General features: G+C 60.1%; 43 protein-coding genes and 1 tRNA gene (1 of these 44 running past the window's edge). 37 read left to right on the top strand and 7 right to left on the bottom strand.

The window, feature by feature from the left end; all coding sequences use genetic code 11:
- Positions 1–366: 366 nt before the first annotated feature.
- The gene (locus DW029_RS00005; protein WP_118344949.1) at positions 367–2,808 is read left to right on the top strand and encodes a lipopolysaccharide assembly protein LapB; all 2,442 of its coding nucleotides are present in this window, start codon (positions 367–369) and stop codon (positions 2,806–2,808) included.
- A 92-nt stretch (positions 2,809–2,900) separates the two neighbouring features.
- Positions 2,901–2,991: transfer RNA gene (locus tag DW029_RS00010), tRNA-Ser, on the top strand.
- A gap of 323 nt (positions 2,992–3,314) precedes the next feature.
- On the opposite strand, the gene DW029_RS00015 is transcribed toward DW029_RS00010, so the two are convergent.
- Positions 3,315–4,655, bottom strand: a complete 1,341-nt coding sequence (locus tag DW029_RS00015) for a D-alanyl-D-alanine carboxypeptidase family protein (RefSeq protein ID WP_118344950.1) — start codon at positions 4,653–4,655, stop codon at positions 3,315–3,317.
- A 197-nt stretch (positions 4,656–4,852) separates the two neighbouring features.
- On the opposite strand from DW029_RS00015, the gene DW029_RS00020 reads away from it, so the two are divergent.
- From DW029_RS00020 to larD, 19 genes are all read left to right on the top strand, one after another.
- Complete coding sequence (locus DW029_RS00020; RefSeq protein WP_117734694.1) at positions 4,853–5,548, top strand: response regulator transcription factor; 696 nt, start codon at positions 4,853–4,855, stop codon at positions 5,546–5,548.
- 25 nt (positions 5,549–5,573) lie between these two features.
- Positions 5,574–6,812, top strand: coding sequence for a sensor histidine kinase KdpD (locus DW029_RS00025; RefSeq protein WP_118344951.1), 1,239 nt, complete (start codon positions 5,574–5,576; stop codon positions 6,810–6,812).
- Between the two features lie 103 nt (positions 6,813–6,915).
- The gene (pstB, locus tag DW029_RS00030; protein WP_117734741.1) at positions 6,916–7,791 is read left to right on the top strand and encodes a phosphate ABC transporter ATP-binding protein PstB; all 876 of its coding nucleotides are present in this window, start codon (positions 6,916–6,918) and stop codon (positions 7,789–7,791) included.
- 64 nt (positions 7,792–7,855) lie between these two features.
- Positions 7,856–8,584 carry a response regulator transcription factor gene (locus tag DW029_RS00035; protein ID WP_089572665.1) on the top strand — a complete coding sequence of 243 codons (729 nt, stop codon included), beginning with the start codon at positions 7,856–7,858 and terminating at the stop codon, positions 8,582–8,584.
- A gap of 3 nt (positions 8,585–8,587) precedes the next feature.
- A complete protein-coding gene (locus tag DW029_RS00040) occupies positions 8,588–10,012 on the top strand; it encodes a cell wall metabolism sensor histidine kinase WalK (RefSeq protein ID WP_118344952.1) in 1,425 nt (474 codons plus the stop codon).
- 195 nt (positions 10,013–10,207) lie between these two features.
- Complete coding sequence (locus tag DW029_RS00045; RefSeq protein WP_118344953.1) at positions 10,208–10,864, top strand: YveK family protein; 657 nt, start codon at positions 10,208–10,210, stop codon at positions 10,862–10,864.
- Between the two features lie 3 nt (positions 10,865–10,867).
- A complete protein-coding gene (locus tag DW029_RS00050; protein ID WP_118344954.1) occupies positions 10,868–11,623 on the top strand; it encodes a CpsD/CapB family tyrosine-protein kinase in 756 nt (251 codons plus the stop codon).
- Positions 11,624–11,648: 25 nt separating this feature from the next.
- A complete protein-coding gene (locus tag DW029_RS00055) occupies positions 11,649–12,299 on the top strand; it encodes a tyrosine-protein phosphatase (protein WP_118344955.1) in 651 nt (216 codons plus the stop codon).
- 40 nt (positions 12,300–12,339) lie between these two features.
- Entirely contained in the window at positions 12,340–12,843 is a 504-nt protein-coding gene (locus tag DW029_RS00060; RefSeq protein ID WP_117734689.1) for a GNAT family N-acetyltransferase, read from the top strand.
- A 202-nt stretch (positions 12,844–13,045) separates the two neighbouring features.
- Positions 13,046–15,070 carry a molecular chaperone HtpG gene (gene htpG / locus DW029_RS00065; protein WP_118344956.1) on the top strand — a complete coding sequence of 675 codons (2,025 nt, stop codon included), beginning with the start codon at positions 13,046–13,048 and terminating at the stop codon, positions 15,068–15,070.
- Positions 15,071–15,515: 445 nt separating this feature from the next.
- A complete protein-coding gene (locus tag DW029_RS00070; RefSeq protein ID WP_233543746.1) occupies positions 15,516–18,281 on the top strand; it encodes a YhgE/Pip domain-containing protein in 2,766 nt (921 codons plus the stop codon).
- Positions 18,282–20,471, top strand: a complete 2,190-nt coding sequence (locus DW029_RS00075) for a YhgE/Pip domain-containing protein (RefSeq protein ID WP_118344958.1) — start codon at positions 18,282–18,284, stop codon at positions 20,469–20,471.
- 339 nt (positions 20,472–20,810) lie between these two features.
- On the top strand, positions 20,811–21,794 hold the full coding sequence (locus DW029_RS00080) for a DMT family transporter (RefSeq protein ID WP_117734685.1): 984 nt from the start codon (positions 20,811–20,813) through the stop codon (positions 21,792–21,794).
- A 116-nt stretch (positions 21,795–21,910) separates the two neighbouring features.
- Positions 21,911–23,212 (top strand): M20 family metallopeptidase, encoded by a 1,302-nt coding sequence (locus DW029_RS00085; protein WP_199568406.1) that lies wholly within the window; start codon positions 21,911–21,913, stop codon positions 23,210–23,212.
- A gap of 196 nt (positions 23,213–23,408) precedes the next feature.
- Positions 23,409–23,624 (top strand): hypothetical protein, encoded by a 216-nt coding sequence (locus DW029_RS00090; protein WP_118344959.1) that lies wholly within the window; start codon positions 23,409–23,411, stop codon positions 23,622–23,624.
- Positions 23,625–23,928: 304 nt separating this feature from the next.
- Positions 23,929–25,242: a histidine--tRNA ligase gene (hisS, locus tag DW029_RS00095; RefSeq protein ID WP_117743175.1), complete on the top strand. Its 1,314-nt coding sequence runs from the start codon at positions 23,929–23,931 to the stop codon at positions 25,240–25,242.
- A gap of 257 nt (positions 25,243–25,499) precedes the next feature.
- On the top strand, positions 25,500–28,313 hold the full coding sequence (locus DW029_RS00100; RefSeq protein WP_369832054.1) for a phosphoenolpyruvate carboxylase: 2,814 nt from the start codon (positions 25,500–25,502) through the stop codon (positions 28,311–28,313).
- Between the two features lie 575 nt (positions 28,314–28,888).
- Entirely contained in the window at positions 28,889–30,166 is a 1,278-nt protein-coding gene (gene larA / locus DW029_RS00105; protein WP_117793995.1) for a nickel-dependent lactate racemase, read from the top strand.
- A 49-nt stretch (positions 30,167–30,215) separates the two neighbouring features.
- Positions 30,216–30,947, top strand: a complete 732-nt coding sequence (gene larD / locus DW029_RS00110; protein WP_117793994.1) for a D/L-lactic acid transporter LarD — start codon at positions 30,216–30,218, stop codon at positions 30,945–30,947.
- 307 nt (positions 30,948–31,254) lie between these two features.
- Here the strand turns inward: larD and DW029_RS00115 are convergent, their stop codons facing one another.
- The 4 genes from DW029_RS00115 to serB form a co-directional block, all read right to left on the bottom strand.
- Positions 31,255–31,794, bottom strand: a complete 540-nt coding sequence (locus tag DW029_RS00115) for a TetR/AcrR family transcriptional regulator (RefSeq protein ID WP_117793993.1) — start codon at positions 31,792–31,794, stop codon at positions 31,255–31,257.
- A gap of 2 nt (positions 31,795–31,796) precedes the next feature.
- Complete coding sequence (locus DW029_RS00120; RefSeq protein WP_117734676.1) at positions 31,797–32,708, bottom strand: LarC family nickel insertion protein; 912 nt, start codon at positions 32,706–32,708, stop codon at positions 31,797–31,799.
- A 10-nt stretch (positions 32,709–32,718) separates the two neighbouring features.
- The gene (larB, locus tag DW029_RS00125; RefSeq protein ID WP_117734675.1) at positions 32,719–33,501 is read right to left on the bottom strand and encodes a nickel pincer cofactor biosynthesis protein LarB; all 783 of its coding nucleotides are present in this window, start codon (positions 33,499–33,501) and stop codon (positions 32,719–32,721) included.
- 116 nt (positions 33,502–33,617) lie between these two features.
- Positions 33,618–34,253: a phosphoserine phosphatase SerB gene (gene serB / locus DW029_RS00130; RefSeq protein WP_117763591.1), complete on the bottom strand. Its 636-nt coding sequence runs from the start codon at positions 34,251–34,253 to the stop codon at positions 33,618–33,620.
- A 256-nt stretch (positions 34,254–34,509) separates the two neighbouring features.
- Between serB and aspS the strand changes: the two genes are divergently transcribed.
- The 6 genes from aspS (at position 34,510) to DW029_RS00160 (ending at position 40,490) form a co-directional block, all read left to right on the top strand.
- On the top strand, positions 34,510–36,297 hold the full coding sequence (gene aspS / locus DW029_RS00135) for an aspartate--tRNA ligase (RefSeq protein WP_118344960.1): 1,788 nt from the start codon (positions 34,510–34,512) through the stop codon (positions 36,295–36,297).
- Between the two features lie 367 nt (positions 36,298–36,664).
- On the top strand, positions 36,665–36,913 hold the full coding sequence (locus DW029_RS00140; protein WP_035136856.1) for an HPr family phosphocarrier protein: 249 nt from the start codon (positions 36,665–36,667) through the stop codon (positions 36,911–36,913).
- Between the two features lie 213 nt (positions 36,914–37,126).
- A complete protein-coding gene (locus DW029_RS00145; protein WP_040358815.1) occupies positions 37,127–37,369 on the top strand; it encodes a FeoA family protein in 243 nt (80 codons plus the stop codon).
- Between the two features lie 39 nt (positions 37,370–37,408).
- A complete protein-coding gene (locus DW029_RS00150) occupies positions 37,409–37,630 on the top strand; it encodes a FeoA family protein (protein ID WP_006234774.1) in 222 nt (73 codons plus the stop codon).
- A 123-nt stretch (positions 37,631–37,753) separates the two neighbouring features.
- Entirely contained in the window at positions 37,754–40,084 is a 2,331-nt protein-coding gene (locus DW029_RS00155) for a ferrous iron transporter B (RefSeq protein WP_118344961.1), read from the top strand.
- Positions 40,085–40,289: 205 nt separating this feature from the next.
- On the top strand, positions 40,290–40,490 hold the full coding sequence (locus DW029_RS00160; RefSeq protein ID WP_117637971.1) for a hypothetical protein: 201 nt from the start codon (positions 40,290–40,292) through the stop codon (positions 40,488–40,490).
- Between the two features lie 298 nt (positions 40,491–40,788).
- Here DW029_RS00160 and DW029_RS00165 read toward each other — a convergent pair whose 3' ends face one another.
- Together DW029_RS00165 and DW029_RS00170 are read right to left on the bottom strand one after the other, a co-directional pair.
- Positions 40,789–41,493 (bottom strand): response regulator, encoded by a 705-nt coding sequence (locus DW029_RS00165; protein ID WP_117583373.1) that lies wholly within the window; start codon positions 41,491–41,493, stop codon positions 40,789–40,791.
- Complete coding sequence (locus DW029_RS00170) at positions 41,486–44,221, bottom strand: sensor histidine kinase KdpD (RefSeq protein ID WP_117734670.1); 2,736 nt, start codon at positions 44,219–44,221, stop codon at positions 41,486–41,488. Before DW029_RS00170 ends, DW029_RS00165 begins: the two co-directional genes overlap by 8 nt.
- A 333-nt stretch (positions 44,222–44,554) precedes the next feature.
- On the opposite strand from DW029_RS00170, the gene kdpA reads away from it, so the two are divergent.
- From kdpA to ligA, 10 genes are all read left to right on the top strand, one after another.
- Entirely contained in the window at positions 44,555–46,378 is a 1,824-nt protein-coding gene (gene kdpA, locus DW029_RS00175) for a potassium-transporting ATPase subunit KdpA (RefSeq protein WP_118344962.1), read from the top strand.
- Between the two features lie 15 nt (positions 46,379–46,393).
- Positions 46,394–48,454 carry a potassium-transporting ATPase subunit KdpB gene (gene kdpB / locus DW029_RS00180; RefSeq protein WP_118344963.1) on the top strand — a complete coding sequence of 687 codons (2,061 nt, stop codon included), beginning with the start codon at positions 46,394–46,396 and terminating at the stop codon, positions 48,452–48,454.
- Between the two features lie 12 nt (positions 48,455–48,466).
- Positions 48,467–49,057: a potassium-transporting ATPase subunit KdpC gene (kdpC, locus tag DW029_RS00185; protein WP_117763597.1), complete on the top strand. Its 591-nt coding sequence runs from the start codon at positions 48,467–48,469 to the stop codon at positions 49,055–49,057.
- A gap of 248 nt (positions 49,058–49,305) precedes the next feature.
- Positions 49,306–51,255 carry an NAD(P)/FAD-dependent oxidoreductase gene (locus tag DW029_RS00190; RefSeq protein ID WP_118344964.1) on the top strand — a complete coding sequence of 650 codons (1,950 nt, stop codon included), beginning with the start codon at positions 49,306–49,308 and terminating at the stop codon, positions 51,253–51,255.
- 205 nt (positions 51,256–51,460) lie between these two features.
- Complete coding sequence (locus tag DW029_RS00195) at positions 51,461–52,153, top strand: GntR family transcriptional regulator (RefSeq protein ID WP_147351850.1); 693 nt, start codon at positions 51,461–51,463, stop codon at positions 52,151–52,153.
- A gap of 125 nt (positions 52,154–52,278) precedes the next feature.
- Positions 52,279–53,301, top strand: a complete 1,023-nt coding sequence (locus DW029_RS00200) for a LacI family DNA-binding transcriptional regulator (protein WP_158572567.1) — start codon at positions 52,279–52,281, stop codon at positions 53,299–53,301.
- Between the two features lie 141 nt (positions 53,302–53,442).
- The gene (locus DW029_RS00205; protein WP_118344967.1) at positions 53,443–54,780 is read left to right on the top strand and encodes a glutamine synthetase family protein; all 1,338 of its coding nucleotides are present in this window, start codon (positions 53,443–53,445) and stop codon (positions 54,778–54,780) included.
- Positions 54,781–54,830: 50 nt separating this feature from the next.
- A complete protein-coding gene (locus tag DW029_RS00210) occupies positions 54,831–55,493 on the top strand; it encodes a response regulator transcription factor (protein WP_006234733.1) in 663 nt (220 codons plus the stop codon).
- Positions 55,494–55,701: 208 nt separating this feature from the next.
- Positions 55,702–57,162 carry a S1C family serine protease gene (locus DW029_RS00215; protein ID WP_118344968.1) on the top strand — a complete coding sequence of 487 codons (1,461 nt, stop codon included), beginning with the start codon at positions 55,702–55,704 and terminating at the stop codon, positions 57,160–57,162.
- Positions 57,163–57,611: 449 nt separating this feature from the next.
- Positions 57,612–57,671: the 5' portion of an NAD-dependent DNA ligase LigA gene (ligA, locus tag DW029_RS00220; protein ID WP_118344969.1), read on the top strand. It continues 2,169 nt past the right edge of the window; 60 of the gene's 2,229 nt are visible here — the first part of the coding sequence; it begins with the start codon at positions 57,612–57,614; its stop codon lies beyond the right edge, outside the window.

The raw sequence follows: 57,671 nt of genomic DNA on the forward strand, positions 1-57,671 counted from the left end.
TATACGCCGCACCATTTGAGATTAAAGCTCCCGGCAACGGGGGCTTTTCTTTTACGTAAACACCGCATGGATTCGAACCTCGGTCGAGGCGCGGGCGTAAAGAAAACGCGGAGCGTTTTTAGCGAGCGGGCGAGTCCGCCGGCAGGCGGGCGAAGCCGGGGCGGATCCGCGCAGCGGATGCGCGGAATCCTATACGCCGCACCATTTGAGATTAAAGCTCCCGGCAACGGGGGCTTTTCTTTTGCGCCAGCTTGAGTGCTTTCGTCCAAAGGGACGATTTCCTGTCGACTCGTGTAAGATTCCGAGTAGATGTCGCGACTTATTCGCGACCACTCCTTCTCAAGCGACCGATCAGGGTGATATTTCGTGGCAGAGCGTCCGACATACAAGCTCAGGTTTCTCGATCCCAAGAAGCGCTTTCCGGCGATGCCCGAGCAGCCTGCGGGACGCTCATATGGCGTGGTCTGGAAACTCTTTGGCGAGGATCAACATGAATCTTGTTATGTCGTCGAATTCGTTGGCAAAAGTCATGTGTCGCTTTTGGGCTACGTAAGCGTTTCGGGTGAGGTGTACAAGGTGGACCGCCCCGTTAGCGAGGCTCCGCTGCCCAACGATCCCGACATGGAACTGGTCCTTGACGAGTCCGATTCCAGTATTGGCGAGATTATGGTGAGGGCTGCCAACGGCGCCATGCGCGCGTGCGCGCGAACTGCCGGATCTCCCGAAGGCCCCATGCGCGAGCAGTCCGACCGCGAGACGTGGAATTCGACCCGCGCTCTTCCTTACGGCGAGTTCATGGCCTCGATGTTCTTGCGCTACGTGATATTTGCCAACTCCGAAAGCGCTATTGCGAACACGGCGGGCGTCGACGGTCTCGATGATGACATGCAAAACGTTGTCGACAAGATCAAGCTCGTAAAGTTACCCGAGCCGGTCGAGGTGTTTTTGGGCTTTAACACGGCACCGCTCCCCGATGCTATCGAGACGCTGCTTTACCGCGTTGACCATGCCGAGAATCCGAGCGGTATCGAGCGTTATGCCGCCGCCCTTATGAGCGAGGTCGACTTGCCCCGTCTACGCACCATTGCCGCCAAGTCCGAAATGAGCCTAGCGCGCATCGACCGGTCAAAGCTGTTCTATCTCAATTTTGATCGCAACTTGCTGGACCAGGACGAGATTGACATGTTGCTTGCCGTCGAGTGCCGTCTCAACCGCCTCTCCGGCATCCTTGAGCGCATCGGGGCCGGATTGGTCCCCGCGGCATCCTCGCCGAGCCTTGAGGGCTGCGCGCTCTTTGATGCGTGGCATATCGCCAAGACGACCAACGATGTTCCCCGACTGCTCGATACGGCCTCAAGCGATAACCCGTGGGGCAAACCGGGTACGGTGGCTTGCCAGCCGGGCGGTGAGTGGGACGTTCGCACCCGCTTTGCACGTATCGTAGAAGCGCTCAACGTGGTCACACGGCTCGACTATACCTATCGGGCAAACGTTGCCGAGGGGATTATGCTCGTTCGGTTTGGGCACTCTGTCGTGGATGCCATGCCGCAACGTGAATACGACGCTCAAGATGACGCCTGGCGCGAGCTGGAAGAGGACACGCGTGCGATCTGGGCTGCGGAGCACGATGCGCGCGTGGCGCTCACGCTTGCGGCGGCGTGTTTTGCCGCGGGCACCTGCATCACGCGCTGCTATGTGCAGATTGCTGCTCCCGACAGTGAGCAGGGCGAGCGCGTTGTCGCAACGTATTTCTTTGGGCGCGCGGCCTATCTGGCCGATTGCGTGCCTGTCGCCAAGGATCTTGAGAGCATGGACATGGACGATATGCCGTGCAAGCGTGTGCTTGAGGCGTATGAGTCAACTGCTCCGGAGACGATTGAACCTGCGGAGGTTCATGCTCGTCCGCGTGATGACCATCGCACGCTGCCGCCGGCGCTGCGCGATCTGCTGCTTGCCGATAAGGCTGACGAGTTGGAGGTCATGGAAGAGGACGATGACCCATACGTGGCCCGTGTTGTTGAATTGCGCGAGCAGGCAAAAGTCGACCGTACAGGTGCTTTTGAAGGTTTTTCCCGTCTTGTCGAGGAGTTGGAGGCTAAGTGCGCCGTCGCCGAGCTTTTGGCGACAGGTCCGGTTCAAACGCAGTTTTGTGATAACCAGCTGGTGCGCATGGTGCTACCGGTGTTGGAAGAAGACCGCTCTGTGCGAATCCTTCGTGCGCCCGATGCGCTGTACTTTGCCCAGCACGAGATCTGCAGCTTTTACGCCGAGCAAGAGGACTTTGAACGAGCACTGCCCGAGGTGCGCCATCTTTACGATCTGGCGCGTTCGTCCATGCAGTCTCACTTCGCGCTCATCAACGTGTTGGCACGTCTGGAGCGCTTTGACGAGATTATCGAGGTAGCGCGCCATGGCCTGCGCATTGCAAGCGACCGTACTTCAATCGGTTACCTGTTTTATCGCCTGGCGTTTGCCTATTGGAACTGCGACCAGCTCGAGCTCGCGTTGGCGTGCTACCGCCTGGTGCCGCGCGGCGAGGAGTCGGGCAGCAGCGCGCTGGAAGAAATGCAGGGCCTTATGAACGAGATGGGCGTCAGCGAGCCTCCGACGTTCGAGGAAGCGGTCGAGACCATCCGCAAGGCTGGACTCGAGCTGCCGCCAGTGTCCGCCGTGACGAATCAGCTTGCAGATGCCGCCGTGCAACTGGTCGACAACGGTTTCTTTTTCCTGGCACGCGGTTGTATCTTCCAAATGTGGCGCACCATGGGCAACGACGAGCTCGGCTCCCTCAACCGCTCGCTGGGGTAGGCGAAGCTTTCAAGGAGGAAAGGCTGCTAGGCAATTAGAAAATTTCCTCTTGCCCAACTTCGGCTGTTTGGTTACTATAGAACGGCTGTTACGGAGAGCTGACCGAGAGGCCGAAGGTGCTCGCCTGCTAAGCGAGTATGCCCCAAAAGGGCATCTGGGGTTCGAATCCCCAGCTCTCCGCCAGTAAGACTTTAAAGAAGGGTTCCGAAAGGGGCCCTTTTTTAGTTGAACCACGTTAGCTGGGGATTCGAACCCGAGAGGGCACGGGCGTTAAGCAAACGCGAAAGCGTTTGTAGCCCGTGGGCGAAAAGCCGCCAGGCTTTGAAGCCGGAGGGCATGCGCAGCATGCCCGGACATCCCCAGCTCTCCGCCAGTATGAATTGAAAGAAGGGTCCCATTTGGGGCCCTTTTTTATTATCAAGAATGGCGGCTGGGGATTCGAACCCTCAAAAAAAGAGGCATCCTTTCGGACGCCTCCTTTTAATGGGCTTATTATTTTTTGCGCCCTACACCTCGGGCGCCTTGGCGACGGTCTCGCTTTCTGCCATGAGTGGGCGGTTGTCGATGCGACGGCCCAGGCGGTCGAGCTTCACGAGTAGCCACTCAATGGGATTCGGCCCCGAGCCTTCCTCGTCGGCAACCAAATCCATGACGGCGATCTTGGTACCGTCCTGCTTGAGCGTAATGCTGCCCACCTTGTCGCCCACATGCACCGTGCCCGAAAGATCGTCGTAGCTAACCTTTTCGGTCACCTCGCCGGCAAGGGAAAACACGGTCGCTTGCGCCGTAGGATCGGCGAGCGTGGCGTCGATCGTCTTGTCCGTCCAATCTGTCTGGCTAATGCGCGCCATGAGCGGGTTGCCGTTGGCGGTCTTCTCCTGCGTGTTGGCGATCGCGACCGTGACCTTGTGGCCGTAGTACCAGTTGGCAAGGGTGGCGGTATCGGTAAAGCGCTGGTCGGTGGTGGTGGAGTTCAAAATAACAGTGTAGATCTCGTCGCCGTCGCGGTTGTAGGCGCTCGTAAAGCAATAGCCCGCGTCGTCGGTGGTGCCGGTCTTGCCACCAATGTTTCCGTCCTGACCGAGCAAAACGTTGTGCGTGTCCATGGAATGCGAATGGTCTGAGCCATCGGCGCCCGTGACCTCAATCCAAGAATCCTCGCTCGCGACGACTTCACGAATCGTATCGTCTTTCATGGCCTCCTGCATCATCAGTGCCACGTCGTGTGCGGTTGAGTGCATGTCGCCGGCCCACTCATCAAAGTCCAGACCATGCGGGTTTTCAAAAAGCGTGCCGGTGCAGCCGAGCTTTTTGGCGCGCTCGTTCATGGCCTTCACAAAGGTTGCCTCGGCGTCTTTGGTCTTGGGGTCGATCTTTTTGCCCACGTACTCGGCAAGCACGATGGCGGCGTCGTTGCCCGAGGGGGTCATCAGGCCGCGTAGTGCCTGCTCCACGGTGAGCTCGTCGCCTTCGAGCAGGCCGGCAGTCGAGTTGCCTACGGTGGCGGCAGCGTTGCTCACCGTGACCTTCTCGTCCATCTTGCAGTTTTCGACGGTCAGGATTGCGGTCATGACCTTGGTGATCGAGGCAATCTTGACCTGCTCATCGGCGCCGCGTCCATAGTAGACGGTGCCGTCCTTGCCCATAACAAGGGCATTGGTTGCCTCGATATCGGGCAGGTTTTCTGTCGTGATGCCGCGGACGTCGGCGGTCTTGCCGCAGACGTCGTCGGTCGTGAGCACTTGGGCGCCGGCAACAGCGGGCGCGCCGGCAACAAGGGCGATGGCGCAGGCAAAGCCGGCGGCAAGCTGGGCGGAGCGTTTTGCAAAAGAGGTGAGGGACTTCACAGATTTCGCTTTCGACGGGATGGTCTCTTCTGGCACTAGAGTATATCGTTTGCCGGCGACGACGATCGTTGCGTGCGCGCATGGCCCGCATTCGTGCTCGAATGGGCGCAAGGGTGCTTAAGGTCGACTTAATCGCCCACGCTTGTTGTGTGTGGCGGGCGCCGCCTCGGGCATAATGGAGCGCGAGAGGAGCACGCATGAACGAGCGCATACTGGTAGTTGATGACGAGAAGGCCATCGCCGACCTGGTTGGTATCTACCTTACAAAAGAGGGCTTTGACGTCCAGATCGCCTACAGCGGGGCCGATGCGGCCAAGGCAATTCTGGAACAAAAGTTTGACCTGGCACTGCTCGATGTCATGCTGCCCGACATCGATGGCTTTGAGCTGCTGCGTACCATCCGTGTCAGCCATACCTATCCCGTAATTATGTTGACGGCACGCGATGCCCAGCAGGATAAGATCGAAGGCCTTTCGCTTGGCGCGGACGATTACGTGGTCAAGCCGTTCCGCCCGCTGGAGCTCATCGCGCGCGTTCATGCTCAGTTGCGTCGCTATACCAGCTACGGCAGCCGCGCGCAGGCGACCGAGTTGCCGACCCTCCAGCTCGACGGCCTCGAGATCAACCGTGACGCTCGCTCCGTGACGGTGGACGGTGCGCCGGTGCGCCTCACGCCCATCGAGTATTCCATCTTGCTGTATCTGGCCGAGCATCGCGGCAGCGTAGTGCCCGTGGAGGACCTGTTCCGCGCGGTGTGGAACGAGGACTTTATGCCCGGCTCCAACAATACGGTGATGGTGCACATTCGTCATCTGCGCGAAAAGATTGGCGACGATGCCCAGAAGCCGCGCTTTATCAAAAACGTCTGGGGCGTCGGCTACATAATCGAATAACGCCTTTGATGGTGGGGGAGTAGATATGACAAAAGACGATAGGCGGGCATTCGAGGTGCCCGATCGACTCTTTGAATACGTAAGGGCGGTCGTTGACAACCGTGCGTTAGCGACGGTGCTGCTCTTTTTGCTGAGTCTGCTGCTCATCGGCATTGACAATATCGTTGGCATCCTGGCAGTTCTACTCATTGGCATTTTGCTGATTGATCGATTCGAAATCGTTCGCCGCTGTGTGGTGATCGGCGGCGCCGCGTGGACAATTACGTTGGCGATCGGGTCCATGGCGCTTGGCGGTATTGGCGAGCCCGTATTCTTTGACGCCGGCTTTGTGTTCAACATGCTTGGATTTGTGCTGGCGCTTGCCGTGTGCGTCCTGTTCTTCTGCGGACGCGCCCTGTACTACCAGGGTTACGAGCAGGGCGAGCTGCACGCAGACCGCGTGATTGCCGCCCGCATTCAGGACCGTCTGATCGATAACCCCGACACATGGGACAACATCGACGGAGACTTCCTGGAGGTCGAGGGTGCGCTCAACCGCGCGCGCGATCGCGAGCGTAAGGTGCAGCAAGCCCTACGCGACGAGTCGCATCGCAAGGACGACTTGGTCACATACTTGGCGCATGACTTGCGCACGCCGCTTGCCAGCGTGGTGGGCTACCTCTCGCTGTTGCAGGAGGCGCCCGACCTGCCGGTTGAGCAGCGCGCGCACTTTACGGGCGTGGCGCTCGACAAGGCGCACCGACTCGACGCGCTTATTGAGGAGTTCTTTGATATCACGCGCTTTAACTTCCACGATATTGTGCTCACGCGCGGCTACGTCGACCTGGGATTGCTGCTGGCACAGGTGGCCGATGAGTTCTATCCCATTCTCAACGAGCAGCACAAAGATGTCCAAGTTGATGTGCGTGAGGACCTGACGGTGCTCGTAGATGGCGACAAGATGGCTCGCGTGTTCAACAACATCATGAAAAACGCCATCGCCTATAGCTACGAAGGATCGACCATTACGATTGAGGCTGGGCACCAAGATGACGGTGGCGTGCGAATTCGCTTTATCAATCAGGGTGATCCGGTTCCGGCGGCTAAGCTCAAGGTGATCTTTGAGAAGTTCTATCGCCTGGATGCGGCGCGCGCGACCAATCGCGGCGGCGCCGGGCTTGGCCTTGCCATCGCCAAGGAGATCGTTGCGGCGCACAGCGGCACCATTGCGTGCGAATCGACACCCGAGCACACTGTGTTTACCATTGCGCTGCCCGCTGCATAACCAGCGTGCCCTTACAAACACTTGACAATGCGATCACGTGCGTATGAGCCGCGATTCCTACTATCGATACTGCTGGATTGATATCGATATGGAGGTATGCGGTATGACGGCTGCTGCGGCTGTGGAGCCCACGGAGCTTGAAGAACTCATGGAAGCGCGAGCCGAGGCTGCGCACGAGCGCGAAGTCGGAGACGCGACGCGCCCCACGGCGCAGGACCTTGCCGCCTCGCCGACGCGCATCGACGTCGAGGGCCTCGATTTGTTCTATGGCGACCACCGCGCACTCAAGGACGTGTCCATCAAGATCCGCGACAAGCAGATCACCTCGTTTATCGGTCCTTCGGGCTGCGGCAAGTCGACGCTGCTACGTTGTTTTAACCGCATGAACGACGGCATCAAGGACTGTCGCATCGAGGGCAAGATCGCGCTCGATGGCCAGGATATCCTGGGCGACTACGACATCTGCCGTCTGCGCCAGCGCGTGGGCATGGTGTTCCAGCGCCCTAACCCGTTTCCCATGAGTATTTACGACAACGTCGCGTACGGCCCCCGTGGCATGGGCGTGCGCGATCGCGCCGTGCTGGATGAGCTGGTCGAGGATTCTCTTCGTCGAGCCGCTCTGTGGGATGAGGTCAAGGACAAGCTCAAGGAGTCGGGGCTGGGCCTTTCGGGCGGACAGCAGCAGCGCCTGTGCATCGCCCGTGCGCTTGCCGTGCAACCCGACATCTTGCTGATGGACGAGCCCACGAGCGCCCTCGATCCCGTGTCGACGCTGGTGGTGGAGCAGCTTGCCTGCGAGCTCAAGGAGACCTGCACGTTGGTGGTCGTTACGCACAATATGCAGCAGGCGGCGCGCATCTCCGACTCGGTCGCGTTTTTCTTGCTGGGCGAGCTGGTGGAGCACGCGCCCACCGCTCAGCTCTTCAAAAATCCGACCGATCCGCGCACAGCGGATTATTTGACGGGACGTTTTGGCTGATACCATCTCGTAAAGGTACCTTTAGGGTTAAGATGCGGTCATGCCGGCCGCAAAGGGGTTCAACATGATCTATTACGTCGAGGACGATGACAACATCAGGGATTTGACGGTCTATGCGCTGCGCAAGCAGGGGATCGAGGCCGAGGGCTTTTCGTGCGATGGCGAGTTTAAGGCTGCTGTGGCGCGACGGGTGCCCGATGCTGTCCTGCTCGACATCATGCTGCCCGATACCGATGGCCTGGCAATTATGCGTCGCCTGCGTGCCGACCGCCTGACGGCGACGGTGCCCATCATGATGCTTACCGCTAAGGACACCGAGCTCGACAAGGTGATGGCGCTCGATGGCGGTGCCGACGATTACCTGACTAAGCCGTTTTCGCTCATGGAGCTTGCGAGCCGTTGCCGCGCACTGCTGCGTCGCGGCGGCATGGTCAAGCAGGCGAGCGATGTGCTCAGTGTGGGCGACATCGTGCTCTCGCCCAGCCATCGCGAGGTGACTGTTGCCGGCGAGCCGCTTAAGCTCACCCTGCGCGAGTTCGACCTGCTTGAGTATCTCATGCGCAAGCCTGGCGTGGTCTTTACCCGCGAGTCGTTGCTGCAGAGCGTGTGGGGCTGGGACTTCGACGGCGGTTCGCGCACCGTTGACGTGCACGTGCAGACGCTTCGCCAAAAACTGGGCGAGCATGCCAGCGCCATCGAGACCGTGCGCGGCGTGGGCTACCGCTTGGCTGAGCCTTCTGCCGGTGATGGTGCCGAAGGTGACGACACCGCGGCCACCGCATCGGAGGAGTAACCCGTGGTCTTCGCCCCCCAGGGAAAACAAACGCTGTCGCACCGCGTTTTTGTGACGATCTTTGTTTGCGCCATGGCGGTTATCGTGGCGTTTACGGTGCTGGGTGCGTTCTTTGTGCAAAACACCTTGGCGGATGCCACGAGTGCCAATCTAGCGCAGGAAACCGAGCTCATTGCTGCCGCCCTCGACGAGCAGCAGGAGCCCATCCCGTTCTTGCGTAGCCTCGATCGCGAGGACTTGCGCATCACGCTGATTAACAAGGATGGATCGGTTGCCTACGACAACGAGGCATCGCCTTCCACACTGCCCAACCATGGCGATCGCCCCGAGGTCATCGAGGCCTTTGAGAGTGGTTTGGGTTCCGCGGAGCGCGCAAGCTCTACGCTCGACGAGATTATGCTGTATCGCGCCGTCGCCCTTGATAACGGCCAGGTTGTCCGCTTGGCGCAGGCCCAGCCTGGCGTTGCGGCGATTTTGCTGTCGATGGTGGCGCCGATGCTGCTTATCGCAGCAGCGGGTGCGGTACTCTCGTTTTTCATGGCGCGCCGCGAGTCCCGTGCCATCATCGCGCCGTTGCAAGAGGTGGATTTGGACCACCCGCGCCGTAGCTATGAGCACGCCTATGCCGAGATGGTCCCCATGCTTGAGCGTATCGAGTCGCAGCGCCAGGAACTCAAGCGCCAAATGGCGGTGCTAGCGGACAACGACCGTATGCGCCGCGAATTCACGGCGAATATCACCCATGAGCTCAAGACGCCGCTTACGGCGATTTCGGGCTATGCCGAGCTCATCGCAAACGGCATGGTTGAGGGCGAGGATGACCTGCGCAACTTTGGCGGTCGCATCTATCGTGAGGCGGGCCGCTTGGCAGCGCTTGTCAACGATATCCTTACGCTGTCTAACTTGGACGAGGCCGAGCGTGCAACTGAGGGCGAGGCGGTGCCCATTGGGTCCACGGAGCCTATTGAGCTCTCGCGTGCCATCTACACGGTTGAGCAGCGTCTTGAACAGGTCGCCCGTCAGGCGAATGTGACGATAAGTCATGAGACCAAGCCTGTGGTCATCGAAGGCGTGTCGCGCTTGATTGACGAGCTCATCTACAATCTGGCAAGCAACGCCATCCGCTACAATCGACCCGGCGGTACGGTTACGCTGCAGTGCGGCACCAACGACGAAGGCCATCCGTTCCTCGCGGTCGCCGACACGGGAATCGGTATCGCGCCTGAAGAACAGGGCAAGGTATTTGAGCGGTTCTATCGCGTGGACAAGAGTAGGTCCAAGGCACGCGGCGGAACCGGTCTGGGGCTTGCCATTGTCAAGCATGCGGCCCTGTATCATCACGCCACGATCGATCTATCGAGCGAGTTGGGCGTGGGAACCACCATTACGGTGACGTTTCCCATACAGCAGGACGAGCCATTCGCATAGCGATACAACATAGATAATGATGTAGACGCCGCATCGGACTTTCGGGTGCGGCGTTGTTGTGCAATTTTACGATTGTTTCCGTCATTTTTACAGGAGAGCCTGTTTCTTATGTATAGAGTTTGGCCTCGGTAAAAAGATGCGATAACATACGGACAGTTTTGTCAATCCGAACTGGGGAAATGAAAGGCAAGCTGCATGACCCTTCTCGAACTGTTCCAGCTGCTGAAGAAGCACCTCAAGCTGGTCATCACCCTTCCGGTGGTCTGCGCGATCGCCATGGGCATCGTGTCCTTCGCTGCGATGGACAACACCTACACCGCGACGACGAGCATGTACATTCTCGCCAAGACCGACGATAGCGGTCAGATGAGCTACAACGATCTCTCGGCGAGCCAGATGCTTTCCAACGATATCGCCACGCTGCTGGATAGCGATAGCGTTAAGAGCGGCGCCGCCAAAGAACTGGGCCTTTCCAGCCTGGCCGACTATAAGGTGAGCGTTACGAGCGAGACCACGACCCGTGTTATCTCGCTGTCTGTGACCGGTGCCAGCCCCGATGGCGCCGCCGCCGTCGCCAACGCCATGGCCAACTCGGTTTCTACCGTCGCCCAGGACGTCGACGCCGCCCAGGCCGTCAACGTCATCGACAAGGCAAAGGTTCCCGCCCAGCCCAGCGGCCCCAACCGCAAGCTCTACATTGCAGTTGCCGCCCTGGCCGGCCTGTTTGTCGCTGTCGCGATTGTTGTGCTGCTCGACATGCTCAACACGCGTGTCCGTTCTGTCGATGACGCCGTCGAGCTGCTCGGCGTGCCCGTCATCGGCCGTTTCCCCGTTGTGAAGGGCGGTAAGTAATCCATGGCCAGTAAAAAGAAAACCGACGACACCCTTGCCTTTGACAATGCAGCCAAGACGCTGCTCGCCAACATTCGCTTTGCGAGTGTCGATACGCCCATCAAGTCCATTACGGTGACCTCCTCCATTCCCAGCGAGGGCAAGTCCACCATCGCGCTCAACCTGGCCCAGGCCATCGCAACCAGCGGCAAGAGCGTTCTGCTCGTTGAATGCGACATGCGCCACCGTACGCTTGCCAACCTGCTGGGCCTCCGTCATGCCGGTGGCCTGTACGCTGTCCTTTCCGATCAGATGTCGATCGATGAGGCCGTCATCGACGCCGGTCAGCCTAACTTCTTCTTCCTCGACGCCGAGCCGCGCATTCCCAATCCGGCAGACATCATTGCCTCGCGCCGCTTTGCCAAGCTTGTCGCCGCGCTTGAGGAAAAGTACCAGTACGTCATCTTTGATACGCCGCCCGTGGGCACGTTTGTCGACGCTGCCGAAGTCGCCGCGATCACCGACGGCACCATCTATGTCGTCCGCCAGGACTATGCCAAGCGCAATGAGATTCTCGCTGCCTTCGATCAGCTCAACAATGCCGAGGTCAACGTGATCGGTACGGTCATGAACTGCTGTGAGACTTCGAGCCACGACTACTATTACTCGTATTATGGCGGGGGCAAGGGACAGGACAACGCTGTGGCGGGGGTCAATCCCGCTGTCGGCGGCGCGGCTGCAACGGGCACCCCTGCGAAGGCGAAACGCTTTAAGAAATAAGAAACGACGCAGATAAGAGGGCGATATGCGAGACATCCATTGCCATATCCTGCCCGGAGTCGATGACGGCGCGGTAAACCTGGAGCAAAGCTTGGCGATGCTCGAGGCGGCCCGCGCCGTCGGCGTAACACACATGGTGTGCACGCCGCACTGCCGGGACCCATACTTTGACTACGCCAACATGTGGGAGGCCTATCGGTTGCTGTGTGCCCATGCGGGCGATATGCAGCTCCAGATGGGCTTTGAGGTCAACCACGCCAAGCTTATGGATTTAGGCATCGAATGGTCCGATCGCCTGCACTTTGATGGGTCGAATGAGTTTTTGCTTGAGCTCTCGACACGTGCCGATTCGTATGACTTTGAGGAATACGAGAACACGATTTACGACCTGCAGTGCCGCGGTTACCAAGTGATTATTGCCCACCCCGAGCGTTATCGCGCTATTCAAAAGGACGTGGGCATTGCCGAGCGCCTAGTCGATATGGGCTGCAAGCTGCAGGCTTCGGCGGACTTTATTGCCGGTGGTCGCTTTGGTCGCGAGAAAAAGCCGGCCCAGCGCCTGTTCGATCAGAACCTGTACAGCTTCATCGCGAGCGATGCCCATAACGTGGGTCATTACGACTGCCTGGCGAAGGCTCGCGCGAAGTTTAGCGTGCGCGGAGCTCATTTTCGCTAAAATCTGTCCCTAACGTTCGTGCTGAATGAAGGGGGCTGTCATGGATATCCAACTTAAGACGGGATGCTTTGAGGACGCGGCGCTGGTGCGCCGCGTCGTTTTTATGGACGAGCAGGGCTACGAGAATGAGTTCGACGCTATCGACGAGGATCCGAACTGCATTCATGTGACGCTCTATGTAGACGGCGAGCTTGCCGGTTGCTCGCGCGTGTTTCCCGAAGAGCTTGAGCGCGCGACTGACGCAGAGGCTCCGGTGTCGCCGACGTGCGACTTGGACGAAGGCGCCGCGGCGGGGGAGACCTACATTATGGGGCGCGTGGCCGTGCTGCCGGCTATGCGTCGTCGTGGACTGGCGAGTGCGATCGTTGAGGCCAGTGGTGCGTGTGCACGCGATGCCGGCGCTAAGCTTATTAAGCTGCATGCGCAGGAATACGTGCTGCCGCTCTATGCCAAGGCGGGCTACACGCAAATTGCCCCGGTAGACTACGAAGACGAGGGCCAGCCCCATGCCTGGATGGCCAAACGGGTTGAGGGCGGCAGATAGGGACGTTCCTTTTCTGTCGGCAGTTGGGGACACTCCTTGGCAATTGGCGCATCGGAGCGTTTGGACATACAGTTTTTCGATACCGTGTGTATATATGCGCGCTAATGGGTTATAAAATCTAAGTCTGAACATAGCAGGTCTGCGATGCGGCTCGGGCAACCGGGCCGTTTTTGCGGACGGGGGTAGCGCGAAAGGACTGCACATGCGTCAATTTAAGACCGAGAGCAAAAAACTGCTCGACCTCATGATCAACTCCATCTACACCAATAAGGAAATCTTCCTGCGCGAGCTTATCTCTAACGCGAGCGACGCCGTTGACAAGCTCAACTTTAAGAGCCTGCAGGATCCGAGCGTCAAGCTCGACCAGGGCGACTTGGCTATTCGCGTCTCCTTTGATAAAGATGCCCGCACCATTACCATCTCGGATAACGGCATTGGCATGACCGCCGAGGAGCTCGAGCGCAATCTGGGCACCATCGCCCATTCCGGCTCCGAGGAGTTTAAGACCGAGAACGCCGAGCAGCAGGGTTCGGATGTCGATATCATCGGCCAGTTTGGCGTGGGCTTCTACTCTGCCTTTATGGTTGCCAGCCATGTGAAGGTGGTCAGCCGCGCCTATGGCGAGGACACCGCTCACGTGTGGGAGTCTGATGGTCTTGAGGGTTACACCATCGAAGACGGCGAGCGCGCCGAGCACGGTACCGATGTCGTCCTGACGCTGCGCGAGAACGAGAAGCTCGACGCCGACGGCGAGGCCGAGACCTACGATCGCTTCCTGACCGAGTGGGGCCTCAAGAGCCTGATTCAGCAGTACAGCAACTATGTGCGTTACCCGATCCAGATGATGGTGTCCAAGAGCCGCCAGAAGCCCAAGCCCGAGGATGCTGGCGACGATTATAAGCCCGAGTACGAGGACTACCAGGAGCTCGAGACCGTCAACTCCATGACGCCGATCTGGAAAAAGCGCAGCTCCGACGTTGAGCAGAAGGATTACAACGAGTTCTACAAGTCCACGTTCCACGACTTTGACGATCCGGCACGCACTATCAGCTTCCATGCCGAGGGTACGCTCGAGTACGACGCCCTGCTGTTTGTGCCGGGCCGCGCCCCGTTCGATCTGTACAGCAAGGACTACGAGAAGGGCCTGGCGCTCTACAGCTCCAACGTGCTGATTATGGAGAAGTGCGACGACCTGCTGCCCGACTACTACAACTTTGTCCGTGGCGTTGTGGATTCTGCCGACGTGTCGCTTAACATCTCGCGTGAGACACTGCAGCAGAACCGTCAACTCAAGGCCATCGCCAAGCGTGTCGAGAAGAAGATCACCGCCGACCTTGAGGATATGCGCGACAACGACCGCGAGGCCTACGAGAAGTTCTTCGAAAACTTTGGCCGCGGTCTTAAGTACGGCATCTACTCGAGCTATGGCATGAAGGCCGATGAGCTCGCCGACCTGTTGCTGTTCTGGTCTGCCAAGGAACAGAAGATGATTACCCTGGCCGAGTATGCCAAGGGCATGCCCGAGGATCAGAAGGCCATCTACTACGCCGCCGGCGACTCGCGTGAGCGCTTGGCCAAGATGCCCGTGGTAAAGGGCGTGCTCGACCGCGGCTATGACGTGCTGCTGCTGACGCAGGATGTGGACGAGTTCACGTTCCAGGCCATGCGTGAGTACGTGGCGCGCGATATGCCCAAGATCTATGAGGACGATGCCGCTCGCGAGGCTGCCGAGAAGGCCGTTGCCGACGGTGCCGAGCCCGAGGTCGAGGATCGTCACCTGGAGCTCAAGAACGTCGCTACCGGCGATCTTGACTTGGCAACCGAGGATGAGAAGAAGGAGGCCGAGGACGCTACCAAGGAGAACGAGGACCTCTTTGGCGCTATGAAGGAGGCACTCGGCGACAAGGTCGAGAAGGTTGCCGTTTCTGCGCGCCTGACCGATGCCCCCGCGTGCATCACCACCGAGGGCCCGCTTTCGCTCGAGATGGAGAAGGTGCTCCAGAAGGGTCCCGAGGGCGCGCCCGACGGCATGCCCAAGAGCCAGCGCGTGCTCGAGCTCAACGCCAAGCACCCGGTCTTTGTCAAGCTCGTTGCTGCTCAGAAGGCAGGCGATGCCGACAAGATCAAGCAGTACTCCGGTCTGCTCTACGATCAGGCCCTGCTGGTCGAGGGCATTCTGCCCGAGGACCCCGTGGCCTTCGCCGCAGCTGTCTGCGACCTGATGTAACTTAGTTACGCCGTTCTACCGAACGGCGTAACGGCTCGACGCTGCGCGGGCCGCATTTGGACAATCTGACGTTCAACTTCAAGGGCGCGACCAGAAGGTCAGCGCCCTTTCGTTTCACGTCACCTTGCCTCAAATGCGGCCCGCTCGCTCTGTCCGTCCTCTACCTGCGGCGCCGTAATGGTCCAAAGTAGTCGTTGGGGACGTTCTTGTTTGACTAGTCGTTTAAGAACGTCCCCAATGACTATTCGGACTGCTAATTTGTGCGGGTTGTGGTTTTGTGACCTGCTGAAATAAAAGATACTGTACAACTGTACGTTAACTCATCTTCGTAGTATATTGCTACCCGCAAAACCCAATACCATTGTGCCTCGAGGTGCTAAAACGCCTACGTACAATGGTTATCGATAGTACGATTCGATTCAACGACAGGATGGATGGTCCAAGCGTGAGTCTCGGCAGCAAACTATCCGACGCAAAGGTCTCCTTTGCGATATTTAAGCGCGACATTAAGCGATTGCTCGTGAACCCCGTCGCCTTGGTGGTTACCCTGGGCGTGTGCGTTATCCCTTCGCTATATGCCTGGTACAACATCGTGGCCAATTGGGATCCGTACGGAAACACCCAGGGCATCAAGATTGCTATCGCCAACAACGATCAGGGTACTCAGAACGATCTGGTGGGCGAGCTCAACGCGGGCGACAAGGTTGTCGATCAGCTCAAGGAGAACAATCGGTTGGGCTGGACCTTCGTTGATTCGGCGGCCGATGCCAAGGAAGGTGTCGAGAGCGGTGAGTATTACGCCGCAATCGTGATTCCCAAGAACTTCTCTAACAATTTGGTTTCGATGCTCGACGGCAACTACCATCAGCCCAAGCTGACGTACTACGTCAATGAGAAGAAGAGCGCCATCGCCCCCAAGGTTACCGATACTGGTGCCAACACCATCGAGGAGCAGATCAACTCCGAATTTGTGTCCACGGTCGGCGAGACCGTTGCCGGCATCGCGAAAGATGCAGGTATCGACTTTAAGGACAAGGCAACCCAGACGCAGGATTCGCTGGCAGCCTCGGTGTCCGAGGCATCCGATACCTTGAGCGAGGTGCGCGATTCGATTGGCGACATGAATGCCGCCATCGATAAGACGAGCGGCGCCATCGCCTCGGCAGACGCGGCACTTGCCGGCTTGCAGGGTCAGACACCGTCGCTGACGCAGGCGATCTCCCAGGGCAATGGCCTGTTGGGCGAAGCGCGCACCACGGCGGGCAAGTCTATTACCTCGCTCTCCAAGGCGCTCTCGGAAGGCAGCCTTGCCCTATCCAAGACGTCGGCATCGGCGAACACCGCAATCGGAAAGATGGCGGGCGCCTTGACGTCAACGACCACTCGCATCGACAACTCGCTCGAATCGCTTCAGATGACGATTGACAATAACAAGGCGCTTATCGATCGTCTGCAGGATCTGGCCGACAGTGTGCCGACGGGCTCGGAGGAAATCAGTGCGCTTATCGCGTCGACAATCGATGCACTTCGTGGACAAAACGAAAGCCTACAGGCCGTCAAAAACAGTCTCTCCGCGCAATCAAACGCTATCGCAAATGATGCATCGACTGTTTCGGGCGCCAGTGATGCTATCAACAATGCAATCCAAATCGGTACGGCCAACATAGGCCAGGCCCAGACGGACCTGGGGCAAAACGCGCTGCCGAAAGCCTCGAGCGCGCTCGATTCCTTTGCTGCTGTTTCGGGTGATCTGACGGGAATCGTATCTGGTCTCACGCCTACCATTGCAAATGCGCGCGGTACGCTGTCGCAGCTTGACGCTACGCTCAAGCAGGCTAAGACTACGCTGTCGCAGACCGATACCTCGCTTGCCAAGGTCCAGGACAAGCTTGCAACCGCCGCTAACGATATTGCGGCGCTGCAGACCTCCGATTCTATGGGCGAGCTGGCCGAGCTGATGAACGTCGATGTCAATGACGTTGCCGACTTTATGGCATCTCCGGTTGAGTTGACGTCCAAGTCGATCTATCCGGTCAAGAGCTTTGGTTCGGGCATCGCCCCCTTCTACACTAATCTGGCGCTTTGGGTGGGCGGCTACGTGCTCATCGCCATCTACAAGCTCGAGGTCGACCGCGAGGGCATCGGCAGCTTTACCGCGCGTCAGGGCTACTTTGGCCGCTGGCTGCTGCTGGTAATCCTGGGCGCGTTCCAAGCCATCATCGTAACCGTGGGTGATCTGGTCATTGGCGTGCAGTGCATCAACCCGCTGCTGTTCGTGCTGGGCGGCATCGCTATCTCGTTCACGTACGTCAATATCATCTACGCGCTGTCCACTACGTTTAAACATATCGGCAAGGCGATTGGCGTCATCCTAGTTATCGTGCAGATTCCCGGTTCGTCGGGCATGTATCCTATCGAGATGATGCCCGGCTTCTTCCAATGGCTGCATCCGCTGCTGCCTTTTACCTACGGCATCAATCTGCTGCGCGAGACCGTCGGCGGCATGTACTCGTTCAGCTACCTGTTCAACCTGTGCATCTTGGGCGTGTTCCTTGCCATCGCACTCTTTATTGGCTTGCAGCTGCGTCCGCTGCTGCTCAACCTCAACCTGCTCTTTGACAAGCAGCTTTCCACGACAGGCCTTATGATCTGCGAGTCCAATGACCTGCCGCGCCAACGCTATTCGCTGCGTACAGCAATGCGCGTCATGCTCGATTCCGATTCATACCGTCGTGAGCTGCTCGAACATGCAGTGGCTTTTGAGCATCGTTACCCGTACTACATCAAGGGCGGATTTGCCGCCGTGGTGGGCGTGCAGGTGCTGCTCTTTGTGCTGTCGACGGTTCTCGACCTGGACAACAACGGCAAGATCATCCTGCTGGTCATCTGGATTGTCTCGGTCATCGCCATCTGCGGCTGGCTCATCAACATCGAGTACATCCGCTCGAGCCTCAACACCCAAATGCGCATCTCGGCGCTTTCGGACGAGGACCTGCGCCGTGAGATGCGCGAGCACACAGCGGCGATCCCTGCCGCCCGTCGCATGTTTGGCCTGAATGCCAGCGGGCGAGGCTCTAAATCCAAGGATCAGGCTGCCGGCCAGTCCATTCACCACGATATGCACCATGTGCCCGCGAACGGGGACGACACATTTATGATGAATGAGGATAGCGCCCCGCTTGGCAAGCACTCAAAAGGAGGTGAGGCATAAATGAAGAGCATCCTACATCTGTTTAAGCGCGACGTCCAAAACGTGTCTCACTCCGTGATCGGCATGATTGTCGTGATGGGTCTGATCATCGTGCCGTGCCTCTACGCATGGTTTAACATCGCCGGCAGCTGGGATCCGTACGGCAACACCGGAAACCTCAAGATCGCTGTGGTCAACACCGATGAGGGTTACGAGAGTGATCTGATTCCCGTCGAGATCAACGTGGGAGAAAACGTTACCGCCGCTCTGCGTGGTAACGAGAACTTTGACTGGATTGTGCTCAACGATCGCGATAAGGCTATTGACGGTGTTAAGTCGGGCGCTTACTATGCGGCCGTCGTAATCCCCAAGAGCTTCAGCTCCGACATGATGACGCTCTTCTCGACCGACGTGAAACACGCCGATATCGAGTTCTATGAGAACCAGAAGGCCAACGCCATCGCCCAGATCGTGACCGAGAAGGGCTCGAGCGCCGTCCAGAGCCAGGTCAACGAGACCTTTACCAAGACCATCACGACAATCGGCCTTAAGACGGTGTCCAGCCTGCTCGATTACATGAGCACCGACCAAGTGAGCAACTTTATCGCCAACCTGTCCTCGACGCTGGGTGATTCGGTCGAGGACCTGCAAGACATCAAGGCCAGAGCGACTTCGCTTGCGGGCATCTTGAGCTCCACGTCCGATTCGCTGACGTCGGCGGGCGGCCTGCTCAAGCAGACCGGAACTACCGAGCAGTCGGTGAAGCAGCTGATGGAGCATGCCGAGAGCGGTATTGCTGATTCCGAGCAGGCGCTCAAGGCAGCTAGCGATGCCATCGATGCGGCGATTGATGGAAGTGCCGGGTCGTTCGACAACGTGTCCACCGAGCTCGCAAAGGCCTTTGACGCCGCGAACCAGCATGTCGATCTGACGGTGTCACAGCTCAACGATGGTGCCGCGTCACTCAATGCGCGTGCCGACGAGATTGATGCCGCGGCGGATAAGCTCCGTAGTCTTGCTGGCCAGGTGAGTAACGAAAAGCTCAAGGCAGGGCTTGAGGACGCGGCTGCTGAGCTTGGCAAAACCGCGACTGAGTACCGCAACAATGCCAAGGAGCTGACGGGCATCGCAACGTCTCTCTCGGACAGCATGGCAAAGGTTAACGATGTCCGCGCCGAAACCGACCAGGCGATCGCCGACGCCAAGGCGGGTGTCTCGGGTGCCAAGATCGATTACGACTCCACATTCTCGGTCAAGGCAAAGGAGCTCAAGAAGACCATCTCGGGCGTTTTGGATTCGCTGAACGGTATTTCGAGCAATCTGGATAGTGCCGTGAGCGGCCTCACTGATGCATCCGGCTCGTTGGCGAAGGGCCTCTCCAAGGCTGCCAAGCTGGTCAACAAGGCTTCCGATCAGCTAGGTGAAGCGTCCGATAAGATCAGCGCCTTTAAGGACGAGCTCGATGGCGCCCTGATGTCGGACGATCTGGCCACGATCAAGACGATGATTGGCAACGATCCCGAGGGTTTGGCTGTGTCGCTTTCAGGCCCCGTCGCGCTCGACCGCAAGCCGGTCTATCCGATCCGAAATTACGGTTCGGCCATGGCGCCGTTCTATACGATCCTGTCGCTGTGGGTGGGCTCGATCGTGCTGGCAGCCATGATGAAGGTGTCGGTTGACGATGAACTCATCAACGAGCTGATCCCCGTGCGCCTGCACGAGATCTACCTGGGTCGTTACCTGTTCTTTGGCGGTCTGGCCCTGCTGCAGGCAACGCTCGTGTGCTCGGGCGACATTCTGTTCTTTGGCATCCAGTGCGACAACCCACTGCAGTTTGTGCTGGCGGGCTGGGTCGCGAGTCTCGTGTTCTCCAATATCGTCTACACGCTTACGGTTTCGTTTGGCGATATCGGCAAGGCGCTCGCCGTCGTGCTGCTGGTCATGCAGGTCGGCGGTTCGGGCGGCACGTTCCCCATCGAGATGACCGGTCCCGTGTTCCAGGCGATCTATCCGTTCCTGCCGTTTACTCACGGCATCAACGCCATGCATGCCGCCATGGCCGGTGCCTACCATATGGAGTACTGGATTGAGCTAGGCATTCTGGCGAGCTATCTGATTCCGTCGCTGGCACTGGGCGTCGTCTTCCGTCGCCCGGTCATCAAAGCCAACGACTGGATCATCGAAAAGCTGGAATCAACAAAGCTTATCTAGTACAGCAACGTTAACGCCGATGCAGCGCTAATGCCAGCGAGCGAGCCGCATTTGCGCCAAGGTGACGTGAAATGAAAGGGCGCTGACCTTCTGGTCGCGCCCTTGAAATGGAACGTCAGATTGGCGTGAATGCGGCTCGCGCAGCGTCGGCCGGTCCGCCGTTCGGTAGAACGGCGGAACAAAACGCTTTAGTGGGCTGGATTGCGATGCGGCACTGGTTGTTGCTACAGTAGCGGGGCGTACCGGGGGTCCGGTGCGCCCTGTTTTTATTTGACCATGAGGCGGCACGCGGTCACGCGCGTGCGGACACCACGCCCAGACTGAGCGCGAGGATGCCCTATGGCCCAGAATGCCGTTGATGAAATCGAAAACATGCCCGATAGCCCTGTCGCACGGGAGGACCTGGGCGCCGGCGGCACCTCCCGTGGCGCCGGAGCGCGTTCTCCGTTCTTCTGGAAGGCCTTGCTGTTTTCGGTGGCGGTCATCTGGGGCTATTCCTTTACCACCATGAAAGATGCGCTCGATACCGTTCCGGTGTTCGAGCTGGTCTACGTTCGCTTTCTCCCGGCATCACTGGTTATGTTTGCCATTTTCCACAAACGAATCATCGCGCACTTTAATGCTCGCAACCTTATCGTCGGGCTTGGTATGGGCGCACTTATGTGGGGCGCGTACGGTTTGCAGACGATTGGCTTGGCACAGACCACGGCGGGCAAGAGTGCATTTTTGACGGGTACCTATTGCATCCTCGTGCCGTTTGCGAGCTATGTCCTGGGCGGAGAAAAGCTTACCCGTTACAACTTGGGCGCCGCATTGCTGTGCCTGGCGGGCATTGGCCTGGTGGCACTCGATAGCGTCGAGTTCAATGCCGGAGATGTCATCACGTTGGGCGGCGCGGTCTTCTTTGCTATCCAGATGGCGGTGACCGCCAAGTATGGCCGCAAGATGGATATCAACGTCATCACGTTTTGGATGTTTGTGGGCAATGGCGTTTTGAGCTTAATCACGTCGCTACTATTCGAGACTCAGGCGCCTCTGTCCGTGTGGACGCCGAGCTTTATCGGCGTGGTGGCCTTTCTCTCGGTGGGTTGTACGTGCGTGGCCCTGCTCGTCCAAAACGTCGGTCTGGCGCATGTCCCCGCCTCGACGGGCTCGCTGCTTCTTTCGATGGAGTCCCCCTCGGGCGTGCTGTTCTCGGTGCTGCTGATGGGGGAGGCGCTCACCTCGCGCCTGCTTGCCGGCTTTGCGCTCATCTTTTTGTCGATTATCTTGAGCGAGACGCATTTCGATTTCTTGCGCCGAAAATCTCGCCCGCAATTGTAAACAACTTGTTGCGCCGCCCTTCCAGGGCGGCATTTTTTGTGTCATGCCCTTACAGTTGTGCCTTGCACTTTATGCTGTCAAAGTGCGTGCTGCAAAAACGTTACTGGAGGGCATCTATGGCACCAGCTCTGTCCGATCTTCAACCGCAACCAGCGCCTCAGGCTACCACAGCGGCGCAGACCGCTATCGACGATGGCCTGGTCAAAGAAGCCCAGGCATTTGCCGGTGAGCTTGCCGCATGGCGCCACGATCTCCATCAGATGCCCGAGCTCGGTAACAATCTTCCGCAGACGTCTGCCTATATCCAGGCACGTCTGGACGAGATGGACATTCCCTATACCACGCTTGTCGACGGCTCCTGTGTTGTTGGCCTGATCGGTGCCGGTGCGGCCGCGGCTGCTCAGGGCAATGGTGCGTGCGCGGACGGGCAGTCCGGTACGGTTATCATGCTTCGCGGCGACATGGATGCCCTGCCCGTTGCCGAGGAATCGGGCGAGCCTTTCGCTTCCACCAACGGCTGCATGCACGCTTGTGGCCACGATATGCACGCGACGGCGCTGCTTGGTGCGGCGCGCCTGCTCAAGGCCCGCGAGGCAGAGCTTGTTGATGCCAACGCCACGGTTAAGTTGCTGTTCCAGCCGGGCGAGGAGACCTTTGAGGGCGCTCGCGCTGCCATCGCCGATGGCCTGCTGCAGAACCCGCGTCCTCAGGCGGCCTTTGCCATGCACGTTAACAGCCAGTCGCCGCTTGGCCTGGTGCTCTATGGCAGCCCTGCACTTTCGGGTGTATACGGTTTTCGCATCACGCTCCAGGGCAAGGGTGGTCACGGCTCGAGCCCCGAGATTTGCATCGACCCCATCACGGCGGGCGTGCATGTGCACCTGGCGCTCCAGGAGCTTATCTCCCGCGAGGTGCCGGCGGCCAAGGAGGTCGCACTTACCGTGGGTAAGTTCGCCGGCGGTCAGGCTGCCAACGTCATCCCAGATACCTGCGTGCTGGAAGGCACGCTGCGCGGCTTCGACGTTGAGCTCATAGAGCACCTCAAGACCCGCATCGCCGAGGTCGTCAACGGCGTTGCCGCAACATATCGTACGCCGGCGACTATCGAGACACTCTCGGATGTTCCCCCGCTCGTACTCGACAGCGATATGACTCAGGCGTCGCTTGGTTACGTGGGCGCAGTGCTGCCCAAGGCCGCCTTCTTGCCGCTGTTCCATGCCATGGCGAGTGAGGACTTCGCGCTTATCTCGAGCGAGATCCCAAGTGCGTACTTTACGGTGGGCGCGGCCGTAACCGACACGGACGAGCATTTTGCCCAGCATCATCCCAAGGCGCGCTTTAACGATGCCGAGCTTCCCCTCGGCGCCGCGGCTTATGCCGCCGTCGCTCTCGGATACATTGCGGACCACAAGGAGTAATCCATGTCTCAGCAACGTAAATTCTTCCCCGGCTGGCTCGTGGTGGCCTCCGGCTTTGTGATCATGGCCACGTGCTACACAATTTTCGTCAACTGCATGAGCCTGTTCCAGCCGCTCATCGTCAGCGACCTGGGCATTTCCCTTGCGCAGTACACCATCTCCAACGCCCACGATCGCCGCGTCCAAGCAGTTTGGCATGGCCGACCTCGGCAAGGTCACGGGCACCATTACCTCGCTCGAGATGGTCGGCGGCACCGTAGGCGCTATCGTCTCGGGCGTGCTGTTCGATGCCACGGGCTCCTTTGCGAGCGCCTGGATCGTGTGCCTGGTGTGTTCTGTTGTCATGCTCGTATTCCTGCTGGCCTCGGAGCCCATCGCCGCCAAGCTGCGCGCAAGCGTGGCGGGGGAGTAGGCGTCCGTCGCTCTTTTCTGTTCGCCCCGTTCTGTCCGTGGCCGCCTTGGAAGCCGAATGGATGCTCGTGCCATCATTCGGTTTCCAAGGCGGCCACGGGCCTACGAAATGATCCGTTTTCCTCCGTCCCCAACAGATCACGTGATCCGAAGGGGACGGAGGAAAGCGGATCGCAAACAGCGGCGGTGCGTCTGGCCGAACGAGTCCCCATACCCTCGTTCGGCCAGACGCGCCGTCGCTGTTTGCGTTTGTGCCGTATAATGACCGTTACCTATGACGCGATACAAAAGAAAGGTGTTTGCCCATGCAGGCACAGAAGGCGGAGGGAACCCGCGACCTTATCGGCGCCGAGATGCGCGCCTGGCAAAAGATGCAGCAGATTGCTGCCGGCGTGTTCGAGCCGTTTGGCTTTAAGCCCATCGAGACGCCCGCGATCGAGCAGGTTGACGTGTTTGTCCACGGTATCGGCCAGTCGACCGACGTCGTGCGCAAGGAGATGTTCCGCGTGTTTAGCGGCGCCAACCTGGAGCGCGTCTTTACCGAGGGCACCGACACCAAACTCAAGCCCAAGCAGCGCCTGGCACTTCGCCCCGAGGGCACGGCCGGCGTGGTGCGCGCCGTCGTCGAGAACAATCTGGTGCCCCAGGGCTCCACGCCGTTTAAGGCGTACTACGCCGAGGCCATGTTCCGTGGCGAGCGTCCCCAGAAGGGTCGTCTGCGCCAGTTCCACCAGGTGGGCATCGAGTGGCTCGGCGCTCCCGATCCGGCGGCAGACGCCGAGTGCATCATCATGCTCATGGAGTTCTACAAGCGCCTGGGCTTCGATCTTTCCAAGCTTCGTCTGCTCATCAACTCGATGGGTGACGCCCAGTGCCGTCCGGCTTACCGCGAGCAGGTTAAGCAGTTCATCCTCGATCACGCCGACGAGATGTGCGATGAGTGCCGTGAGCGCGCCGAGCTCAACCCGCTGCGTGCCTTCGACTGCAAGAACGACCATTGCCGCGAGATCATGGCCGAGGCCCCGCTGATGGGTGACAACCTGTGCGACGAGTGCCGCGAGCACTACGAGCAGGTCAAGCGCTATCTGGATGCCGCCGGTATCGAGTATGTCGAGGATCCCACCTTGGTGCGCGGCCTGGACTACTACACCCGTACCGTCTTTGAGGTCGAGGCCCCTGGCGCCGGCGTCGGCTCCATCGGCGGCGGCGGCCGCTACGACGGCCTGGTTGAGCTCGAGGGCGGCAAGCCTACGGCCGGCGTCGGCTTCGCCGTCGGTTTTGAGCGCGCCCTGCTGGCCTTGCAGGCCTTTGGCAGCGACCTGGGTGCCGATGAGGCCCCGTGTGTTTATGTCGCCAACGCCGGCAAGGAGCTGCGCCAGAACGTCTTTGCCATTACGCAGGAGCTTCGCGCCGCAGGCATCGTGACCGAGGCCGACTATCAGGGCCGTTCGCTCAAGGCCCAGTTTAAGCAGGCCGATAAGGTGGGCGCCAAGCTCATCCTGGTCCTGGGCGGCGACGAGCTTGCCGCCGGCAAGGTCAAGGTGCGCGACATGGAGAGCCATGACGAGGTACTGGTCGATCTGGCCAACGTCGTCGAGGCGGTTCGTGAGCGCCTGTAGCGCATCTTTTTGAGCTGCGGACCCGCTTGAGTGTCCCGTTCATTGCGAGCGATTGTTACGGGGGTGTTTCGCATTTATGCGGAATGCCCCCGTTTGTGTATGCCGTCCACCGAGAAATACGACCATTTAGGGCAAAAACCCTTGCAATGCAGAAAATACTTTTGTGTGGTAAAGCGCAATCAGTGTCGAAAGTATTTCTCAAGCGCCTATAATGAATACCGCATGTTACGTGCATAGAAGGAGGAATGGGAGGAAACGTGGCTGAGAACCTAAGCAACCAGTCTGTACCCGAAGCCGCGGCGCGCGTCGCTGCCGTGGTCAACCGCCTCGTTAACCGAATCGGCTCGAATGCCGAGTCCAGGGAGCGTCTCGCCGAGATCGAGATCCCCGAGGAGCTGCGCGACAATTTGGCGTTGTTCCTACGCCTGGAGCGTCGTGTGCTTAGCGAGTATGATCCCGAGATCGCGGACCTGTTCGACAAAATCCTGTCGGCCGAGATTGTGGCCAATGCCGGCAACCCCGGTACCCGCGCTGCCGACGAGGCCGTCGACGAGCAGGGCGTGCCCACCGCCGACGAGCCCACCGCCGTGGCGTTTCGCGAGGTCGTCGATCTGATCGACAGTCTGCCGCTCGATAAGCAGCAGGTCATCGTTCGCGCCTTTACGAGCTTCTTCCACTTGGCAAACCTGTCGGAGGAGAACTACCGTGTGGCGCAGCTGCGCGAGCGCGAGGCCGGTGCGTCGACCGATACCGAGGTCGATCCCGCCAACGAGCTCACCGTCGCCTATCACCAGCTGGTGAATGAGCTGGGTGTCGAGGGCGCCAACGGGCTGCTCGGCAAGCTTGAGTTCCATCCCGTCTTTACCGCGCATCCCACCGAGGCCCGTCGCAAGGCCGTCGAGGGCAAGATTCGCCGTATCTCCAACCTGCTGGAGGAGCGTCCGCGCCTGGGCGGCTCCGACCTGGTGGAGAACGAGCGCCATATGCTGCAGGAGATCGACGCCCTGGTGCGTACGAGCCCCATCGCGCTCAAGAAGCCCACGCCGGTCGAGGAAGCCGATACCATCATCGACATCTTCGATAACACGCTGTTCGACGTCATCCCCGTCATCTATCGTCGCTTTGACGACTGGGTGCTGGGCGACAAGGCCGGTACCGTGCCGCCGCTGTGCCCGGCGTTCTTCCATCCCGGCAGCTGGATTGGTTCCGACCGCGACGGTAACCCCAACGTCACCGCCAAGGTGAGCCGTGAGGTCGCCGCCAAGTACTTCACCCACATGGTGCTCAAGCTCGAGGACAAGTGCCGCCGCATCGGCCGCAACCTCACGCTCGAGGCCACCTACAGCAAGCCGTCTGCCGAGCTCATCAACCTGTGGAACCATCAGGTCGAGATGAGCGCCCAGTACACCGCACGTGCTGAACTGATCTCCGAGCACGAGCCGCATCGCGCCGTCATGCTCGTCATGGCCGACCGTCTGAACGCCACCGTGCGTCGCATCACCGACACCATGTACCACAGCGCCGATGAGTTCCTGGAGGACCTGCGTGTCGTCCAGCGCTCGCTGGCCGCCTGCGGTGCCGTCCGTGCTGCCTACGGCCCGGTCCAGACCATCATCTGGCAGGTCGAGTCCTTCGGCTTCCATATGGTCGAGATGGAGTTCCGTCAGCACTCCGTGGTGCACGCCCGCGCCCTCAAGGATATCCACGAGAACGGTATCCATGGCGACCTGCAGCCCATGACGCGCGAGGTCATCGATACCTTCCGCGCTATCGGCTCCATCCAGAAGCGCTACGGCAAGAAGATGGCGCATCGCTACATCATCTCGTTCACCAAGAGCGCCCAGCATGTGGCCGACGTCTTTGAGCTTGCCCACCTGTCCTTTGCACACGAGGAGGATGTCCCCGAGCTCGACGTGATCCCGCTGTTCGAGCAGCTCGAGGACCTCGAGGGCTGTGTCGACGTGCTCGATCAGATGCTCACGCTGCCCGTGGTGCAAAAGCGCCTTGCCCAGACCAACCGCCGCATGGAGGTCATGCTGGGCTATTCCGACTCCTCCAAGGATGCCGGTCCTACCACGGCCATGCTCGCGCTGCACTCCGCGCAGGAGCGCATCGCCAAGTGGGCCGAGAAGAACGATATCGACCTGGTGCTCATGCACGGTCGCGGCGGTGCCGTGGGCCGTGGCGGCGGCCCGGCCAACAAGGCCGTGCTGGCGCAGCCCAAGGGTTCGGTCAACTGCTTCTTTAAGCTCACCGAGCAGGGCGAAGTCATCTTTGCCCGTTACGGCAACCGCACGCTGGCTCAGCGCCATGTTGAGTCCGTTGCTGCCGCAACGCTTTTGCAGTCGGCCCCGAGTGTCGAGAAGACCAACACCGAGACCACGCAGAAGTTCTGGAATATGGCCGAGAAACTCAACGCAGTAAGCCATGAGCGCTATCTGGACCTGCTGAACACCGAGGACTTTACACCGTGGTTCTCGACCGTGACGCCGCTGACCGAGGTCGGTCTGCTGCCGATCGGCTCGCGTCCCGCCAAGCGCGGCTTGGGTGCCAAGTCGCTTGACGACCTGCGTACCATTCCGTGGATCTTTAGCTGGAGCCAGGCGCGCATCAATCTGGCCGCTTGGTACGGCCTGGGCACCGCCTGCGAGCAGCTGGGCGACCTTGACCAGCTTAAGGCTGCCTACCAGGAGTGGCCGTTCTTCCGCACCTTTATCGACAACATCGAGATGTCGATCGCCAAGACCGACCAGCGCATCGCCAAGATGTATCTGCACCTGGGCGATCGCCAGGATCTGTCCGAGAAGGTCTTTACCGAGATGCAGCTCACCCGTAAGTGGGTCCTTGCCATCGTCGGTGACGAGTGGCCGCTGCAGCGTCGTCGCGTGCTCGGCTGCGCCGTTCGCGTGCGCAACCCCTATGTTGATGCCCTGTCCATCGCCCAGGTCCGCGCCCTTCGCGAGGTGCGTATGAACCAGGACGAGATGGCCGAGGAGAAGAAGGCCGAGTACATGAGCCTGATTCTTTCGACTGTGACCGGCGTCTCGGCAGGATTGCAAAACACGGGGTAATCGATAGCCCTGTAGTCGTCCGGGCCCGCCATTAGTTTACTTTTAGGCACGTCCTCGGACATGCAAGAAGCCCTCGCTGCGCACTTCGTGCGGCGAGGGCTTCTCGCGTCCTGCGGAGTGTGCCTAAAAGTAAACTTATGGCGGACCCTTCGATGTCCGGTCTTCGGCGGATTACTGGCTGGGGAAATAATGGCGCACTTCGCGCGTTTGGAAAGGGCTTCGTGCTGCGGAATGCATTCAGCGGGAAACCCATTGGGCCCCTTCGGCCTCGGTCTTCAGGGATTACAGCTGAGGGGAGAATGGCGCGCTTCGCGCGTTTTGGATGGGGTTTGTCCCGGCGGCGCGTTTGGCGCTCCGCGCTTCGCGTCTTATCGATTGGGATTGAGATGCATGTGGCGCTTCTCGCCTTACGACTGTAGCGGCCGCGGTTCCCTTTGGGATCGCGGTCGTTTTGTTGTGGGTCAAATATGAACGTTGTGTTAATGAGTCGGTGGACGGTGGTGTTTTTCGGTGAACGGCGTATCCTTCCGACGGTTTGACTAGTGTGTCAGTTGAAAGGAAGAGGGCGCTCGTCAATGTTTGAATGTGAACTGCCGTTTGACCACAAGACGTTGCATCTGGAGCTCGAGGACAAGAACTTCGCGGGTGTGATGGAAGGTCATCAAAACGAGTTTAAGACTACGAAATCGCAGGAAGAACTGGTAGAGGAGTCGCTTGCCAACCCTTATGGCTCACCTTCGCTCGAGGAGCTTTGTGCTGGTAAAAAGAACATCGTCATCATCAGCTCCGACCATACGCGTCCCGTTCCCTCGCGTGTGACGATGCCTATTCTGCTGCATCACATTCATGCCGCTGCGCCCGAGGCTCGTGTGCGTATTTTGGTTGCTACGGGTATGCACCGTCCGTCGACGCACGAGGAGCTCGTCAACAAGTATGGCGAGGACATCGTTGCCAACGAGGAAATCGTTATGCATGTCGCAACCGACGACAGCATGATGAAGAAGATCGGCACCCTACCTTCTGGTGGCGAGTGCATCATCAACAAGATCGCTGCCGATTGCGACCTGCTTCTTGCCGAGGGCTTCATTGAGCCGCACTTCTTTGCCGGCTTCTCTGGCAGCCGAAAGTCTGTCCTGCCCGGCATCGCCAGCTATAAGACCATCATGTACAACCACAACGGTCAGTTTGTGAACGACTCCCATTCGCGTGCCGGCAACCTGTGCCACAACCACGTGAGCGAGGATATGTTCGCCGCTGCCGAGATGGCTCACCTTGCCTTTGTGCTTAACGTGGTGCTCAACGGCAAGCACGAGGTCATTGGCTCCTTTGCCGGTGACATCCACAAGGCACACGAGGCTGGCTGCGAGTTCGTGAAGAGCCTTGCCGGCGTTGAGCCCGTCGAGTGCGAGATTGCCATCACCACCAACGGTGGTTACCCGCTCGACCAGAACATCTACCAGGCCGTGAAGGGCATGTGCGCTGCCGAGGCCACGCTTCCCGAGGGCGGCGTGATCATCGATGTCGCCGGCTGCGCCGACGGTCACGGCGGCGAGGGCTTCTATCACAACATCGCCGACAACGATCCGGCGGAGTTTGAGCGTGCCTGCATCGATCGCCCCAAGGACGAGACCCTGCCCGATCAGTGGACGAGCCAGATTTTTGCTCGCATCCTGGCACATCACCCTGTGATCATGGTTACCGACCTGTGCGACCACCAGATGCTCAAGGATATGCACATGACGCCGGTTAACACCCTCGAGGAGGCGCTCAAGCTCGCCTTTGAGATGAAGGGTGCCGACGCCAAGGTCGCCGTCATCCCCGATGGCCTGGGTGTTGTCGTCGCCCAGCACTAGTGCGCGGCTTAAACGAATCGTTTGTAACCAATAAGAAAGATAAGGTTTTATGCTTACCAAACTCCTCTGCGAATTCGGCGCGACGGCCCTCATGATCGTCTTTGGCGTGGGCGTGCACTGCGATACCGTGCTCAAAGGCACCAAGTATCAGGGCTCTGGCCATATGTTTGCCATCACCACTTGGTCTTTTGGCATCTCGGTCTGCCTGTTTGTCTTTGGCGGCGCCGTGTGCATGAACCCCGCTATGGTGCTTGCCCAGTGCATCGTCGGTCTGGTGCCGTGGGGCAACTGCATCCCCTTCATGCTTGCCGATATGCTCGGCGGCTTTGTGGGTGCTGTGATCACTTGGTTTATGTATGCCGATGAGTTCAAGGCTTCCGAGGGTGTCGTCGATCCCATTGCCCAGCGCAACATCTTCTCGACCAACCCCACCACCGAGGGTACGAACTATGCCCGCAACTTCTTCTGTGAGGCCATCTGCACCTTTGTGTTCATCAGCGCCATCCTTGCTGCCGCTAGCCGCGCTGGTGAGAACGTTCTGATGCTCGCTATCTGCGTCGGCCTGATCGTTTGGGCCGTTGGCATGGGCATGGGCGGCATCACCGGCTTCGCCATGAACCAGGCACGCGACCTTGGTCCCCGCCTTGCTTATCAGGTGCTGCCGATTAAGAACAAGGCCGACAACAACTGGAAGTATGGCCTGCTTGTTCCTGGCATTGCGCCGTTTTTCGGTGCTGTTGTGGCCGCGCTGTTTGTGCATGGCTTCTTGGGTATGTTCTAGTCGAAGGCAATTGATATAACGTCCGGGTCCGGCATAGGTTAACTTTCCGCCGCGTCCTCGGACATGCAAGAAGCTCCCGCTGCGCACTTCGTGCGGCGGGAGCTTCTTGCGTCCTGCGGAATGCGGCGGAAAGTTAACCTATGCCGGACCCTGCGGGAATCCAGTTGGATTGGAACAAGCAACCCAACATATATATCTGAATTTGGATGTTAGGGGCGCTTTGTTTTTTGGGTGCTCTTACAAGAAAGCGTAACTTGGGGATGGGGTGGGCGCTTTGTTGGGATGGCGCTTTGGGGTGGCGTCTTACTTAGCTGAAGAGGGGCTGTATGGCTGAGAGGTAGTCTTTGGCTACGTCGGCTTTGTTGGATTGGAAGTTGTGCCAGGCCCACCATTGGACCATTCCTACGAAGCTTGAGGCTATGTGATGGAGGAGGAAGCTGCGGTCCATGGTGCCGGCTGGGCCTGTGGGATCGATGGGGACGGTTTCGGCCGCGAGCGACATGATGGTCTTGCGGAGGCTGTCGGCGAAGACGCGTGAGCCGGCGCCGGCTACAAGGGCCCTCACGCCCTGACGGCGTTCCCACAGGTTGCTAAGGATATGCTCGACCTGCACGAATGGGTCGTCGAGCGGTGTGCCATCGTCGTCGAGGGCGTGGGTACAGATGTCGCTCACGAGCTCGGACAGTAGGTCGTCTTTGCTCTTAAAGAGGCCGTAGAATGTCGCGCGGCCTACGTGAGCGCGCGCGATGATGTCGCCGACAGTGATCTTGCCGTAATCTTCCTCGCACAGGAGCTCGGAGAACGCCGCGACGATCGCGGCACGGCTTTTGGCCTTGCGGGCATCCATGGCTATGCGTCTGCGTGAACGAGCAGGCAGCGAAGCGTACCGGAGCAACCCTCGTAGGGGCGCTTACCGGCGCCGTAGCCGACGGCCTCGATGCGGTAGCGGGCCGGCAGGTGCTCGGACGTGCGCAGTGCGGCGACGATGGCGGCGCCCGTGGGCGTCACGAGCTCGCCGGCGACCGGTGCGGGCGTGAGGGCGATATTGCCTGCTTGGCATAGGTTGACGACGGCGGGCACCGGGATGGGCATAAGGCCGTGGGCGCAGTGGATGGTACCGTGACCCTCGGAGAGCGACTCAACCACGATGTCTTCAATGCTCAGGTCGTCGAGGCAGATGGCGACCGAGCAGACATCGACGATGGAGTCGACGGCGCCCACCTCGTGGAACATGACGGTCTCGGGCGTTTTGCCGTGTGCCTTGGCCTCGGCGGCAGCCAGCGCGGTAAAGATGGCGAGAGCGCGGCGCTTGGCACCGCCACTCAGCTGCGAGCCGTCGATGATGGCGGTGACGTCTGTCAAAGAACGGTGGTGATGGTGGTGGGCGTGATGGTGGCCCTCGTGGCCATGACCGTGAGCCTCATGGCCATGCTCGTGGCAGTGTTCGTGCTCGTGCTCGTCATGGTCATGATGGTGGTGCTCATGCATATGCTCGACAGCTGCTTCGTTGCCGTAGAGCCAGGCCATATCGTGATCGTGGTTCTCGAGCTCCTCTGCAAGCTGGACGTCGAAATCGCAGGCGTCGATGCCATGCTTGTTTACGCGCGTCACGGCGATCGTAAAGCCGTCGACCGGCAGCGTGGCGAGCTGTTCGCGCAGGTGCTCCTCGCTGGCGCCCAGGTCGAGCAGAGCCGCGACGGTCATATCGCCGCTGATGCCCGAGGTTCCGTCGATGATAAGCGTGTGCTGGTGGTTGGACATGGAATGCTCCTTAGCGGGCGCAGGGCGTGCCGGCGCTCAGATGATTGATAAGACTTGCCTGATAGGCGGCGCCAAAGCCGTTGTCGATATTGACGACCGAGACGCCGCTGGCGCAGGAGTTGAGCATGGCGAGCAGCGCGGCCACGCCACCAAAGTTCGCGCCGTAGCCCACGCTGGTGGGAACGGCGATGACCGGGCAACTCACCAGGCCGCCGATGACGCTTGCCAGGGCGCCTTCCATGCCGGCGATGGCGATGACCACCTGCGCCTGGGCAAGTTCCTCAGCATGAGCGAGCAGGCGGTGCAAGCCGGCGACACCTACGTCGTAGAGGCGATCGACTTCATTGCCGTAGAACTCGGCCGTCAGTGCCGCCTCTTCGGCGACGGGCAGGTCGCTCGTACCGGCGCAGGCGACGACGATGCGTCCGTTGCCGGTGGGGGAGGGCTTGCCGCCTACGAGGGCGAGCTGTGCGTCCGGGACATATCCCAGGTCGATGCCGTTGCCGAGAAATTCCGAGGTACGGGCGGCCTTTTTGGCGTCCAAGCGCGTGACCAGGATGCGCTCCTGGCCTGCATCGCGCAGCGCTTCGATAATGGCGGCAATCTGCCCGGCGGTTTTACCGGCGCCGTAGATAACCTCGCCGGCTCCCTGGCGTACCCCGCGTGAAAGATCGAGCTGCGCAAAACCCAGATCGGCGGTCGGAGCCGTCTGGATGCGCGTGAGGGCGTCGGCAGGGGTGACTGCCCCGCCGGCAACATCGCTCAGCAATTGCTCAAGATCTCGCTTATCCATATATATGTTCCCTTCGACGGCGCAAAGTCTAGCACTCAAAGGGTATATTTCCGAACACTAAGATAAAATTGTTCGGAAACTATAGGACAGACTGATTCAATTGTTAGACGAATCGGCTAGTCACGCAGGATGATGTCCATGGCGAGCATCAGGTTGCGCTCGTCGATGGCAAACGGGGCGGCCTCGCGCGTCTTGGGCTTGGCGCAAAACGCGATGCCCGTGCCCGCGGCCTGAATCATGGGGATGTCGTTGGCGCCGTCGCCAATAGCGACCGTGTGGGCCATATCGACGCCGCACTCAACTGCCCAATCCAGCATCTGGATAAGCTTGGACTCCTTGGTCACGATGTCTGCCGCCAGTCTTCCGGTGAGCTTGCCGTCTACGACCTCCAGACGGTTGGCCAGGCAAAAGTCGATGCCCGCGGCAGCCACGATCTTATCGGCAACCTCGTGGAAACCGCCGCTTACCACGCCGACCTTCCAGCCCTTGCTGTGCGCCGAGCGCACAAGCTCCAACGCGCCGGGGGTAAACGTCACACGCTCAAAGGTGCGCTCGAACACGCTCTCGTCCAGGCCCGCAAGCAGCCCCACGCGCTCCTCGAGCGCTTGCTTAAAGTCGAGCTCGCCGCGCATGGCGCGCTCGGTAATTTGCGCTACCTGCTCGCCCACGCCTGCCTCCTCACCCAAAAGATCGATGACCTCCTGGTTGATGAGGGTGGAGTCGATATCCATAACGATGAGGCGTGCAGACATGTTGGGCCTTTCCGGGTGCAGTTGTATTGGGGCACATTGTCGCACGCGGCGCGCCTCGGCGACAGTCGCGGTGCGCCAATTGTTTCGTCTCCGTCAAGTCTTTGGGCAGGAGCTACTTTTTCGCGGCACATCGACGCGGGTGCGATAAGATAGAACGCCATGTCCGGCTGCGCGGTTTACGCAGGCCGGGCGAATCTGTACGACGCCGCCCGGAACGACACGGGGCGGCACAGATCCATAAAGGAGGATCACTGGTATGAGCCAGACCCGTCCCATCGACGAGCATTCCATGCACACCCGTACCTGCGGCGAGCTTCGCCGCGAGAACGTGGGCGAAGAGGTCACCCTCACCGGTTGGGTGAGCCGTCGCCGCGACCACGGTGGCCTTATTTTCTGCGACCTTCGCGACCGTGAGGGCATTACGCAACTCACCTTCGACCCTGAGCATTCTGACGGCGATGCCTTTAAGATCGCCGAGACCATGCGTCCCGAGTGGCCCATCAAGATTCACGGCGTCGTGCGCGCCCGTGGCGACGAGACCACCAACACCAAGCTCGCCACCGGCGAGATCGAGGTCCTGACCGACCATGCCGAGGTGCTCAATACGTCCGTCACCCCGCCGTTCCAGATCGAGGATGGCATCGAGACCAGCGAGGACACCCGTCTGCGCTATCGCTATCTGGACCTCCGTCGTCCCGAGATGATGGCCAACCTCAAGCTGCGCTCCGACTTCACCTTTGCCATTCGCGAGGCACTGCACAACCGTGAGTTCATGGAGGTTGAGACGCCCTCCCTGTTTAAGTCCACGCCCGAGGGCGCCCGCGACTTCATCGTTCCCAGCCGCATCCAGCCGGGCAACTTCTACGCTCTGCCGCAGTCCCCGCAGCTTCTGAAGCAGCTGCTCATGGTCGGCGGCGTCGAGCGCTACTACCAGGTTGCCAAGTGCTTCCGCGACGAGGACCTGCGCGCCGACCGTCAGCCCGAGTTCACCCAGGTCGATATCGAGATGTCTTTCGTGGACCAGAACGATGTCATGAGCGCGCTCGAAGAGGTCCTGTCCGATGCCTTCGGCCGCATGGGTGTCGAGATGCCCACGCCGCTGCGCCGCATGGATTACTGGGAGGCCATGGACACCTATGGCTCCGACAAGCCCGATACCCGCTATGGCATGCACCTGGTCGACCTGACCGACATCTTTGCCAACTCCAAGTTCAAGGTCTTTGCGACCGCCGCAAACGAGGAGGGTTTCGTCGTCAAGGCCATCAACGCCAAGGGCGCCGGTGCCTGGGCCCGCGCCAAGATCGATAAACTCGCCGGCGTGGCCTCCACGTTTGGCGCCAAGGGCTTGGCCTGGATCGCCTTCCGCGAGGACGGTTCCATCAACAGCCCCATCGTCAAGTTCTTCTCGGACGAGGAGATGGCGGCTCTGCGCGAGCGCATGGACGTCGAGCCCGGCGACCTCGTGATGTTCGCCGCCGGCCCGCGCCTGCTTTCCGACGAGATCCTGGGCGGCATGCGCTCCCACATGGCCAACGCGCTCGAGATCAAGCGCGAGGGTCACGACTTCCTGTGGATCGTCAACTTCCCGCTGTTCCACTGGGACGAGGACCGCAAGGCCTATGCAGCCGAGCATCAGCCCTTTACCCTGCCGACCGAGACCGACATCGCCAAGATTGAGGCCGATCCGCTGGCAGCCGGCTCCTGCACCTACGACTTTGTCATGGACGGCTTTGAGGCCGGTGGCGGCGGTATGCGTATCCACAACGCCGAGATGCAGATGTCCATGCTCAAGCTCCTGGGCTTTACCGAGGAGCGTGCCGAGTCGCAGTTTGGCTTCCTCATGGAGGCGCTCAAGTTTGGTGCGCCCCCGATGGGCGGCTTCGCCCTGGGCCTGGACCGCGTGTGCATGCTGCTCACCGGCTCCGACTCCATTCGCGACGTCATGGCGTTCCCCAAGACGGCCAGTGGCTCCGATCTCATGTCGGGCGCCCCGAGTGCCGTTTCCGGCGCCCAGCTCAAGGACGTCAGCCTGCGCCTGATGTAGGCGAGCGGCTACATATTGCCCGTAACGAGGGGAGGACGCGTGCCTTTCCTCGCTTTTTATGCGCCGATGCTGCGGTGGCCCGGGATGACCGGGCGCCGCGGAAACTGCGACCCGGAATTTGCGTCCAAGGTGGGATGAGCTTTCCGCTTGAGGCACTCTGCGGAAACTGCGACCCGGAATTTGCGTCCAGAACGGGTTGCAGTTTCCCAAACAGGGCCCCTTGGGAAGCCGCAACCCAGAATCCAGCCAAATAATGGGACGCAGTTTCCGGTCGAGCTTTTGGCGAGTCGCAACAACTATCTAACGCTACAATAACTACCACGTGTCTGGGTTTGCCAGCCGAATGAGCGATACCGCGGGAGGGGACATGGTCGAGTTTACAAAGACGATTAAAGATCCGTTGGGACTGCATGCCCGCCCGGTCGCGCTACTCTACGACATTATCGCCAAGCATCGTAGCGACGTGTCGGTCAGCATCGGCGACCGCCATACCGATGGCCGTGACGTGATGGGCCTCATGGCGCTTTACGGCGAATGTGGCGAGGACATCGTCTTTCGCGTTTCGGGCGTAGACGAGGCCTCGTGCGTCACGTCGATCAGAAACCTCTCGCTCTAAACGCAACAAGGGACTGCGGACAGTCCCTTTGTCACATCTCTAGGAGGCGCTCTTTGCGGTGCCTCTTTTGTTTCGTATAGGAAACTTTTTCGAAAACTGAATAGAGACCCTTTCAAAAAAGTTAACCACATGTTAGTTTACTAAAGCGAACATAGACGTGGTTAACTTTTACCGCGTCGATGTTGAGGACGAACCGACGTTAGGAGCTCACTCATGTCTTGCGGACCGCAGATGCCGGCCATGCCGCTTTCGATGGTAAAGGCGGGCGAAACCGTGCGCGTGTCTCGGGTAAAGGGCAATGAGGACATGAAGCACCACCTCAAGGACCTTGGCTTTGTCGAGGGCAGCGAGATTCACGTGGTGAGCTCGAGTGGTGCCAATATCATCGTCACCGTGCTGGGCGCACGTTTTGGCATCGATTCCAAGGTTGCCATGCACATCATGACCGTCGGTTAGTCCGCAGCATTTCATTAAAACCGAAAGGGGGACAAGAGGATGAAGACGTTGGGTGACGTTAAGGTAGGCGAGAGCTCTACCATCGTCAAGCTTCACGGTGAGGGCGCGCTGCGCCGCCACCTTATGGACCTGGGGCTCATCAAGGGCACTTCGTTCAAGGTCGTAAAGGTTGCGCCGCTCGGTGATCCGGTCGAGATCAACGTGCGCGGCTACGAGCTTTCCATCCGCAAGGAGGAAGCGGCCGTCGTCGAGGTTCAGTAAGGGCTCGCGGCGTGTATTTCTGCATATAAAGTTAGGTTTTTCTAACTTAATGCAGCATCTTTGAAGCACATTATCCAACCTGCGCGGAGATGACAGCGCGGGCACACAAGGAAGAAGGATTGAATGGCGGATTCTCAGATCCATGTCGCGCTTGCGGGTAACCCCAACTGCGGCAAGACCACGCTTTTCAACCTGATCACCGGCGCCAACGGCTACGTTGGCAACTGGCCCGGCGTCACGGTTGAGAAAAAGGAAGCCAAGCTCCTAAGCGACAAGAACGTTACCATCACGGACCTCCCTGGCATCTACTCGCTTTCCCCCTACAGCCCCGAGGAGCAATGCTCGCGCGATTACCTCATGAGCGGCGAGCCCGATGTCGTCGTCCAGGTCGTCGACGCCACCAACCTCGAGCGCAACCTGTATCTGGCACTTCAGGTCATTGAGACCGGTCTGCCCGTGGTCGTCGCCCTCAACATGGCCGACTTGGTCGAGAAGAACGGCGATAAGATCGACACGGACAAGCTCTCCAAGAAGCTCGGTTGCCCGGTCGTGATGATCTCGGCCCTCAAGAACAAGGGCATCAAGGAACTGTTCGAGCAGGTCAAGAAGTCCGCTGCTTCCAAGGGCCAGGTGTCGGAGCACAAGTTCGATTCCTCCATCGAGGACGTTCTGGACCACATCGAGAATAACCTGCCTGCGAGCGTTTCCGCCAGCAAGCGTCGCTACTACGCCGTCAAGCTGTTCGAGCGCGATACGGATGCCTGCAAACTCATCAACCTCACCAAGGAGAAGGCGGCTCGTGTGGAGCAGCTGGTCGCCCAGTGCGAGCAGGATTGCGATGACGATGCCGAGTCCATCATCACCGGTGAGCGCTATGGTGTGATCGCGCACATCGTCGATGAGTGCCTCACCAAGGCTCCGGCCAAGATGAGCACTTCCGAGAAGATCGACCGTGTGGTTACCAACCGCATTCTGGGCCTGCCGATCTTCGTAGTCATTATGTTCTGCGTGTACTACATCGCCGTTTCCACCCTGGGCGGTACGGTGACCGACTTCACCAACGACCAGCTCTTTGGCACCGACGGTTGGTACGTGCTCGGTCAGGGCCGCGACGCCTACGATGCGGCCGTCGAGGCCGTGGGCGAGGACGCTGCCGATTCGATCGACCCGGCACAGTACGGCCCGTATGTTCCGGGTATTACCACCATGGTGCACGATGCCCTCGTGGCGGGCGGCACCGAGGACGGTGGCCTGGTCGATTCGCTGGTCTGCGACGGTATCGTCGGCGGCCTGGGCGCCATCTTCGGCTTCGTGCCGCAGATGTTCCTGCTCTTTGTGATGTTGTCCTTCCTGGAGGATTGCGGCTACATGGCCCGCGTCGCCTTCATCATGGACCGCGTGTTCCGCCGCTTTGGCCTGTCCGGTAAGTCCTTTATCCCCATGCTCGTGTCCTCGGGCTGCGGCGTCCCCGGCGTCATGGCCACCAAGACCATCGAGAACGAGAAGGACCGCCGCATGACGGTCATGACCACCACGTTCATTCCCTGTGGCGCCAAGCTGCCGATCATTGCCCTGCTCATGGGTTCCATCATCGGCGATTCTTCCACCACCGCCGCGTGGATCAGCCCGCTCTTCTACTTCCTGGGCGTCTTTGCCGTCATCGCTTCGGGCCTCATGCTCAAGAAGACCAAGCTCTTCGCCGGCCGCCCGACGCCGTTCGTTATGGAGCTCCCCGCTTACCACTTCCCGGCGATCCGCTCTTGGGCGCTGCACGTGTGGGAGCGCTGCTTCGCCTTTATCAAGAAGGCCGGCACGGTCATCTTTGCGTCCACCGTCGTCGTTTGGTTCCTCTCCAACTTTGGTAGCTACAACGGCGCCTTTGGCTACCTGCCTTCCATGGAGGGCATCCCCGAGGAGTTCATGGATTACTCCGTGCTTGCCATGTTCGGCAACCTGGTCGCTTGGATCTTCGCCCCGCTCGGCTTTAGCACCTGGCAGGCCACCGCACTGACCGTCTCTGGCCTCGTCGCCAAGGAGAACGTTGTCGCCACCGCCGGCTCGCTGCTGTCCGTTGCCGACGCCGGCGAGACCGACCCGAGCCTGTGGACCGCGTTTGCGGCTATGTTCCCGACCATGGGCGCTTGCGTCGCCTTTGGTGCCTTCAACCTGCTGTGCGCTCCGTGCTTTGCCGCTATCGGCACCATCCGTAACCAGATGAACTCCGGTAAGTGGACCGCGATTGCCATCGGCTACGAGTGTGCCTTTGCTTGGGTCATCGGCCTGTTCATCAACCAGTTCTATAACCTGCTTGTTCTTGGGCAGTTTGGTATCTGGACGGTTGTGGCCATCGTGCTGCTGGCTGCGATGCTCTTCCAGATCTTCCGTCCCATGCCCAAGCATGCATGGACCGACGAGGACGAGACCAACACCGCTTCTGCCACGGTTTCCGCCTAAGTCCGAATAAGGATTAGCCCCTTTTCACGAGCCCGGGTGTCCCAGCGACACTCGGGCTTTTTGGTGCAATGGGGGACAGATTGCTTTGCTCCAGAAGTTAAGATGTGACGTTTCCGCAGATAAAACCGACCAAAATAAACCTGTCCCTTTTTGGCAGGTGGAGAATGGGGTAAAGTAAGTGGTGGTTAACTAGAGGAGGCTTTCTATGGCACCTATCGATATTGTTGTGCTGGCCGTTATCGCCATTGCGTTTGTCGCCGTGTGCGTGCGCATTTATCGCAAGGGCACCTGCGCCGACTGCGCTCAAGGTGGCGTTTGCACGGGACATTGCTCCAACAAAAAGACCTGCGCCGCACTTAAGGGCGTAGACAAAATTGCCGAAGACTTGGGCCGCGGGATCAAATAAGGCCCGGACATCCAGGCATCCAGGCGCCTCGCGAGTATCCGTTCGCGGGGCGCTTTGCACATATGGGGGCGAGCGCGGTGAGTTAAAGAGTGATTTTGGGGTATCGCTAACTATGTGGTCAACGGTCCGCTCACCGTGGTCCATGCCGTAGCGGGCGCCAAGCTCGCCGTCGAAGGCATGACCAGCTACCTGGGCCTCTAACTCCATCCCGCCCATCAGTTGCGGTGGAATACGGACTGTTTTTGCTGTCAAAGGCCTTATCTACTCCGTATTCCACCGCAACTTTTTGTGGGGTGGGCTAGAGACGCTGCATGCGGTACCCGACACCCATGTGCGTCTGAATCATCTTGGGGTGAGAGGGGTCTGCCTCGATCTTCTTGCGCAGGGTGCGCATGAACACGCGCAGGCTCGCCAGATCGCTGTCCCAGCTCGTGCCCCATATCTCGCGGGTGATGAAGGTGTGGGTGAGCACCTTGTCGACGTTTTTCGCCAGAAGGACAAGCAATTTGTACTCGGTTGGGGTGAGCGAGAGCTCGCGTCCGTCTTTCGTCGCGTATCCCGCGGCGTAGTCGATATGCAGCGGACCGTTGTCGAACGTGCTCGCTTCTGTCGACTCGCTCGACGCCATCGAGGAGCGCCTCAAATTCGCACGGACGCGCGCGAGCAACTCATCCACAGAAAAGGGCTTGGTGAGGTAGTCGTCTGCCCCTGCGTCAAGTGCTGCAATCTTGTCGGAATCTTCGGTGCGCGCCGAAATGACGATAATGGGGACTGCCGACCAGCTTCGGATCTTCGTGATGACCTCGATACCGTCAATGTCGGGAAGGCCGAGGTCGAGCATGATGAGGCTGGGGCCGTGCGACACCGCATCCATGATGGCGGCCTGGCCGTTGCAAACTTTGCTCACGACGTAGCCGTGGAGGTCAAGTGCGGTCGAAACGAGGTTTTGAACGGTCAGGTCATCTTCGACCAGGAGGATGCGTGGCTTAGCGGCATTATTCATGAATCTCGATCTCCTCGGCGGGCAGGGTAAAACGGAAGACGGCCCCATGGGGGTGGTTGTCGCGAGCTTCGATGACGCCGCCATGCGCCTCCACGATGGAGCGGCAAAGCGACAGCCCAAGGCCGATGCTTCGACGCGAATCCACGGGCTGCGTATTGCTTGAGGTGAAGAAGCGCTCAAAGATATGAGGCTTGTCGCAGTCTGCCACACCCGGCCCATCGTCTGCGACGTCCACCACGACGAACGCGCCCTCGCGACGTGCGCTGATGGTGACAGTCGAGTCCTCGGGCGTGTATTTGAAGGCGTTCATGATGAGATTCGTAAGCACCTGCATGATGAGATGGACGTCGATGCGTACCAGCAGGATGTCGTCAGTGTGCTCGATGGTGACGGTACGTCCATGCGATGCTTGGGCGACATGGCTGAGGGCGGCCTCGATGACCTCGTCGATGAGCTCGGACGTGAAGTTGAGGCGAATGGTGCCGTCCTCGACGCGTGTGATGGCGAGGAGGTTCTCCACGGTATCGATAAGCCAGAGGGAGTCGTCGTAGATGGCATCGGCAAGATCGCAGCGTTGTTCGAGGCTGAGCTTCTCGTCGCTCTTCCGAAGGATTGCCGCAGATCCGGATATAGCCGTGAGGGGTGTCCTCAAATCGTGGCCGATGGAGCGCAAAAGGTTGGCGCGCAGCTGCTCGTTTTTCGCCAAGACCGCAGCTTCTTCGCGCTCTTGCGCTGCTCGGTCGCTTTCGAGCGCCAAGGCGCATTCACCTACGATAGATAGGACGATCGAATGCTCGAAGGCTTCGATCTCGCGCCCCTCCAGGGCGATGCCGATGACACCGAATACCTTGTCGCCGGTGCGAACCGCGAGGTAGAGACAGCGCGCCTCAGGCAGGGTCCGCGTGCTTGCGCCCGCGCGCTTGTTGTTGGTGTAGGTCCAGGTTGCAACGGCGCGCTCGTAGTCGGTGAGCAGCGACGCGGATCGGTTTTCGGTGCCAGCGGACTCATAGAGCGTCTTGCCGAGCGTGCCGTGTTCGGCGGTGTAGAAGACCACGTCGAGTTTTAGCAGTTTGATGAGTTGGTTCATGGCGACGCGGGCGCACTCCTCCGCGCTATGGGCTTGCTGCAAGAGCTGGTTCGTTTCGAGGAGTACGCGCGTTTTGAATGCGTTCTCGGCGGAGGTCCGGGCGTTGTCGGCGATGCGCGCAGTTAACTCGCCGGCGACCATAGCGGTAGCGAACATGATGCCGAACGTGACCAGATAGCTTCGGTCGTAGCTGGCGAGCGAAAACAGAGGCGTGACGAAGCAGAAGTTGTAAAGCACTACAGAGAGCACGCTCGATACGATCGTGCAGATGCGCCCCGTCGTGGTGACGGCGGTCAGCAGGGCCGTGAGGATATAGAGGGATATGATGCTGGAATCGGCAAAACCCAGATGGCGGAAAGCCGTGCCGATCGCCGTGGCGACAAGAGAGAGGGCCAGCGTGCGAAGCACGTCACGGCTGCTGGGCGGCTGCAGGGCGAGCGCACGGCGGCGTTCTTCGGGCCGGGAGGGCGGAGTCGACTGGTCTGGAATGATGTAAATGTCGAGGTTCGGGGCGAATGTTATGAGCTGTTCTACGAGAGATTTGCGGCCGAAGAGGGCCTGACGGACGCTGCTACGCTCGCCCGTGCGCCCCATGACGATCTTCGAAATACCCGACAGGCGCGCGAACTCGGAGATCTGAAACGCGATGTCGTCGCCATAGACGGTTTCCATATGTGCTCCGAGCTGTTCGGCCAGGGCGATATTGGCTGCAAGCTTGGCGCGCTCATTATCGCTCATGGCCTGCGCGCGCGGGCTCTCTACGAACAGGGCGACGAGCTCGCTGCGAAACGCTTTCGCCATGCGTGCGGCGGCACGGACGATGCGGGGATTGGTCGGCGCCGGGGAGACACAGACTAAGATACGCTCCCTGGTGTAGTAGTCACGGTTTCCCAGTACGCGTGCGGCGTCTGTGAGGTAGCCGGTGCGATCGGCGCAGCGGCGCAGCGCGATTTCTCGGAGTGCGGTGAGGTTCTCGACGGTAAAAAAATGCTGTTGCGCTCGGTCGGCTTGTGCGGGACGGTAGACGAGGCCGGCGCGAAGGCGCTCAAGTAGATCTTCGGGCTCTATGTCGACGAGCTCGACCTGGTCGGCATCATCGAAGATACGGTCGGGGATTCGTTCGCTCACGACAACGCCGGTGATGGATGCAACCATGTCGTTTAGGCTCTCGATATGCTGAACGTTCACGGTCGTATAGACGTCGATGCCCGCATGTAGAAGTTCCTCGACGTCTTGATAGCGTTTGTCGTGGCGAGACCCCGGTGCATCCGTATGGGCGAGCTCGTCGACAAGGATGAGCTGAGGGGCGCGTTCGATAGCCGCATCTAGGTCGAACTCGCTGAGCGCAATGCCGTTGTGCTCGATGAGTTTACAGGGCACGTTCTCAAGCCCTTGTGCAAGATGGGCAGTTGCCGGACGTTCGTGCGGCTCGATGTATCCCGCGACGACGTCGACACCTCGCCGCTTGGCGGCGTGGGCGGCTTGAAGCATCGCATAGGTTTTGCCTGCGCCAGCAGCGTAGCCAAAGAAAATCTTGAGGTGTCCCCGGCTGGTTCGAGCGTCATCGGCGACCTCGTCTTTCTCAATTGCCTTTAGGATGAGGTCTGGATTGACGCGAGTGTCCGATGCGTCGCGCTGCATAGCGTAGCCTTTCTGAAGCGTTGTCCATGCGTGCATACGCGGCGAGGGCGCCACTGTATGCTCGCGAGGTCGAGTATAGGCGCACTGCAGCCGCAATAGTGCTTTCTACCTGCATCTTTACGGCATCTTAAGGTCGTGAGCCCCAGCCCTCACGCCTCTTTAATCCCTAGAAGCGTTTACTGTCCCCAGACGCTTGCGAGAGCAGGCGTCCGAGACATCGGACCGCGCGTGAAAGGGGCGGTAATGGACATCCTCATTCCCATTATCGGAGTCGTCTGCATTGGACTCTTTATCTATGACATCTACATTCTGATGAGGAGTGATTCGTAAACTATGGACGCTGCGATTCAGTACATCTTGTACTTTGCCGTGCTCGTCGTCCTGGCCGTTCCGCTCGGTCGGTTCATGGCCCATATCATGGATGGCGAGCATACGTTCCTGTCGCCTGTGATTGCTCCTGTGGAGCGTGGCGTCTATCGTCTGCTTCGCATCGACGCGGCAGAGCAGATGGGGTGTAGGCGCTATCTGGCGAGCGTGCTGGTCTTTTCGGGGATCGGCCTCGTGGCCCTTGTGGCACTCCAGGCGCTTCAGCCCTTCTTGCCAGGCAATCCCCAGCACCTGCCGGGTGTGTCATGGGACCTGTCGTTCAATACGGCCGCTTCCTTCATAACCAACACCAATTGGCAATCCTATTCCGGTGAGACCACCCTGTCCTACCTTGTGCAGTTCATGGGCCTCACCGTGCAGAACTTCTTGTCCGCCGGCACCGGTATTGCGGTCATGTTCGCGCTGATCCGCGGCTTCCGTCAGGTCAAGGAGCAGGGTCTGGGTTCCTTCTGGGTCGACCTCACCCGCACCGTCCTGTATGTGCTCATCCCGCTGAACCTCGTGTTCGGCATCTGCCTGGCTGCCGGTGGCGTCATCTCCAACTTCCAGCCGGCTCAGAAGGCTGAGCTCGTAGAGCCCGTCGCTGTCCAGCCTAATGCAGACGGCGGCTGGAGCGTCATCGACGGCGCCCAGATCGAGGGCGATACGGTCAAGGTCGACGGCAAGGTTGTCGAGGGCGCGCGCGTGGTCACCGAGCAGTTCCTGCCCCAGGGTCCTGCGGCTCCTCAGGTCGCCATCAAGCAGTCCGGTACCAACGGCGGCGGCTTCTTCGGCGTGAACTCCGCCCATCCGTATGAGAACCCCAGTGCCTTCACCAACATCATCGAGATGACCAGCCTGCTGCTGATCCCGGCTGCCTGCTGCTTCACCTTCGGTATCGGCGTCAAGAACACCAAGCAGGGCAAGGCCATCTTTGCCGCCATGTTCATCCTGCTGGTGATCTTCACCGGCATCATCGCCGTCAACGAGCATGCGGGCACCCCGCAGCTGGCCGATGACGGAGCGGTCAATATCGAGATGGCCGACGGCCAGGCCGGCGGCAACATGGAGGGCAAGGAGAGCCGCTTCGGTATCGCCACCTCCTCCACGTGGTCGGCTTACACCACCGCCGCTTCCAACGGCTCGGTTAACTCCATGCACGATTCCTACACCCCGCTGGGCGGTTTTGTCCAGATGCTCCAGATGGCTCTGGGCGAGGTCGTCTTCGGCGGCGTGGGCTGCGGCCTGTACGGCATGATCGGCTTCGCCATCCTCACGGTGTTTATCGCCGGCCTTATGGTCGGCCGCACGCCCGAGTTCCTGGGCAAGAAGATCGAGCCGACCGAGATGCGCTGGGCGGTGGTTCTGTGTCTCGCCACTCCGTTCGCCATTCTGGTGAGCTCCGCTATCGCCTGCATGGTGCCCGGTCTTGTCGACCAACTCAACAACGGCGGGGCGCATGGCTTCTCCGAGGTGCTGTATGCCTTCACCTCATGCGGCGGCAACAACGGCTCGGCGTTTGCAGGCATGAACTGCAACACCCCGTGGATCAATGTGCTGCTGGGTATCGAGATGCTGTTCGCGCGGTTCCTGCCGATTGTGGGCACGCTCGCCATTGCGGGCTCGCTGGCCGGGAAGGGCAAGGTCGCCGAGAGCGCCGGCACGCTTTCCACCACCAATGCCATGTTCGTGTTTCTGCTGGTATTCGTCGTTCTGCTGATTGGCGCCCTGAGCTTCTTCCCGGCGTTGGCGCTTGGTCCCGTTGCCGAATTCTTCCAGATGGTTGCGTAAAGGAGTCGCAGATTTATGGCTATGCAAAAAGACATGATGAGCCGCGCGGTGCGCGATTCATTTGCCAAGCTTGACCCCCGTGTCCAGGTCCAAAACCCGGTTATGTTCCTGGTGTGGCTTTCGGCCGCCATGACCTCCATTCTGGCCATCGCCTCTATTTTTGGGGTACAGGACGCCGGCGTCCCCACGTACTATGTGATCGCCATTGCCGTCATTCTCTGGCTGACCGACCTCTTTTCAAATTTTGCCGAGGCACTTGCCGAGGGCCGCGGTAAGGCGCAGGCAGACTCCCTGCGCGCGGCGAAAAAGGACGTCGAGGCCCATCGCATCGAGTCCGTCGAGGATAAGGACCGCTTCACGGTCGTTCCCGGTACCGAGCTCTCACGCGGGGATCTGGTGGTCGTGCGCGCCGGCGAGCAGATTCCGGGAGACGGCGATGTCATCGAGGGTGCCGCCTCGGTTGATGAGTCGGCCATCACCGGCGAGTCTGCACCCGTGGTTCGCGAGGCTGGCGGCGACCGTTCTGCCGTCACTGGCGGCACTACCGTGCTTTCCGATTGGATTGTGGTGAAAATCACCAGCGAGCCTGGCCAGAGCTTCCTGGATAAGATGATCGCCATGGTCGAGGGCGCCGCCCGCAAGAAGACCCCCAACGAGGTCGCGCTCGAGATCTTTCTGGTTGCTCTGTCCGTCATCTTCATCCTCGTGACGCTCGCACTGTACTGCTACTCGAGTTTCTCTGCAGGGCTCAACGGTATGGCGAACCCCACCGCTGTGACCACGCTCGTTGCCTTGCTCGTCTGTCTGGCGCCCACCACCATTGGTGCGCTGCTGTCCGCCATCGGCATCGCCGGCATGAGCCGTCTGAACGAGGCCAACGTGCTGGCCATGTCCGGCCGCGCCATCGAGGCCGCCGGCGACGTCGACATCCTCATGCTCGACAAGACCGGCACCATCACCCTGGGTAACCGCCAAGCCGCCGAGTTCATCCCGGTCGACGGCGTCGATCCCACGGAGCTGGCCGATGCCGCTCAGCTTTCCTCGCTGGCCGACGAGACCCCCGAGGGTCGTTCCATCGTCGTGCTCGCCAAGGAGCAGTTCGGTCTGCGCGGCCGCACGCTCGAGGATAAGGGTATGGAGTTCATCCCGTTCACCGCGGCAACGCGTATGTCCGGCGTGAACTACGAGGGCAATGAGATCCGCAAGGGCGCTGCCGATTCCGTGCGCACCTATGTGGAGGCAGCCGGCGGCGTGTTCTCCCAGGAGTGCGACGAGGCCGTCGAACGCATCGCCAAGGCCGGCGGCACCCCGCTGGTCGTGACCAAGAACTGCCGCGTGCTGGGCGTTGTGTACCTCAAGGACATCATCAAGTCCGGCGTTAAGGAGAAGTTCGCCGACCTGCGCCGCATGGGCATCAAGACCATCATGGTGACGGGCGACAACCCGCTCACCGCCGCGGCAATCGCCGCCGAGGCCGGCGTTGACGACTTCCTGGCCGAGGCCACCCCCGAGGGCAAGCTCGAGAGGATCCGCGCGTTCCAGCGCGAGGGCCACCTGGTCGCTATGACCGGCGATGGCACCAACGATGCACCGGCGCTCGCCCAGGCGGACGTCGCCGTGGCCATGAACACGGGCACCCAGGCTGCCAAGGAGGCCGGCAACATGGTCGACCTCGACTCCAGCCCCACCAAGCTCATCGATATCGTGCGTATTGGCAAGCAGCTGCTCATGACCCGCGGTTCGCTCACGACCTTCTCGGTCGCCAACGACGTCGCCAAGTATTTCGCTATCATCCCGGCCCTGTTCTCGCCGATCTACCCCGGGTTGGACGCCCTCAACATCCTGGGGCTCACCAGCCCGTTGTCTGCCGTGCTGTCCGCCATTATCTACAACGCGTTGGTCATCGTCGCGCTGATTCCTGCCGCCCTGAAAGGCGTGAAGTACCGCGAGCTTTCGTCCGGCCAGCTGCTGACCCACAACCTGCTGGTGTGGGGTCTGGGCGGTATCGTGGCGCCGTTCGTATTCATCAAAATTATCGACATACTGCTGGCCTTGTTCGGCATTGGCATGATGTAGACGGAGGTTTGTATGTTCAAAGGTATCGCATCGCGCGCACTTGGCGTGTTCGCGCTGTTTACCATCGTCTGCGGCCTGGGATACACGCTCGTGGTGACCGGCGTCGCGCAGCTTGCGTTTCCGTACCAGGCGAACGGATCGCTCATTACGGTCGACGGCAAGGTTGTGGGTTCCGAGCTCATCGGCCAGAACTTCGATGACGAAGCCCACATGTGGGGTCGTATCCAGAACGTATCAATTGTCGAAGGCGAAGACGGCGAGCTCATGGCGTATGGTGCCCCGTCCAACCTGTCCCCGGCGAGTGAGGAGTATCGGCAGCTGATAGATGCGCGCGTGAAGAAGATCCGCGCCGCCAACCCCGATGCCGATATGGACGCTGTGCCCGTCGATCTGGTGACGTGTTCGGGGTCCGGCCTCGACCCGGAGATCTCTCCGGATGCCGCCGAGTACCAGGTTCCGCGCCTTGCCAAGGCCACGGGCAAAAGTGAGGACGAGGTGCGCGACATCATCGCCGCGTGCACCAAGGGCCGTTTCCTCGGCATGTTCGGCGAGCCCACGGTCAACGTGCTCAAGGTGAATCTTATGCTGGACGGCGCGCTGTAGGTGAGGGGGTGGCGGATGAGGGCATGACTGACTATCTGAGCCCTCAATTCCACCCCGCCCATCAGTTGCGGTGGAATACGGACTGTTTTTGCTGCCAAAGGCCTTATCTACTCCGTATTCCACCGCAACTTTTTTGTGAGGGTCGGGATTGAAGGTGAGGAGTGCGAGCGAGTGCAGATACGGCGGTTGCTGATACGATAGGTACATCAGCAACCGCCGCCGAGCGGCTCAAACGAAAGGAACCCTGTATGGAGTCCTCCGCCTACCCGATGCTCTTCAGCCCGATCAAGGTCGGTACGACCGAGGTTAAGAACCGCGTCTTTATGCCGCCGGTGTCCACCAACCTGGCCGACCATGGCTACGTGACCGAAGACCTGGTCGACCACTACCGTGCCCGCGCCAAGGGCGGCGTGGGCCTGATCATCACCGAGGTCGTGACGGTCGAGCCCACCTATACCTATCTGCCGGGTGACATGTGCTGCTACGACGACTCGTTTATCCCCGGTTGGGAAAAGCTCGCCGCGGCCGTCCACGAGTACGGCTGCAAGATCATGCCGCAGCTCTTCCACCCCGCCTACATGGCCTTTAACATTCCGGGCACGCCGCGCCTGATCGCTCCGTCCTTTGTGGGCCCCTCCTATGCCCGCGAGGCGCCGCGCCCCATCACGGTCGATGAGATCCACGAGCTCACGCATCAGTTCGGCGACGCCGCCGTGCGTATGCAGAAGGCCGGCGTCGATGGCGTCGAGGTCCATGCGGCGCACGCCCATGGCATGCTCGGCGGCTTTTTGACCCCGCTCTATAACAAGCGTACCGACGAGTATGGTGGCTCGCTCGACGCCCGCATGCGCTTCTTGCTCGAGGTCATCGCCGAGATTCGCGAGCGTTGCGGCAAGGACTTCATCATCGACGTCCGTATCTCGGGCGACGAGTACACCGATGGCGGCCTGACCCTCAACGACATGATCTACGTCTCGCGTCGCCTGGAGAAGGCCGGCGTCGACATGATTCACGTGTCGGGCGGTACCACCATCAAGCGCGGCTCTGCAATTCCCGCCGCTGGTACACAGCAGGCTTCGCACGCCGCTTGTTCGCGCGAGATCAAAAAGCATGTGAACATTCCCGTTGCCACGGTCGGCCGCATCAACGAGGCATGGATTGCCGAGGAGCTGATCGAGGACGGCGCTGCCGACATCTGCATGATGGGCCGCGCCAATCTGTGCGATGCCGAGTTCTGCAACAAGGCGGCTGCCGGCAACGCCGACGAGATTCGTCCCTGCATCGGCTGCCTGCGCTGCCTGAACGGCATCATGTTCGGCAAGCGCATCTCCTGCACCGTCAACCCGGACGTGGAGCGCGACGAGGCCGGTTACGAGCCTGCCGCCGAGGCCAAGAACGTGCTCGTCGTGGGCGCCGGCCCCGCGGGCATGGAGGCGGCCTACATTGCCGCCAAGCGCGGCCATAACGTGGTGCTCGTGGACAAGCAGGATGAGTCGGGCGGCGAGATGCGCATCGCAGCCGTTCCGCCGGCAAAGCAGGAACTCACCCGCGTGATCAAGTATCAGTACCGTCGCCTGGCCGAGGCCGGCGTCACGTGCGTCTTTGGTACCGAGCTTTCGGCCGAGGACATTCAGCGCGATTACGCGGGCTACGAGGTTGTCTTGGCTTATGGCGCCGAGCCCATCGCTCCGGCCTTTATGCAGGGCTTTAAGCAGGTTATGACGGCTGACGACCTGCTGGGCGGCAAGGCCTTCCCGGGCAAGAAGATCGTCATCGTGGGCGGCGGCACCGTCGGCTGCGAGACGGCCGATTACCTGGCCCCGTTGGTCAACGACCTGTCGCCGGCCAATCGCGATGTCACCGTCATTGAGATGACCAAGACGCTCGCCGCCAACGAGGGCGGTGCCGGTCGCGCGGTGCTCATCACGCGCATGCTCTCCAAGGGCGTTCACGTGCTGACCGAGGCCAAGGTGACCGAGATTACCGAGGACACCATCAGTTACGAAAAGGATGGCCAGATCCACACCATCGCCGATGCCGATACGCTGGTGCTTGCCATGGGCTACCGCCCCAATACCAAGCTTGCCGATGACCTTGCCGCTGCCGGCGTTGTCACCCACGTGCTGGGCGATGCCCAGAAGTGCGGCAACATCCGCGACGCCATCGGCGATGGCTACAAGGTCGCCTGCGAGCTCTAATCAATCCCCTGGCGCATGAGGGGGGCGTCTCTGCGCCATCCGATAGCAAAACAGCGGTGGTGTCCCGGGTTTCGGGATGCCGCCGCTTGCTCTTGTGATCCTAGCGACGTGAGCGCGCCCTATTTCACCGCAACTGAGGGAATGGGGGATGCGATAGTATTACGTGGTGATATTCGGCAAACCGTGGGCTTCATCCGAGGGCTTTATGGAACAGCACCAGCATTATCAGAGCCTGCAAGATCAGGCATACAACGCATTGCGCTCCAAGATCATCTATGCCGAGCTCAAGCCTGGCACGCGCCTTTCGGCGATTGGTCTGGAAAAGGAGACGGGAATCGGGCGCACGCCCATTCGCGAGTCTTTTGTGCGCCTGCGTGAGCAGGAGCTGGTGGAAACGCGTCCCAAAAGCGGCACTTATGTCTCAAAAATCAGCATGGAGCGCGCCGAGAACGCCTGTTTCTTGCGAGAGAAACTCGAGAGAAGCGTGCTCATTAAATGCTGCTCTGCCGCCACGCCCGAGCAAAAGCAGCGGCTCGAGCGGATTCTTGCCGAGTCCGAGTCGCTCGACCATAGCGAAACGCGTCGCTTTTTCGATCTGGACAATCTGTTCCATGAGACGTGTTTTGAGATTGCCGGTCGCCACATGTTGTGGGATTGGATGAAGAGCGTCAACACACATTTTGAGCGCTACAACTGGTTGCGTATGGTGTCGCAGGATCTGGATTGGGAGCCGATTCGTCGGCAGCATCGCCGGATTCTCGAGGCCATTAAGAGGGGCGATACCGACACGGCGAGCTACCTGGCAGAGACACACCTGCATCTGATGCCCGAGGAGCAGGGCCCGGTTATCGCCTTGCATCCCGACTACTTTGAGCTGCCTAAAGACTCGTCTATCTAGCCCATCACCGCATCTGTTCGAGACGCAAAAACGATGCTGCTCACCTACAGCGTTTTGCAAGCGAGTTTTTAAAAAAAATGCCTAAAATGGCTCAGGTTGCCGACAATTGGGAAACGGGGTGCGCTATGGCGCAGATGAGAATCAAAGACATTGCCGCCGAGGCGGGCGTGAGCCCGGCCACGGTTTCGCGCTATCTCAATAACCGCCCCGGGCAGATGACCGAGGAAACCCGCGCTCGCATCGCGGCGGTTATCGAGCGCAACGGCTATCGCCCACGTGCCGCCGCACGCAATCTGCGCAGCTCGCGCACTAACCTCATTGGCGTGATCTTGGCAGACATCGTCAACCCGTTCTCCAGTGCCATGCTCGAAGGGCTTTCCGCCAGCGCCGCCGCGCGCGGCAGCTCGCTCATGACGGCCATCAGCGGCAACGACCCCGCCAAGGAGGCGGAGTCGCTCACCAGACTTATCGATGCCGGCGTGGACGGCCTGATCGTCAACACCTGTGGTGGCAACGACAAGGCGATCGCCGCGGCCGCGGGGCGCCTGCCTGTCGTTCTGCTCGACCGCGATGTTGCCAATGGCGGCATCGATCTGGTGACCTCTAACAACCGCGAGTTGGTCGCCGGCCTGGTAGACGCCTTGGTCGCCGCGGGCAGCGAGCACCTGTGCCTGCTCACCGAGGCAAGCGACGACAGTCCCGTGCGTCGCGAGCGCGCCGAGGCCTTTGCCGACGAGCTCTCGCGTCGCGGCCTGACCGGCGAGGTCGTCACCCTGGCCGACGGTGGCGCCGCGGGTGTCGGCCGCCTGGACGAGGCCATCCGCGACTATGCGGGCAAAAAGCTCGGCCTTATCGCCGTCAACGGCCTGGTCTTTCTGCGTCTGACCGAGGCGCTGGCACAGTTGGGACCCTCGTTGCCGGCGGGTCTCAAGATCGCAACGTTTGACGACTATCCCTGGAACCACGTGCTCTTTGGCGGCGTGACCACGGCCGCGCAGGACACCGTCACCATTGCCAAGCGCGTAGTCGAGCGTCTGTCCGATCGCATCGATGTGGTCACCACCACGGTGGGCGAGGCCGCAAGGCTCGCCCCCAAGCGCATCGAGATCCCCGGTCACATTGAACACCGCGCTTCGACCTCGCGCTAACCATTCGTTCGTGCTTGGCACCCGCCTGCTCGCGCACGTTTTTTGAGCGCTTGATACGCTTTAACCCTGCGGAAACATTTTTCTGCGATAGTATCTGCGGTATAGACCAGTCGAAACCCGCCCGAAAGAAAGGGGAGCGACATGAACCAGCAGAACATCGATTACGTACTCCGCTCCGTAGAGCAGCGTGACATCCGCTTTGTGCGTCTGTGGTTTGTCGACATTCTCGGCCGCCTCAAAAACTTTGCCATTAGCCCCGAGGACCTCGAGGTCGCATTTGAGGAGGGCATTGGCTTTGACGGCTCCGCCATCGAGGGTTTTGCCACGCCCGAGGAAGCCGATATGCTGGCGTTTCCCGATGCTTCGACCTTCCAGATCCTGCCGTGGCGTCCGAGCCATAACGGCGTTGCCCGCGTGTTCTGCGATGTGTGCACCCCCGACCGCAAGCCCTTCGCCGGCGATCCGCGCGATGCGTTGCGTCGCATGTTCCGCAAGGCCGAGAAAGCCGGCTATCTGCTCAACGTGGGCGCCGAGCTGGAGTATTACTACTTCCCCGACGAGCACACGCCCGAGCCTCTCGACAACGTGGGCTACTTCGATCTTTCGGTGAGCGATGCCGCACGCGACCTGCGCCGCAACACGGTCCTTACGCTCGAGAAGATGTCCGTGCCCGTGGAGTACACCTTCCATGCCGCCGGTCGCTCGCAGCACGGCATGAGCCTGCGCCACGCCGAGGCCCTGAGCATGTCCGACGCCATCACCACGGCCAAGCTCATCATTAAGCAGCAGGCCTACGAGAGCGGCTGCCACGCCTCCTTTATGCCCAAGCCGTTGGCGGGCGAGGACGGCAGCGCCATGTTTTTGCATCAGTCGCTGTTCGACCACGACGGCAACAACGTCTTTTGGGGCGAGGCCGACGAGAAGTACCATCTCTCCGACGTCGCCAAGCATTACATGGCCGGCATCCTGGCGCACGCGCGCGAGATCAGCGCCATCACCAACCCCACCGTCAACTCGTACAAGCGCATCACCACGGGCGGCGACTCCGTGCCGCAGTACGCCACGTGGGGCCTGCGCAACCGCGCAAGCATGGTTCGCATCCCGGTCTACAAGCCCGGCAAGCAGCTGTCCACGCGCATCGAGCTTCGTAGCCCCGATCCCATGGCCAACCCGTACCTGGTCAACGCCGTCACACTGGCGGCCGGGCTTGACGGCATCGAGCGCAAGCTGGAGCTCCCGCCCGAGGCCACGGCCGAGACGCTCAAGCTCAACGACCGCCAGATGCTCGAGGCCGGTTATACGCCGCTGCCGCGCTCGCTTAAAGAGGCGCTCGACGTCTTTGAGGACTCGCAGTTTATGAAGGATGCCCTCGGCGAGCACATCCATAGCTTCTTCCTCAAAAAGAAGCGCGACGAGTGGCATAAGTTCGAATCCACGATCACCGAATGGGAGATCAAGCACTACCTGGCGAACTCCTAATCGCGCTGGCTTGTCCCAGTACGATTGAGCTCATTTTTATGGAGGCCGATATGTCCGAAAAGAGTGCCCTGTTCATGGCGCGCACGACGCGCTTCCACGAGTTTGCCCGCAGCTTGACGACCACCCTGGGTGTCGAGGTGAGCCTGGCCACCCCCGATTCGCCGACTGCGGCGCACGACTTTGACCTGCTGATCCTCGATTCTGATGGCATCCGCAGCGACCGCATCGATCAGATTGCCAAGTGGCTTGACGACCGCGGTGGCGTTCCCATGTTGGTGATCGTCGACGACGAGGCGCTCGGCACCCTGCGCCTGCCCAATCACGCGCATGCCGACTTTGTATGCCCCACGGCGACGCCCAACGAGCTCAAGGCTCGTGCGCAGCGCCTGATGGGCGAGGAGGAGACCGTCACCGCCGACGATGTACTCAACATCGACAACCTCGAGATCAACCTGGCTACCTACCAGGTGACGCTCGATAACGAGCCCATCGACCTGACGCTGATGGAGTACTCGCTGCTGAGCTTTTTGGCCACGCACCCCAACCGCGCCTACAGCCGCGAGGTGCTGCTGCACCGCGTGTGGGGCTTTGAGTACTGCGGCGGTACGCGTACCGTCGACGTGCATATCCGACGCATCCGCTCCAAGGTGGGCCCGCAGATCGCGGCACACATCACCACCGTCCGCGGCGTGGGCTATCTGTTTAAGGACTAGATTTCCACCACAAAGGGGACAGGCACCTTTGTGGTGGCTTTGCCACAGGTGAGGGTCCCTTTCGGGTCTGCAACAGAACTTAAACCTTCCTAAAAGATTTCGTTCTCATACACTTGCGCACGCATATTGGGGTACAACTCAACGTGAACAATGATGGCCCGCCACATGTTTGGCGGGCCTTTGGTTATTTGACGAAAGGATCGCAGCTATGAGCGAGAACGATTCCCAGCGTCCTCAGGATGCGGGCAACGCCGGCGAGACTCAGCAGCAGCCGCGCGTACAGGTGGAGTCGACGCCTGCCGACGGCAACATTCCCTACGTGCAGGCCTACGACACGCAGACCGGCAAGCCGCTGGGCGGTGCGCAGGTCGTGAACAAGCATACGGTGGTCAAGACCAAGACCAAAAAGCTGCCGATCTTTATTACGGCACTCGCCGGCTGTGCCTGCGGAGCCTTGCTGGTCATTGCGCTCATTATGAGTGGCACGCTCGATATCGGCGGCGGTAAGAATGCCGTGACGGCGGGCGCTTCGGGTTCGTCGACGCAAAAGATCACCATCGACTCCGAGGACACCACGCTGGCCGAGGCCGTCTCTGCCAAGGCGCTGCCCTCCGTCGTTTCCATCACCGCAACTTCGAGCGGCAGCCAGAATGGCTCGCTTTCGCAGTCTGCCGACGAGTCGGATAGCTCGGGCAGCGTCGGTTCGGGCGTGGTGCTCGATACCGAGGGCCACATCCTCACCAACAACCACGTGGTCGATGGTTACGACCAGTACGTGGTGACCATGGACGACGGCACCACCTATGAGGCCGAGTTCGTGGGCAACGATGCCTCGAGCGACCTCGCCGTCATCAAGCTCAAGGATGCCGATGCCTCCAAGCTCACCCCGATCGAGATCGGTGACTCTTCCAAGCTCAACGTGGGCGAGTGGGTCATGGCGATCGGTTCGCCGTTTGGCAACGAGCAGTCTGTCTCCACGGGTATCGTGTCGGCGCTGTATCGCTCCACGGCCATGAGCTCTACCAGCGGCAATACCATCTATGCCAACATGATTCAGACCGACGCCGCTATCAACCCGGGCAACTCCGGCGGCGCGCTCGTCAACGACAATGGTGAGCTTGTGGGTATCAACTCGCTCATCGAGAGCTATTCGGGCTCCAGCTCGGGCGTGGGCTTTGCCATTCCGGTCAACTATGCCAAGAACATTGCCGACCAGATCATCGACGGCAAGACGCCGGTGCATCCGTACATGGGCGCTACGCTTTCGAGCGTCAACGCGCTCAACGCCCGCACCAACAAGCTGAGCACCGATAGCGGCGCGTATGTGGCGAGCGTCGTTGAGGATGGTCCTGCTGCCAAGGCCGGCATTCAGGAGGGCGATGTCATCACCAAGCTGGGCGACGACGAGATCACGAGCGCCGATGGCCTGATCATCGCACTGCGCAGCCACGAGGTGGGCGAGAAGGTCGAGATCACGCTCATGCGCGGCAAGGAAGAGAAGAAGGTCACGGTTGAACTGGGCTCCGACGAGGAGCTGCAGAACCAGCAGCAGGACGACAACGCGACCGACACCGGCAACGGCGGTATTACCGACGAACAGCTGCGCCAGTACCTGGAGGAGCTGCTAGGCCAGCAGGGCCAGGGCCAGGGCTACGGTCAGGGTTACTAACGAGCCACTCCACACATATCGAAGCCAGAGGGGGCTGTCCCGCCAACGCGGGGCAGCCCCCTCTTTTCGCGATGATCCCTTGGGGACGGAGGAAAACGGAGCACTTGTGGCTGGCAAGAGGCTTGGTTCGGAATGGCCTGGACAGTTAGTTCAGAAACGTATAAATCTGGGGCAGCTTGGGATGCGTTTTGAGCAATTTTTGATTGGGATGGGGCTTGAATGGGTGTTTGGGAGGGAGAGCGGGACGTTTACATGGTCTCAGGGAGCCCAAATTTGTTGAAACAGGGGTGTTCGTGCCTGATCCAGCTCTAGGATTTATACGTTTCTGAACTAACTGTCCACCCCAGTCTGGCGGCTGCCGATTCGGTGCGGTTCGAGACCGCTATTCGGCCTCATTGCGACCGGTGGTACTCTAGTATCCGTTTGAAATCGAGCGAAGGAGTGCCGCTATGGAGCAATCGAGCCTGTTTGGTGACGGCGTGGACATCGATACCGAAACGCCCGCGATC

This window comes from Collinsella sp. AF38-3AC, from assembly GCF_003474365.1.
Lineage (GTDB): Bacteria > Actinomycetota > Coriobacteriia > Coriobacteriales > Coriobacteriaceae > Collinsella.

Excerpts from the sequence above, each read along its gene's own strand:
- DW029_RS00165 (WP_117583373.1), bottom strand. The coding sequence starts at position 41,493 with ATGAATAATGCCGCTAAGCCACGCATCCTCCTGGTCGAAGATGACCTG.
- DW029_RS00155 (WP_118344961.1), top strand. The coding sequence starts at position 37,754 with ATGGCGGATTCTCAGATCCATGTCGCGCTTGCGGGTAACCCCAACTGC.
- DW029_RS00055 (WP_118344955.1), top strand. The coding sequence starts at position 11,649 with ATGCGAGACATCCATTGCCATATCCTGCCCGGAGTCGATGACGGCGCG.
- htpG (WP_118344956.1), top strand. The coding sequence starts at position 13,046 with ATGCGTCAATTTAAGACCGAGAGCAAAAAACTGCTCGACCTCATGATC.
- DW029_RS00085 (WP_199568406.1), top strand. The coding sequence starts at position 21,911 with ATGGCACCAGCTCTGTCCGATCTTCAACCGCAACCAGCGCCTCAGGCT.
- DW029_RS00090 (WP_118344959.1), top strand. The coding sequence starts at position 23,409 with ATGGCCGACCTCGGCAAGGTCACGGGCACCATTACCTCGCTCGAGATG.
- kdpA (WP_118344962.1), top strand. The coding sequence starts at position 44,555 with ATGGACGCTGCGATTCAGTACATCTTGTACTTTGCCGTGCTCGTCGTC.
- DW029_RS00035 (WP_089572665.1), top strand. The coding sequence starts at position 7,856 with ATGATCTATTACGTCGAGGACGATGACAACATCAGGGATTTGACGGTC.
- larD (WP_117793994.1), top strand. The coding sequence starts at position 30,216 with ATGCTTACCAAACTCCTCTGCGAATTCGGCGCGACGGCCCTCATGATC.
- DW029_RS00145 (WP_040358815.1), top strand. The coding sequence starts at position 37,127 with ATGTCTTGCGGACCGCAGATGCCGGCCATGCCGCTTTCGATGGTAAAG.
- larA (WP_117793995.1), top strand. The coding sequence starts at position 28,889 with ATGTTTGAATGTGAACTGCCGTTTGACCACAAGACGTTGCATCTGGAG.
- DW029_RS00140 (WP_035136856.1), top strand. The coding sequence starts at position 36,665 with ATGGTCGAGTTTACAAAGACGATTAAAGATCCGTTGGGACTGCATGCC.
- DW029_RS00115 (WP_117793993.1), bottom strand. The coding sequence starts at position 31,794 with ATGGATGCCCGCAAGGCCAAAAGCCGTGCCGCGATCGTCGCGGCGTTC.
- serB (WP_117763591.1), bottom strand. The coding sequence starts at position 34,253 with ATGTCTGCACGCCTCATCGTTATGGATATCGACTCCACCCTCATCAAC.
- DW029_RS00080 (WP_117734685.1), top strand. The coding sequence starts at position 20,811 with ATGGCCCAGAATGCCGTTGATGAAATCGAAAACATGCCCGATAGCCCT.
- DW029_RS00045 (WP_118344953.1), top strand. The coding sequence starts at position 10,208 with ATGACCCTTCTCGAACTGTTCCAGCTGCTGAAGAAGCACCTCAAGCTG.
- DW029_RS00020 (WP_117734694.1), top strand. The coding sequence starts at position 4,853 with ATGAACGAGCGCATACTGGTAGTTGATGACGAGAAGGCCATCGCCGAC.
- DW029_RS00120 (WP_117734676.1), bottom strand. The coding sequence starts at position 32,708 with ATGTCCAACCACCAGCACACGCTTATCATCGACGGAACCTCGGGCATC.
- DW029_RS00195 (WP_147351850.1), top strand. The coding sequence starts at position 51,461 with ATGGAACAGCACCAGCATTATCAGAGCCTGCAAGATCAGGCATACAAC.
- DW029_RS00210 (WP_006234733.1), top strand. The coding sequence starts at position 54,831 with ATGTCCGAAAAGAGTGCCCTGTTCATGGCGCGCACGACGCGCTTCCAC.
- kdpB (WP_118344963.1), top strand. The coding sequence starts at position 46,394 with ATGGCTATGCAAAAAGACATGATGAGCCGCGCGGTGCGCGATTCATTT.
- DW029_RS00050 (WP_118344954.1), top strand. The coding sequence starts at position 10,868 with ATGGCCAGTAAAAAGAAAACCGACGACACCCTTGCCTTTGACAATGCA.
- DW029_RS00200 (WP_158572567.1), top strand. The coding sequence starts at position 52,279 with ATGGCGCAGATGAGAATCAAAGACATTGCCGCCGAGGCGGGCGTGAGC.
- DW029_RS00160 (WP_117637971.1), top strand. The coding sequence starts at position 40,290 with ATGGCACCTATCGATATTGTTGTGCTGGCCGTTATCGCCATTGCGTTT.
- DW029_RS00205 (WP_118344967.1), top strand. The coding sequence starts at position 53,443 with ATGAACCAGCAGAACATCGATTACGTACTCCGCTCCGTAGAGCAGCGT.
- pstB (WP_117734741.1), top strand. The coding sequence starts at position 6,916 with ATGACGGCTGCTGCGGCTGTGGAGCCCACGGAGCTTGAAGAACTCATG.
- DW029_RS00215 (WP_118344968.1), top strand. The coding sequence starts at position 55,702 with ATGAGCGAGAACGATTCCCAGCGTCCTCAGGATGCGGGCAACGCCGGC.
- larB (WP_117734675.1), bottom strand. The coding sequence starts at position 33,501 with ATGGATAAGCGAGATCTTGAGCAATTGCTGAGCGATGTTGCCGGCGGG.
- DW029_RS00025 (WP_118344951.1), top strand. The coding sequence starts at position 5,574 with ATGACAAAAGACGATAGGCGGGCATTCGAGGTGCCCGATCGACTCTTT.
- DW029_RS00190 (WP_118344964.1), top strand. The coding sequence starts at position 49,306 with ATGGAGTCCTCCGCCTACCCGATGCTCTTCAGCCCGATCAAGGTCGGT.
- DW029_RS00150 (WP_006234774.1), top strand. The coding sequence starts at position 37,409 with ATGAAGACGTTGGGTGACGTTAAGGTAGGCGAGAGCTCTACCATCGTC.
- hisS (WP_117743175.1), top strand. The coding sequence starts at position 23,929 with ATGCAGGCACAGAAGGCGGAGGGAACCCGCGACCTTATCGGCGCCGAG.
- DW029_RS00075 (WP_118344958.1), top strand. The coding sequence starts at position 18,282 with ATGAAGAGCATCCTACATCTGTTTAAGCGCGACGTCCAAAACGTGTCT.
- kdpC (WP_117763597.1), top strand. The coding sequence starts at position 48,467 with ATGTTCAAAGGTATCGCATCGCGCGCACTTGGCGTGTTCGCGCTGTTT.
- aspS (WP_118344960.1), top strand. The coding sequence starts at position 34,510 with ATGAGCCAGACCCGTCCCATCGACGAGCATTCCATGCACACCCGTACC.
- DW029_RS00060 (WP_117734689.1), top strand. The coding sequence starts at position 12,340 with ATGGATATCCAACTTAAGACGGGATGCTTTGAGGACGCGGCGCTGGTG.
- DW029_RS00170 (WP_117734670.1), bottom strand. The coding sequence starts at position 44,221 with ATGCAGCGCGACGCATCGGACACTCGCGTCAATCCAGACCTCATCCTA.